The 57,671-nt window shown below is 65.6% G+C and carries 49 protein-coding genes and 1 pseudogene (2 of these 50 cut by a window edge); 28 read left to right on the top strand and 22 right to left on the bottom strand.

The annotated features are described in order from the left end of the window. From IPL75_00835 to IPL75_00865, 7 genes are all read left to right on the top strand, one after another. Positions 1-362: the final stretch of an ABC transporter permease subunit gene (locus IPL75_00835; protein ID MBK9238813.1), read on the top strand. 415 nt of this gene lie to the left of the window's left edge; only the last 362 of its 777 coding nucleotides appear in the window; its start codon lies off the left edge, out of view; its stop codon occupies positions 360-362. Then, on the top strand, positions 359-1,045 hold the full coding sequence (locus IPL75_00840; GenBank protein MBK9238814.1) for a hypothetical protein: 687 nt from the start codon (positions 359-361) through the stop codon (positions 1,043-1,045). Before IPL75_00835 ends, IPL75_00840 begins: the two co-directional genes overlap by 4 nt. Further along, entirely contained in the window at positions 1,042-1,836 is a 795-nt protein-coding gene (locus IPL75_00845) for a prepilin peptidase (GenBank protein ID MBK9238815.1), read from the top strand. Before IPL75_00840 ends, IPL75_00845 begins: the two co-directional genes overlap by 4 nt. A gap of 143 nt (positions 1,837-1,979) precedes the next feature. Beyond that, positions 1,980-2,375, top strand: coding sequence for a prepilin-type N-terminal cleavage/methylation domain-containing protein (locus tag IPL75_00850; GenBank protein ID MBK9238816.1), 396 nt, complete (start codon positions 1,980-1,982; stop codon positions 2,373-2,375). Continuing rightward, positions 2,372-3,412 carry a prepilin-type N-terminal cleavage/methylation domain-containing protein gene (locus tag IPL75_00855; protein MBK9238817.1) on the top strand — a complete coding sequence of 347 codons (1,041 nt, stop codon included), beginning with the start codon at positions 2,372-2,374 and terminating at the stop codon, positions 3,410-3,412. Before IPL75_00850 ends, IPL75_00855 begins: the two co-directional genes overlap by 4 nt. Continuing rightward, complete coding sequence (locus tag IPL75_00860) at positions 3,406-3,975, top strand: hypothetical protein (protein ID MBK9238818.1); 570 nt, start codon at positions 3,406-3,408, stop codon at positions 3,973-3,975. Before IPL75_00855 ends, IPL75_00860 begins: the two co-directional genes overlap by 7 nt. A gap of 3 nt (positions 3,976-3,978) precedes the next feature. Further along, a complete protein-coding gene (locus IPL75_00865; GenBank protein ID MBK9238819.1) occupies positions 3,979-4,551 on the top strand; it encodes a hypothetical protein in 573 nt (190 codons plus the stop codon). On the opposite strand, the gene aroB is transcribed toward IPL75_00865, so the two are convergent. Further along, positions 4,548-5,630: a 3-dehydroquinate synthase gene (gene aroB, locus IPL75_00870; protein MBK9238820.1), complete on the bottom strand. Its 1,083-nt coding sequence runs from the start codon at positions 5,628-5,630 to the stop codon at positions 4,548-4,550. The genes IPL75_00865 and aroB overlap by 4 nt on opposite strands. Before the next feature lie 38 nt (positions 5,631-5,668). Between aroB and IPL75_00875 the strand changes: the two genes are divergently transcribed. Together IPL75_00875 and IPL75_00880 are read left to right on the top strand one after the other, a co-directional pair. Then, a complete protein-coding gene (locus tag IPL75_00875; protein MBK9238821.1) occupies positions 5,669-7,123 on the top strand; it encodes a proline--tRNA ligase in 1,455 nt (484 codons plus the stop codon). Further along, positions 7,102-7,677 (top strand): DUF1697 domain-containing protein, encoded by a 576-nt coding sequence (locus tag IPL75_00880; protein ID MBK9238822.1) that lies wholly within the window; start codon positions 7,102-7,104, stop codon positions 7,675-7,677. The genes IPL75_00875 and IPL75_00880 overlap by 22 nt, the downstream gene beginning before the upstream one ends. Before the next feature lie 166 nt (positions 7,678-7,843). Here IPL75_00880 and IPL75_00885 read toward each other — a convergent pair whose 3' ends face one another. Further along, complete coding sequence (locus IPL75_00885) at positions 7,844-8,860, bottom strand: hypothetical protein (GenBank protein MBK9238823.1); 1,017 nt, start codon at positions 8,858-8,860, stop codon at positions 7,844-7,846. Positions 8,861-8,932: 72 nt separating this feature from the next. Continuing rightward, positions 8,933-10,720, bottom strand: a complete 1,788-nt coding sequence (locus tag IPL75_00890; protein ID MBK9238824.1) for an OmpA family protein — start codon at positions 10,718-10,720, stop codon at positions 8,933-8,935. Positions 10,721-10,891: 171 nt separating this feature from the next. On the opposite strand from IPL75_00890, the gene IPL75_00895 reads away from it, so the two are divergent. From IPL75_00895 to IPL75_00915, 5 genes are read left to right on the top strand one after another with little or no spacing between them, the layout of a single operon-like run. Continuing rightward, positions 10,892-11,194, top strand: coding sequence for a TatA/E family twin arginine-targeting protein translocase (locus IPL75_00895; GenBank protein MBK9238825.1), 303 nt, complete (start codon positions 10,892-10,894; stop codon positions 11,192-11,194). Continuing rightward, the gene (gene tatC / locus IPL75_00900) at positions 11,195-11,959 is read left to right on the top strand and encodes a twin-arginine translocase subunit TatC (GenBank protein MBK9238826.1); all 765 of its coding nucleotides are present in this window, start codon (positions 11,195-11,197) and stop codon (positions 11,957-11,959) included. A gap of 32 nt (positions 11,960-11,991) precedes the next feature. Next, positions 11,992-13,620 (top strand): S41 family peptidase, encoded by a 1,629-nt coding sequence (locus IPL75_00905; GenBank protein MBK9238827.1) that lies wholly within the window; start codon positions 11,992-11,994, stop codon positions 13,618-13,620. A gap of 3 nt (positions 13,621-13,623) precedes the next feature. Then, positions 13,624-17,358, top strand: a complete 3,735-nt coding sequence (smc, locus tag IPL75_00910; protein MBK9238828.1) for a chromosome segregation protein SMC — start codon at positions 13,624-13,626, stop codon at positions 17,356-17,358. Next, positions 17,355-18,476, top strand: coding sequence for a M48 family metalloprotease (locus IPL75_00915; GenBank protein ID MBK9238829.1), 1,122 nt, complete (start codon positions 17,355-17,357; stop codon positions 18,474-18,476). Before smc ends, IPL75_00915 begins: the two co-directional genes overlap by 4 nt. Here IPL75_00915 and IPL75_00920 read toward each other — a convergent pair. From IPL75_00920 to IPL75_00930, 3 genes are all read right to left on the bottom strand, one after another. Further along, entirely contained in the window at positions 18,457-18,864 is a 408-nt protein-coding gene (locus IPL75_00920; GenBank protein MBK9238830.1) for a cupredoxin domain-containing protein, read from the bottom strand. The genes IPL75_00915 and IPL75_00920 overlap by 20 nt on opposite strands. 179 nt (positions 18,865-19,043) lie before the next feature. Next, the gene (locus tag IPL75_00925) at positions 19,044-21,704 is read right to left on the bottom strand and encodes an ABC transporter permease (GenBank protein ID MBK9238831.1); all 2,661 of its coding nucleotides are present in this window, start codon (positions 21,702-21,704) and stop codon (positions 19,044-19,046) included. Continuing rightward, positions 21,701-22,030, bottom strand: a complete 330-nt coding sequence (locus IPL75_00930; protein ID MBK9238832.1) for a PadR family transcriptional regulator — start codon at positions 22,028-22,030, stop codon at positions 21,701-21,703. The genes IPL75_00925 and IPL75_00930 overlap by 4 nt, the downstream gene beginning before the upstream one ends. Positions 22,031-22,268: 238 nt before the next feature. Between IPL75_00930 and IPL75_00935 the strand changes: the two genes are divergently transcribed. The 3 genes from IPL75_00935 (at position 22,269) to IPL75_00945 (ending at position 25,287) form a co-directional block, all read left to right on the top strand. After that, a complete protein-coding gene (locus IPL75_00935) occupies positions 22,269-22,877 on the top strand; it encodes a PorT family protein (GenBank protein ID MBK9238833.1) in 609 nt (202 codons plus the stop codon). A 71-nt stretch (positions 22,878-22,948) separates the two neighbouring features. Beyond that, entirely contained in the window at positions 22,949-24,631 is a 1,683-nt protein-coding gene (locus IPL75_00940; protein ID MBK9238834.1) for a HAMP domain-containing protein, read from the top strand. Next, entirely contained in the window at positions 24,628-25,287 is a 660-nt protein-coding gene (locus tag IPL75_00945; GenBank protein ID MBK9238835.1) for a response regulator transcription factor, read from the top strand. Before IPL75_00940 ends, IPL75_00945 begins: the two co-directional genes overlap by 4 nt. Positions 25,288-25,290: 3 nt before the next feature. On the opposite strand, the gene IPL75_00950 is transcribed toward IPL75_00945, so the two are convergent. From IPL75_00950 to IPL75_00975, 6 genes are all read right to left on the bottom strand, one after another. Then, positions 25,291-25,776, bottom strand: a complete 486-nt coding sequence (locus IPL75_00950; GenBank protein ID MBK9238836.1) for a hypothetical protein — start codon at positions 25,774-25,776, stop codon at positions 25,291-25,293. Next, positions 25,764-26,642, bottom strand: a complete 879-nt coding sequence (locus tag IPL75_00955; GenBank protein ID MBK9238837.1) for a hypothetical protein — start codon at positions 26,640-26,642, stop codon at positions 25,764-25,766. The genes IPL75_00950 and IPL75_00955 overlap by 13 nt, the downstream gene beginning before the upstream one ends. Continuing rightward, a complete protein-coding gene (locus IPL75_00960) occupies positions 26,639-27,343 on the bottom strand; it encodes a cytochrome b/b6 domain-containing protein (protein MBK9238838.1) in 705 nt (234 codons plus the stop codon). The genes IPL75_00955 and IPL75_00960 overlap by 4 nt, the downstream gene beginning before the upstream one ends. Further along, positions 27,340-28,476, bottom strand: coding sequence for a cytochrome c3 family protein (locus IPL75_00965; GenBank protein ID MBK9238839.1), 1,137 nt, complete (start codon positions 28,474-28,476; stop codon positions 27,340-27,342). The genes IPL75_00960 and IPL75_00965 overlap by 4 nt, the downstream gene beginning before the upstream one ends. 90 nt (positions 28,477-28,566) lie before the next feature. Next, the gene (locus IPL75_00970) at positions 28,567-28,989 is read right to left on the bottom strand and encodes a hypothetical protein (GenBank protein ID MBK9238840.1); all 423 of its coding nucleotides are present in this window, start codon (positions 28,987-28,989) and stop codon (positions 28,567-28,569) included. A gap of 196 nt (positions 28,990-29,185) precedes the next feature. Then, positions 29,186-29,893 (bottom strand): hypothetical protein, encoded by a 708-nt coding sequence (locus IPL75_00975; protein MBK9238841.1) that lies wholly within the window; start codon positions 29,891-29,893, stop codon positions 29,186-29,188. Between the two features lie 104 nt (positions 29,894-29,997). Here IPL75_00975 and IPL75_00980 point away from each other — a divergent pair, with 104 nt between their 5' ends. The 3 genes from IPL75_00980 to IPL75_00990 are packed head-to-tail and all read left to right on the top strand — an operon-like array spanning position 29,998 to position 33,038. Then, a complete protein-coding gene (locus IPL75_00980; protein ID MBK9238842.1) occupies positions 29,998-31,938 on the top strand; it encodes a VWA domain-containing protein in 1,941 nt (646 codons plus the stop codon). 59 nt (positions 31,939-31,997) lie between these two features. Continuing rightward, a complete protein-coding gene (locus IPL75_00985) occupies positions 31,998-32,471 on the top strand; it encodes a DUF4920 domain-containing protein (GenBank protein MBK9238843.1) in 474 nt (157 codons plus the stop codon). A gap of 15 nt (positions 32,472-32,486) precedes the next feature. Next, on the top strand, positions 32,487-33,038 hold the full coding sequence (locus tag IPL75_00990) for a PepSY-associated TM helix domain-containing protein (GenBank protein ID MBK9238844.1): 552 nt from the start codon (positions 32,487-32,489) through the stop codon (positions 33,036-33,038). A gap of 21 nt (positions 33,039-33,059) precedes the next feature. Here IPL75_00990 and IPL75_00995 read toward each other — a convergent pair whose 3' ends face one another. From IPL75_00995 to IPL75_01010, 4 genes are read right to left on the bottom strand one after another with little or no spacing between them, the layout of a single operon-like run. Then, the gene (locus IPL75_00995) at positions 33,060-33,389 is read right to left on the bottom strand and encodes a hypothetical protein (protein MBK9238845.1); all 330 of its coding nucleotides are present in this window, start codon (positions 33,387-33,389) and stop codon (positions 33,060-33,062) included. Further along, entirely contained in the window at positions 33,298-34,626 is a 1,329-nt protein-coding gene (locus IPL75_01000) for an ABC transporter permease subunit (protein ID MBK9238846.1), read from the bottom strand. The genes IPL75_00995 and IPL75_01000 overlap by 92 nt, the downstream gene beginning before the upstream one ends. Beyond that, a complete protein-coding gene (locus tag IPL75_01005) occupies positions 34,623-35,531 on the bottom strand; it encodes an ABC transporter ATP-binding protein (protein ID MBK9238847.1) in 909 nt (302 codons plus the stop codon). Before IPL75_01005 ends, IPL75_01000 begins: the two co-directional genes overlap by 4 nt. A 5-nt stretch (positions 35,532-35,536) precedes the next feature. Continuing rightward, a complete protein-coding gene (locus IPL75_01010) occupies positions 35,537-35,950 on the bottom strand; it encodes a GntR family transcriptional regulator (GenBank protein ID MBK9238848.1) in 414 nt (137 codons plus the stop codon). Between the two features lie 98 nt (positions 35,951-36,048). On the opposite strand from IPL75_01010, the gene IPL75_01015 reads away from it, so the two are divergent. Beyond that, positions 36,049-37,146: a DUF2891 domain-containing protein gene (locus IPL75_01015; protein MBK9238849.1), complete on the top strand. Its 1,098-nt coding sequence runs from the start codon at positions 36,049-36,051 to the stop codon at positions 37,144-37,146. On the opposite strand, the gene IPL75_01020 is transcribed toward IPL75_01015, so the two are convergent. The 4 genes and pseudogenes from IPL75_01020 to IPL75_01035 all read right to left on the bottom strand — a co-directional run bounded on the left by IPL75_01020 (position 37,118) and on the right by IPL75_01035 (position 44,509). Then, positions 37,118-40,267 carry an efflux RND transporter permease subunit gene (locus IPL75_01020; protein ID MBK9238850.1) on the bottom strand — a complete coding sequence of 1,050 codons (3,150 nt, stop codon included), beginning with the start codon at positions 40,265-40,267 and terminating at the stop codon, positions 37,118-37,120. The two genes, IPL75_01015 and IPL75_01020, sit on opposite strands and share 29 nt — an antisense overlap. Next, on the bottom strand, positions 40,264-41,478 hold the full coding sequence (locus tag IPL75_01025) for an efflux RND transporter periplasmic adaptor subunit (protein MBK9238851.1): 1,215 nt from the start codon (positions 41,476-41,478) through the stop codon (positions 40,264-40,266). The genes IPL75_01020 and IPL75_01025 overlap by 4 nt, the downstream gene beginning before the upstream one ends. Positions 41,479-41,502: 24 nt before the next feature. Beyond that, positions 41,503-43,371, bottom strand: coding sequence for a peptidase M4 (locus tag IPL75_01030; GenBank protein MBK9238852.1), 1,869 nt, complete (start codon positions 43,369-43,371; stop codon positions 41,503-41,505). After that, positions 43,371-44,509, bottom strand: a pseudogene (locus IPL75_01035) (zinc metalloprotease). The gene IPL75_01030 and the pseudogene IPL75_01035 overlap by 1 nt, the downstream one beginning before the upstream one ends. 130 nt (positions 44,510-44,639) lie before the next feature. Between IPL75_01035 and IPL75_01040 the strand changes: the two are divergent. After that, positions 44,640-45,665 (top strand): alpha/beta hydrolase, encoded by a 1,026-nt coding sequence (locus IPL75_01040; GenBank protein ID MBK9238853.1) that lies wholly within the window; start codon positions 44,640-44,642, stop codon positions 45,663-45,665. Between the two features lie 8 nt (positions 45,666-45,673). Continuing rightward, complete coding sequence (locus IPL75_01045) at positions 45,674-46,666, top strand: hypothetical protein (GenBank protein MBK9238854.1); 993 nt, start codon at positions 45,674-45,676, stop codon at positions 46,664-46,666. Positions 46,667-46,947: 281 nt separating this feature from the next. Here IPL75_01045 and IPL75_01050 read toward each other — a convergent pair whose 3' ends face one another. Continuing rightward, complete coding sequence (locus IPL75_01050; GenBank protein MBK9238855.1) at positions 46,948-49,794, bottom strand: hypothetical protein; 2,847 nt, start codon at positions 49,792-49,794, stop codon at positions 46,948-46,950. 15 nt (positions 49,795-49,809) lie between these two features. Between IPL75_01050 and speB the strand changes: the two genes are divergently transcribed. From speB to IPL75_01075, 5 genes are all read left to right on the top strand, one after another. Further along, positions 49,810-50,646 carry an agmatinase gene (speB, locus tag IPL75_01055; protein MBK9238856.1) on the top strand — a complete coding sequence of 279 codons (837 nt, stop codon included), beginning with the start codon at positions 49,810-49,812 and terminating at the stop codon, positions 50,644-50,646. A 5-nt stretch (positions 50,647-50,651) separates the two neighbouring features. After that, positions 50,652-52,946 (top strand): hypothetical protein, encoded by a 2,295-nt coding sequence (locus IPL75_01060; GenBank protein ID MBK9238857.1) that lies wholly within the window; start codon positions 50,652-50,654, stop codon positions 52,944-52,946. Between the two features lie 214 nt (positions 52,947-53,160). After that, positions 53,161-53,493 carry a PadR family transcriptional regulator gene (locus IPL75_01065; protein ID MBK9238858.1) on the top strand — a complete coding sequence of 111 codons (333 nt, stop codon included), beginning with the start codon at positions 53,161-53,163 and terminating at the stop codon, positions 53,491-53,493. A 7-nt stretch (positions 53,494-53,500) separates the two neighbouring features. After that, entirely contained in the window at positions 53,501-56,197 is a 2,697-nt protein-coding gene (locus tag IPL75_01070; protein ID MBK9238859.1) for an ABC transporter permease, read from the top strand. A gap of 488 nt (positions 56,198-56,685) precedes the next feature. Beyond that, on the top strand, positions 56,686-57,288 hold the full coding sequence (locus IPL75_01075; protein ID MBK9238860.1) for a hypothetical protein: 603 nt from the start codon (positions 56,686-56,688) through the stop codon (positions 57,286-57,288). Between the two features lie 20 nt (positions 57,289-57,308). Here the strand turns inward: IPL75_01075 and IPL75_01080 are convergent, their stop codons facing one another. Then, a protein-coding gene (locus tag IPL75_01080; GenBank protein MBK9238861.1) for a VWA domain-containing protein crosses the window boundary here: on the bottom strand, positions 57,309-57,671 show its 3' portion. Its footprint extends 567 nt past the window's final position; the window shows 363 of its 930 coding nt (coding positions 568-930); the start codon falls outside the window, past its right edge; it ends in the stop codon at positions 57,309-57,311.

Consider the following 57,671-nt stretch of genomic DNA (forward strand, 5'->3'; position numbering starts at 1 on the left):
TGATCCTGATCCTCGCGGAGCTGGCGTTGCTGACAGCAGTGGCGTTGTTCTTCTCCACTTTTTCATCAAGTGGCATCCTCTCGGCGGGACTCACGCTGGGTGTGTTTGTGGTGGGTCTGTTCAGCGAAGACCTGCGCGGGTTCAGCGGCATCGTCAGTTCAGAGATGCTGGCGTCGGTGGTGCGGGCGATCGGCGTGATTGTGCCGGCGTTTTCAGCGTTCGACATCAAGGCGGATGTGGTCAATGGCCGGCCCCCGGTGCCCTGGGCGTATGTGGCGATGACGGTGGCGTATGCGGCGTGTTACGCGGGCGCCCTGGTGGGCGGGGCCGTGGCGATCTTTTCGCGACGGGAATTCAAGTGACGCTCTCCGGAAGGGCCATCGGCGTGTATCTGGGTGTGGCGGCGGGTATCGGCCTGGCGGCCGTCACCCTCGACGCCCGCGACCGCATGTATCCGCGCGAGACTTCTGAGGAGCGGTTGCTGTATTTGACGAGCGGTCGTGTGGCCGATCGACTGGCGCTTTCCTTCGACGCCGTGATGGCGGACGTTTATTGGATCCGCACGGTGCAGTACTACGCGAGCCAGCGGAAGTCGCGTAGCTTCAGTGGCGGCTACGAATTGCTCGACCCACTGCTGGACTTGACCACGTCGCTCGATCCGTACTTTTCCGTGGCGTACCAGTTCGGCGCAATTTTTCTGTCTGAGCCGCGGCCCGACGGTGCCGGCCGCACCGACCTGGCGATCGCATTGCTTGAGAAAGGCCTGCAGGTGGAGCCGCGGTGGCAGTACGCGCAGGCCCTGGGCTTCGTGCACTATTGGCATCGGAATGACCTGGTGGCCGCGGCGAACGAGTTCAAGCGCGCGGGCCAGATGCCAGGCGCACCGCCGTGGCTTGGGCCACTTGCGGCAAACACGTTGGCCAAGGGTGGCGGGCGCGAAGGCGCACTCGTGATGTTTACCGAACTGGCCAAGTCCGAGGAGAAGTGGATCCGTGAGCTGGCCGAGCGACGGCTTCGTGAACTCCATCGGGAGTTGGGTCGATGACGCCATTCGAGCTCAGCGTGCTCTTCGTCTTCGGCTTGATGGTCGGCAGCTTCCTCAACGTCTGCATTGTCAGGTTGCCTGCGGGCATTTCGATTGTCACGCCGCCGTCGCGTTGCCCGAAGTGCGCCACGCGCCTGGTCTGGCGCGACAACATTCCGGTCCTCAGTTGGCTCTGGCTTGGAGGTAAGTGCCGCACGTGCCGTGCTCCGATCAGTGGCCGCTATCCGATCATCGAACTCGCGACCGGAGCCGTATTCCTCCTTCAGGGCATCATGCTGCCGGGGTCGCCGATCGCGGATTCGGCGATGGCCGTTCTGCTCGCATCGAGGCTCGTGTTTTCGTCGCTGCTGGTGGCGCTCCTTGCCACCGACCTTGAGACATTCAGGCTGCCCAACCCGCTGACCTATTTCGGCATTGGCGCTGGGATTGCGTTCAGCCTGTTCGGACCTCCTGGGCTGGTGGGGAGCCTGATCGGCGCGGCAGTAGGTGCCGGCGTCCTGCTGCTGATTCGTGCCGCCTGGAAGCTCGCCAGGGGCGTGGATGCGATGGGGTTGGGCGACGTGAAGATGCTCGCGATGATCGGCGCGTTTCTGGGCTGGCCCCACGTCTGGGCGGTCCTGTTGCTCTCAAGTCTGGTGGGCGCCCTCGTGGGCATCGGCATCGCCATTGCGGGGCGGGGGACCATGCAGAGCAAGCTGCCGTTTGGGGTGTTCCTGTCGGTGGCGGCGTTGGTGTCGTCAGTCTGGGGCCAGCGCCTGATCGACTGGTACATGGGCACCCTGTCGATCTGACCAATTGCAGTTTTCGACAGGCGGCTGCCGGGCGTTGTTGGCAGTTTCTGCAACATTGGATGGTTGGGCCCTCGTTTTCTGGGCGCATTTGGTTGTTTTGCGCCGACGGCCGACCTGGACCGGGAGTTGCACTGGTACCGGGCGTGGTCCAACTCTCTTCAGATCGCGGTTTTACACTCATTGAAGTCCTGGTCGCGCTGGTGCTGGTCTCGGTGCTCGTCGCTGGAGCGATGGGCGTGCTGGCCAAAGCGGCGGCCGTGATTGGGGCTGCGCGCGTCGGCACGACGGCGACGCTGCTGGCGATGCAGAAAGTGGAGCAACTTCGCGCGGCGCCTGCCGCGCTCGCCGCTGGCACGCAGCAGGACTATTTCGCGGCCGACAGCAGTGTGTCGCCTGCATCGTCCGCGTTTTTTGTTCGTCGATGGACGGTGACGCCGGGGTGGGCGGCGACAGGCGCGTCATCGGTGGTCGTGGAAGTGCTGGCAGCCGGGGCCGGCCGCGTCGCAGAAGTACAGGCCGTGGTGGGAGGGCTGCCATGACACCGCCGCGCGACTCGTCCGGATTCACGCTGGCCGAATTGCTCGTGGCGCTCGTGTTGAGTGCGATTGTCGTCTCAGCCGTGGCAGCGCTGACGGCCACCACGGACCGGTTCGCGCGATCCCAATCGCGCGTCATGGATGCGCAGCAACGCGCGCGGGTGATCGCCGAGACACTGGGACGCGATCTGCGCCTGGCCGGCGCTGGGCTCGATCGAGGGCCGATGTCGGGGCCACTCAACCGGGTGTTTACGCCGCTGTGGCCACGTCGCGTTGGGCGCGTGCGTCCCGACGCGGCGACCGTGGTCAGGCCGGATGCACTCACGCTGGCGTGGGTGCCTGACACCATCGTTCAGACCACGCTCGCCATCGGTGACGTGCCGTCGCTCGGTCGCATTGTGTTGGCTCCGTGTGCAGGCGGGGCGCTGCCGTGCCAGGTCGCACGAGGCGCGACGCTGGCAGTCTTTGACGCGCCCGGCCGGGCTGAGCTTCTAGGTGTGCTGGACGACGATGTGGGTGGAACGGCCGTGCGGCCTCTTGGTGCGCCGGCTGGAGCGTTTGCCGCCGGTTCAGCCGTTTCCGAGGTTGTGATTCGCGGGTACTACTTTGACAGTGCGCTGTCCCAGTTGCGGTTTTACGACGGCGACGGCACCGACCAGCCCGTGGTGGATGAAGTGACGGGCCTGACATTTGAGTACTTCGGCGATCCCGCACCGCCGCAACTGCCGCGCCCCGACCCGGGTCTTGAGAATTGTCTCTTCGACATGGCCGGAACCTGGCGCGGCGGCGTGACGCTCACGGCCAACAGCGACGGACTGGCCACGTTGCCGCTGGCGATGTTTCTGGACGGACCGTGGTGCAGCGCAGGGGGCACCGGCTTTGACGCGGATCTCCTGCGTGTGCGGCGCATTCGTGTAGAGGTTCGCTTGCGGGCCTCGGGCCCACGCGACCCGCGTCCCGACTATCGTGCGATGTTTGATGTATCGCCGCCGAACCTGTCGCGTACTGGCGCGGGCGGAGGGCCGGGTGGATCATGGTGATGTTGGTCCTGCTGCTCACGGTCTGTGTGGCGTCCCTCAGCGGCGGACTGGCCTTGCTCGGGCACACCGAGCGCCGCATCGCGAGCGCGCATCTCAAGGCGGTGCAAACGTCGTATGCGGCGAGTGCGGCCGTCCAACTGGCGATTGATGCGGTGGCGCGATCGCCGCTGTCCGCGCAGTGGCCCTCAGTGGGCACTGTCGCCGCGCTGGGTTCAGCGGCGCCCATCATGGCCGTCGCGCCTGGCGAGACCGTGGATCTGAATGCCCGCACCGCCGAACTCGACCGTGACGCCGCCCGCCGGTGGCCCCTCGGGCTCGATACACCACGGTGGCGGCTGGTCGCCTGGGGCCGGCTTCCGGCGTTGCCGGCCTCGTCCATGCGCATCGCCATCTGGATCGCAGACGATGTGATGGACGGGGATGGAATACCCGGTACGGATCTCAATGGAATGCTTATGATCCGCGCAGAGGCTTTTGGGCAGGGAGGTGCGGCCCGCGTCGTCGTGGCGCACGTCCGGCGAGAGGCGGGCCTGGTCAGAACCGTGTCGTGGAGGGAGGAGTAACCCGTGTCGATACTTGTCATCGTTGCACTCATGGAGGCCTTTCTCGCGGCCTGGAACGCTCCGCCGGCCAGCCTGGGGGAACTGGCGTTGCGTGAATCCGTCCGGCGGGCCGCCACACCGGCGCCAACGCGCGTGCTTACGGCTGCCGATCTGGGCCCGGTGCCAGAGCGTCCGATGCCTGTGGTGCCGCCGCCGGTGGTGGTGCCCGAAGTGACGCCCGTGGTGAGCCCCGTGGTGAAGCCCGTGAGCAATGACGAGACCGTCGGCGCGGTGAAGCCTGGCGAGAACGTGGAAAAGAATGAAACGTGGTGGCGCGCCCGCATGGTCAAGGCACGTGCTGACCTGGAGCGCGACCGCCTGACGGTGGCGGCCCTGGAAACCCGAGTGAATCTTCTGACGCGCGAGGCGTCCAGCGCCGACGCGCCTGGACGACGTTCCGCGCTGGTGGCCGAACGTGTGCGCACGCTGGCCGAACTCGAGCGCATGCGCACTCAGGTGGCGGACGGCGTCAAAGCCATCAGTGACATTGAGGACGAAGCGCGCCGCGAAGGTGTGCCGCCCGGGTGGCTGCGTTAGCGAATGCCGATCGTTCGAAGCGCGGCCCGCAGTTCCTTCGGTGTCACGTCGGAGACGACTGAGGTGACCCCAAGGCGCATCGGCAGCACGAAGTGCAGTGTGCCCTTCGACACTTTTTTGTCGCTCTGAATAGCGTCCAACGCATCGGAGGCCTTCAGCCCGGCTGTTGACGGCAATGGGCCCATGCGGCCGATGATTGTCGTGAGCGCGTCCATGTCTTCAGCCGGAAAGATTCCGCGCCTCGCCGAGAGCGCCGCCGCGGCGAGCATGCCGTAACCCACCGCCTCGCCATGCAGAAACCTGCCATACCGGCTGATCGCCTCCAGCGCATGCCCCACGGTGTGCCCGAAGTTCAGCGTGCGGCGCAGCCCCTGCTCGCGCTCATCGGCCATCACCACCACCGCTTTCATGCGGCAGCAGTCCGCGATGAGGGGCGTCAGCACCTCCGGGTCTTTGTTGAAGATGGCGGACAAGTGCGCTGAGATGTAATCGAAGAGCGGTCGCGAACCGATGACGCCGTATTTGACGGCCTCGTACAGCCCGGCGCGAAACTCGCGGCGCGGCAACGTCTCCAGCAGTTCCGGATCACAAAGCACCAGCGACGGCGCGTGGAAGGCGCCCACCAGGTTCTTCCCAGCCGGCAGGTTGACCCCGACTTTTCCACCAATCGCGCTATCCACCTGCGCGAGCAGCGTCGTCGGAATCTGAACAAGACGGAGGCCGCGCAGATATGTGGCTGCGGCGAAGCCGGCTGCATCACCGACGACGCCGCCGCCGAATCCGATGACGATCGCGGACCTGTCGATGCGGCGCTCAAACAGGCCATCGTACAAGCGCGCTACCGTCGCCAGTTGTTTGGCCTTTTCGCCGTCGGGGATGAGCAACGGCGGGTGTCCGCCGAGCACGTCCTGCATGCGGGCACTGTGCTGCCGCCACACTGGTGGACAACTCACCACTGCGGTGGTGCTGACGAGGCGCTGCTCGGCCAGCATCGGGCCCACCTGGCGCGTGAGCGCGGCCCCGATGAGTACGGGATACGAACCACCCGCGTGTGTGACGTCCAGCCGAATGACAGCCATCGCTCGTCGTGTAGGATAACAGGAGCGAAGAGGTGCACTTGTCAGAGCAGAAAAAAGATGCGTTTGTGACCGAAATAACCCCGCAGTCCGAGGACTTTTCACGGTGGTACCTCGATGTGGTGCGCCGTGCCGAGTTGGCCGACTACTCGCCGGTGAAGGGGTGCATGGTCATTCGTCCGTACGGATACGCCATCTGGGAGAACATCCAGCGGCTGCTTGATGCGCGGTTCAAGGCCACCGGGCATGTGAATGCCTACTTCCCGTTGTTTATTCCCGAGAGCCTCCTCATGAAGGAGAAGGAACACGTGGAAGGGTTTGCTCCGCAGGTGGCGTGGGTGACCCGCGGCGGTGACGAAGAACTCGAGGAGCGGTTGATTGTCCGGCCGACCTCCGAAGTTCTTGTCGGGACGATGTACGCCAAGTGGGTGAAGTCATGGCGCGACCTGCCGGTGCTGATCAATCAGTGGGCCAATGTGGTCCGCTGGGAGAAAGTGACGCGGCCGTTTCTGCGCACGACCGAGTTCCTGTGGCAGGAAGGGCATACGGCTCACGAGACCGCTGACGAAGCGGAAGAAGAGACGTTGAAGATCCTCGCGCTGTACAAAGAGTTCGCCGAGCGTGAGTTGGCGATGCCCGTGGTGGACGGCATGAAGAGTGAGAGCGAGAAGTTTGCCGGCGCCTCCCATACGTTTTCGATTGAGGCGCTGATGGGCGACGGCCGCGCGCTGCAGGCCGGGACCTCTCACAACCTCGGGCAGAACTTCGCCAAGGCGTTCGAGATCCAGTTTCAGGGGCGAGACAAGACCATCCAGCACGCATGGACGACCTCGTGGGGCGTTTCAACGCGCCTCATCGGCGCGCTGATCATGACGCACGGCGACGACAGCGGGTTGGTGCTGCCGCCGGCCGTGGCCCCGCATCAGGTGGTGATCGTGCCGATCCCCAGGGGTAACTGGAAAGAGACCGTGCTGCCGACCTGTGAGGCCATTCGGGATCAGCTGACAGCCATCGGCGTGCGCGTGAAGCTGGATGCGACCGAAGAAAACTCGCCCGGATGGAAGTACGCCGAGTGGGAGCTGCGCGGCGTCCCGCTGCGCCTTGAGGTGGGGCCCAAGGACATCGAGAAGGGCGCCGTGTTTTCGGCGCGGCGTGATACGCGCGAGAAGGCGTCCATCCCGATGGCGGAGCTCACGCAGCGCGTGCCTGCGCTACTGCAGGCCATCCAGGACAACCTCTTCGCGCGGGCGCTTGAGTTCCGTCAGACGCACACCTCTGAAGTGGCCACCTGGGCCGAGTTCTCTGCAGCCATGGAAGGACGGCCCGGATTCGTCATTGCGAGCTGGTGCGGCAGCGCGGCGTGTGAAGCCACCATCAAGGCGGAAACACAGGCCACGTTGCGTAACATCCCCATGGGATCTCCCCGAGTGGAGGGCCGCTGCGTCAAGTGTGATGGCCCCTCCACCGTGAAGGCGTGGTTCGCAAAGGCGTACTGACGATGCGGCATGTCGCATTGCTGCGCGGCATCAATGTGGGCGGCAACAAGCGGCTGGCGATGCCCGACCTGCGGCGTGTCGCCGAATCACTCGGCTGGCGCGATGTGGTCACGGTGCTGGCCACCGGCAATCTGATCTTCACGCCCGGGCGCGGAACGCCGGACTCGGCGAAACTGTCGGCTCGTCTCGAGCGGGCGTTGCTCGACGATGGGAAGTTGCAGGTGCGGGTGGTGGTGTTGTCGGCCGCGCAGGTGGAGACCGTCACGCGAGAGCAGCCGTTTGGGGCGAAAGTGGATAACCCCTCGAGGCTGCTCGTGTCGGCGTATCTGGATGCCAAGGCCCGCCTCGCACTGGCTCCCCTGACGAAAACGGATTGGTCGCCGGGCGCCCTCGCGCTCGGCACGCACGCGGCCTACCTGTGGTGTCCCGATGGCATCCTCGACACCCCCCTCGTCGAGGCCGTGGGCCGTGCCGCCCGCGATGGCCTCACCTCCCGCAACTGGGCGACATGGATCAAAGTGGGGACGGGTGTGTTTTCCACAGAAACGCGCTAATTGGGGACAGGTGTGAAAAACGACCTCGCGACATCAAAACGACCTCTGAGGTAATTACCGGTAAGTGCCGACGGTAATTACCTCAGAGGTCGTTTTGCGTTTCGCGAGGTCGTTTCTCAGACCTGTCCCCAATTAGTGGGTTTCTGTGGAAAACACACCCGTCCCCCTATCGTTTCGCCCTCGCGACCAGCACGCCGGCTGACGGCCAGCGTTCCAAGATTTGCTTCAGCACGGCGTGACGACGGGTGAGTTGTTCGCGCGCGACGATCGCGCCGAAGGCTTCAGCCAGGTGGTCGCGCCACCACCGATCAGGCGCGGCTGAATCCACCCAGGCCCGAGCCAGCGGCATCAGGCACGACGTATCGCCGACCACAGCGGCGGCTGAAAGAAAGCCCACCGGCAGAAGAGTGGTCGCGCTTTCCAGGGCTTCGCGCAGGTCGTACAACGCGAGGCGGCTGCCGCGGGCCGCCAGATGCTGGTGGAGCACGCCTCGGACCACCGCCCACTGTTCCCGCGTTTCCGCGTCGGGCGCCTGCTCCTGGCGGCTCCGCACGATCTCCACGGCCCGTTTCAAGGTGGCCAGTGGCGCGCGTTCGCCGTCTTCGCGGGCCACAGCCGCCACCACGGCCGGGTCGGCCGGCAGCCCGCGCGCCACAAGGGCGTCCAGCGGCTCCACCGCACCGGCTTGACGACGGGTGACGCGGGCCACCACCTTGGAGGCCGGGTCCTTCGCCAACGCCTCGTAGATGGGCTTCAGGAGCTTTTCAGGCTGCCCGTCGAGCGCGGCCAGTGCGGCCAGTCGAACGGCGGTGGACGAGTCGACCGAAAGTGCGGTGGCGGCCAGGTGGTCGAACGCCCGGGTGCCTCGGGCGTCCTTCTCGCGCGCCACCTGTCCCACCACGCCAATCGCGGCGACGGCGACGGCTTCCACTGGTTGCCCGACCGCCGCCAGGGCCGCTGACAGCGCGCGGCCATCGCCGATGGCTTCGAGCGCCTCGAATGCTGCGACGCGCGCCTCGATGGGCTGCTGGGAGTTGGTGGCCACGGCCAACAGGGGCGTGGTGGCCCGCTGGCCGATGACCGCCAGGCGCGCTAATGCCATCTCGCGGCGTTGGCTGTCACCTCCGGTCAACTCCGCGATCAGGCGGATGACGTCGGCGGCCGAGGACTGGCGAATGGACATGGGTAAAAAAACCACGGGCCGAAGCGGCGGCGCTTCGGCCCGTGGATGTTCACATAGAAACGAGCGGCGTGGCTACTGGAGGCGCACCACCAGCGCCGCACGGCGGTTGAGCCGGCGGGTTTCCTCGCGGGCGTTGTCGTACTTCGGCCGCTCTTCACCGTAGCTGACAATCCGCAGGCGATCCGGGCTCACGCCGCGCGAATTCAGGTAGCTGCGGACGGCGGTTGCACGGCGCTCGCCGAGGGCCAGGTTGTATTCCGACGTGCCCACGTTGCAGGTGTGGCCTTCGATTTCGAGCCGCAGGTTCGGATTCGCCTGCATGGCGGTAATGGCGTCATCGAGGATCTTCAGGGCGTCGGCCCGCAGCGAGAACTGGTCGAACTCGAAGTGGACGTCTTCGAAGACGAAGTCCTTGGCCGCCGGCTGCACCACCTGGATGGTGACTGAGGCCGAGGCGGTGGCGCCGCGGCTGTCGGTCACCGTGATCGTCACCGGCACCGGGCCCACCACCATGGGCGCCGTCCACGGCGACTGGCGGTTAGTCGGTGTCGAGAGCGTGCCGGCGTTGGTCGTCCAGCGATACGTCAGGGCATCGCCGTCCGGATCCTGCGCGTCGGCCGTCACGGTGGAGACCTTGCCCACTTCCACGGTGCAGGGGTCGCAGGCCGCCGTCACGGTCGGGGGACGGTTGGTCGGCTGCGCCTTCGCTGCCGCTGCGGCTGCTGCGGCGGCCGCGGCTGCGGCGGCTTCGTCCGCGGCACGACGGGCGGCATCTTCAGCGGCGCGGGCTGCGGCGGCCGCGGCCACTTCATCACGCGCTCCCGGGTGGTAGCCGATTCGGAACTGGATGCCGACGGCGTCTCCGCTGTTGTCACCAAAGCTCGAGCAGGTCAGTGAGGCGATGGGGCAACGTGCGTTGCTGCGTGCGTCCGTGGTGCCCGACCAGTTCAGGCCGCCACCGATGAAAAAGCCTGACGAGGCCTGCCAGGTGACGCCGACTGCAGCGAACACCGGCGTGGCGAGGCTGGTGGACGTGGGCGCGACTGAACCGTCAACGCCGGTGAACCCAGCCGGCGCGAGGACAACGTTGTCGAGGTACTTTTCACCCGTCAGTTCAGCGGTGAAACGCAGGCGTGAGTTGGCCGGGAAGCCGACGCCCAGGCCCCAGCGGATGCCATTGGTCAGGTCGAAGCCGGCCGGGTCGCCGCGGAAGATGGCGCCGCCGAAGGCCGACAGTTCGATCACGCGGAACTGCTTGCTCAGGATGCCGTCAATCGTGAAGTCGGCCTTGCCACTCGACGCACCCAACTCGTCATCGCCGGTGGGCAGTTTCGCCGTGCCTCGCACCGCAAAACCCAGGGCCGCGCTGTCGCTCTGCGAGATGATCGCGATCTTGGCGCCCAGGCGCAGGTCGCCAGGCCTGTTCCCGATCCACCCCTGTCGGACGAGCGGAAACTCATTCACTACGCCACCGCCTGCGCCCGAAGGTGACCCGGCTGGGCTGACGAAGAAGATGGGCCGCGTGTCGCGGTCGATTCGTGTGATGGCCGTGTAGCTGCCGAACACCTCGGCGCGGTTGCCCAGGCCCACCGCGAAAGACGCCGGGAACTTGGTGGCGTCGGTGAACCCCTGTCCGTAGTCGGCGTTTTCGCGGTAGAAGCTGACCGACCACTTCTTGTGCGGCAGCACCTGGGCGGTCGGCACAAACCAGAGTCCGGTGTCGCCGCTCACGCTGACCGTCGCCATCCGCGTTTCCGTCTGGGTGGCCGGCTGTGACTGGGGGGGCGTGGTCTGACCTGAGGCCGGGATGGCCGTCGCCAGCATTGCCCCCATCACGCTTACTCCCAACAGTCGCTTCATCGTCGTCATTTTTTTCTGTCCCTGAGTAAAGAAAGACGGTCCCTGACGGAAACCGTGCCCATAAATCCGCCATAATGGTACACCCGAACACGCCCAAGTCAATGCGTTCAGGCCGGTTCCGGGTCGCTGCGTTATACTGAATCTTCACAGGTTCCAAGGGAGGCAACGCTCATGTTTGGCTCGATCGGCATGCCCGAACTCATCATCATTTTCACCGTGGCACTGATCGTGTTCGGCCCCCGGAAGTTGCCTGAGCTTGGCCGGTCGCTCGGCAAGAGCCTGCAGGAGTTCAAGCGGGCATCAAACGAACTGAAGCACACGCTGGATGAGGAGATCTCGCTCGAAGACCGGCAGCGCTCTGCGCAGAAGCCGGCCACGGTGGCCGTGCTTGAGGCCCCGTCGGCGACCGACCCCGCCGCGATCGGGACGCCGACCGACCCCGAGACGATCGCTCGCGGTCAGCAGCACAGCTAAGTGGAGGAAGACGACCTCTCGCCGGGCGCGCCCGGCCGCATGAGCTTTCTCGATCACCTCGACGAGCTGCGCCGCCGCATTCTCTACGCCGTCTACTCGGTCCTCGCCGCCGGCATCGTGGCCTTCGCGTTCATCGATCGCATTCTGGAAGAAGTGACCCGGCCGATGCTTGCCGTGTTGCCCAGCGGCACGCTGCTGGGCACCGAAGCGCTCGACCCGATCATGATCTATTTCAAGGCGGGGCTTCTGGTGGCGGTTATCATCGCGTCGCCGTTGATCCTCCTTCAGGTCTGGTATTTCATCGCGCCGGGTTTGTATTCAAAGGAAAAGCGGATGGCGGTGCCATTCGTGTTCACCTCCACCGCGCTGTTCCTGGCTGGCGCCTACTTTGGACATCGAATCGCCTTTCGGGTGACCTGGGAGTTCCTCGCCAAATTCAACCCGGAGTTCCTGAACTGGACGCCCACGTGGACGTCGGCGTTTTCGCTCTACCTGCGAATGGTGCTCGGCCTGGGCCTGATCTTCCAGATGCCGGTGGTGATCTTCGTGCTCGCGCGATTCGGCATCGTCTCGGCGAAATTCCTGATCAAGAACTTCAAATATGCCGTCCTGATCATCTTCATCGTGGCGGCCGTGGCCAGTCCCGGACAGGACCCGGCCAGCCAGATGCTGTTTGCGGCGCCGATGCTGGTGCTCTACGTCATCAGCATCGGGGTGGCGTGGCTCTTCGGCAAGAAAAAGCCCGCCGAAACTGCCGAGCCGTAACCTCCGTCCCTCTGCTACCATTGCCTTTATCTATGCGAAATTCAGGCGTGCCTGCGGCAGCAGTGGTGGTGGTGATCGCGGCAGTGGCGGGTGGCCTGCTCGGCAGCAGTGTCGGCGCGCGGGGCGCCGGCGCCAACGCCGACCGCGTGACCGAACGCTACCGCATGTTCTCGGCCGCCCTCGCCGCGGTTGAGCGCGACTTCGTCGTCGAGACGGCGTCAGACGACCTCGTCTACGGCGCGATCGACGGGATGCTGCGGACGCTGGACCCGCACTCAAGTTTTCTGGAGCCCCAGGCGTACGCCCGGATGCGCGAGCGGCAGGAGGGCGTGTACTACGGCCTCGGCCTCAGCATCGTCGTGGTGAACGACGACATCACCGTGACCAACCTGTTTGAAGGGACACCGGCCTACCGCGCAGGCATCCGGCGCGGCGACGTCATCGCCATTATCAAGGGGAAGAGCGCCAAGGGCTGGACCAGCGAGCAGGCGGTGAAGGAGCTGCGAGGTGCGAAGGGCACCTCGGTGGATATTTCCATCCGCCGCCTCGATCAATTGATTCCCCTGACCGTCGACCGCGACGAGATCAACATCACCACGGTGCGCACGGCGTTCATGATTGCGCCGGGCACGGGGTACATCCGCCTGCAGGATTTTTCGGAGACCACCGATCGCGAGCTGGGCGCTGCGCTGACCAAGCTGCGTGGAGAAGGGCTGCAGCGACTGGTGCTGGACCTGCGCGACAATCCCGGCGGACCGCTCGACCAGGCGATCGCCGTGTCCAACCGGTTCCTGAAGCGCGGGCAGATGATCGTGTATACCCGGGGCCGCGTGCAGAATTCGGATGAGGACTATCTGGCGCTCGAGCAGGGCGACACGACCACGCCGCTGGTGGTGCTCGTCAATCGCAGCAGCGCCAGTGCCTCGGAGATTGTGGCGGGCGCGATGCAGGATCACGACCGCGCGCTTGTGGTGGGTGAGGCCACGTTTGGCAAGGCGTTGGTGCAGTCGGTGTTCCGGATCAGCAACGGCGCCGGGCTCGCGCTCACCACCGGCCGGTACTACACGCCGAGCGGCCGCATGATTCAGCGCCCCTGGGATGGCACGTTCGACGAGTACTTGAACTACTCGCAGCGCGATCAGGCTGGGACACGCGAACACGCCGCAGGGGAACTGAAGTACACGGACGCAGGCCGCAAGGTGTACGGCGGCGGCGGTATCGAGCCGGACCACTTCAAGCCGGGACCGGTCGAGGGTTTCAACCCCACGCGGTTCTCGCGCATGTTGCTGGCGCGCGGGTTCTTCGTCGGGTTTGCCGAGTCGTTCACCGGCGAAGGCGATACGCGCCCGGCGGCGGCGCCCGCGGCCAAACACAAGGTGGCGCGCGGATTCGAAGTGACGCCCGCCATCCTGGCGGAGTTCGCCGAGTACCTTGCCGCCCAACGCGTGAAGGTGGACGCCGCCGCGCTCGAGGCCGATGCCGCGTTCATCAGCGCGATGATTCACTACGACGTGGATCTGGATCTCTTCGGCGTCGAGGAAGCGCGCCGCAATCTCTCCAAAGTCGATCCCCAGGCGCAGTTCGCGCTGACGTTCTTCGACGAAGCACACCGCCTGATCGCTTCAGGCGCCAGGACTGCAAAGGCCGGGAAGACCCCCTAACACATGCGTTTGTCGCGACTGCACATTAACGGATTCAAGAGTTTTGCCGATCGTGCCGAGTTGTCATTTGATGATGGCGTCACCGCCATCGTCGGCCCGAACGGTTGTGGGAAGAGCAATGTCGTAGACGCCATCACGTGGGTCCTTGGCGAACAAAGCGCCAAGAGCCTGCGCGGTGAACGCATGGAAGACATCATGTTCAGCGGCAGCGATGGGCGAAAGCCGACCGCGTCCGCCGAAGTGCGCCTGCGCCTGGCCAATGTGGCGCAGGCGGCGATGCTCACGTCCACAGAAGTCGGTGGCGACGGCGTGGTTGATCCGGCGGTTGGCGAAAACGGCCAACTGCCGCTCGTGACACGCGACGTCGAAATCGGCCGCCGGTTGTACCGCTCAGGCGAAAGCGAATACCTCATTGATGGCGAGGTGTGCCGTTTGCGTGACGTCCACGACCTGCTCATGGACTCGGGCCTTGGCATCAAGGCGTATGCCGTGATCGAGCAGGGCAAGATTGGTCAGATTCTGTCCGCACGTCCGGCTGAACGCCGGGCCCTGATTGAAGAGGCGGCGGGCGTCACGAAGTACAAGTCGCGTCGGCGTTCTGCCGAACTCAAACTCGACGCCGCCCGCCAGAATCTGATGCGGGTGGACGACATCATCTTCGAAGTCGAGAAACAGCGCGGTGCGCTGAAGCGGCAGGCGGCCCGTGCCCGCCGATACAAGCGCCTGCGCGAAGAACTGCGACGCTGGGAACAGGTGCAGTTCGCGCACCGGCAGGCCACGCTCGCGCGCGAAATCGACGCCGCCGAAACGCGCCTCTCAGATGCGCGGACGCGAGAGACCTCGGCGGCCGCACGCGTGGCCGAACTCGAATCCGGGCTCGAAGCCCTGAGGCTCGAACTCACGGCCGCCGAGCAGCGCGCCACTGAAACACGCGAGCAGGCACATCAGCGCGAACTTGAGATCGGCCGGCGCCAGCAGCAGGTCACGTTTGAGAAGCAGCAGGTGGAAGACCTGGGGCATCGCCTGACGCAGTTCGAGGCGGAAGTGCACGACCTTGATGCGCGCCGCGGCCCGGCGCACGCGGCCTTTGAGGCGCAAAAAACCGTCATCGACCGCGCGCGGCTGTCGTTGCAGGAAGCGCAGGGCACCGTGTCGGCCTGCGAGCAGGAATACCAGCGCGCGCTCACCACCGTGCAGGGTGTGGAACACGATGCGGACCAGACACGCGCGGCCGTCATGGCCGCCGCGACCACGCTCACCGCATTGCGGCAGGCGCGTGACAATGCGACGGCCGCCCGCGACCGCATCGCGCAGGATCGCAGCCGTTTCGAAGTGGAGCTGCGCGACCTGCAGCAGGAGCTCGACCGCGCCACTCGTGATCGGTCCGACGGCGAAGCGTCTCTGGCGGAAGCGCGCAGCGCGTCCGAGCGCGCTCTCCAGGCACGCACCGCGGCCGAAGTCGCGCTCGCCGACGCCCGTGGCGAACGCGATCGCCTTTCGCAGCTCCTGAGCTCCGCGCATCGCGAACTGGCCGGACTCGAAGCCCGCCTGCGTTCGATCAGCGAGGTGGACCGCCAGCGCACGACGTTTGGTGACGCGGCCCGCTTCCTCCTCGCCGAAGCGCCAGAGACCGTGGGACAACACGGCGCGTTTGCCGATCACCTGCGCGTCGAACCGTCGTTTGAGCGCGCCGTTGACGCGCTGCTCGGCGATCTCCTTCAGCACGTAGTGGTGGATCGATCCGACCAGGTCAACCAGGCGCTGGCTCACCTCGAAGAGCGGCGAGCCGGTCGTTGCGGTTTCCTCGTCCTTGACGACGCGAGAGCCGCCGCGCCGAGACTGTCGCCGGCCCTCCCGGCCGGCGCTCGTGCGTTGCGCGACGTGGTGCAGGCCACGGGGCCGTACGCCGGCCTCATTGCGCGAGCTATTCCGGATGCGTTCGTCGTGGAGACGTTTGCCCAGGCCCAGGCACTTGCGCTCGCCACCGACTTGCCGGTCGCAACCATGGGGGGCGATGTCTTTCGCGGGTCCGGCCTCGTCGAAGGCGGCGCCACAGGCGGCGCGTTGGGGATCCTGGAAATCCGCGCCGAGGCGCAGGCGCTGCGCACGCAGGTGTCGGCCGTCGAGGCGATCGCGCACCAGGGCGCCAATGACGTCACGGCGTCTGAACTTGAGATCTACAACGGCGAGGCCGAGGTGGCGTCCACACAGGCGGCACTGCACGATCTGGAAAAGGCCATCGTCTCTCACGAGGGACGGTTGGCGCGCGCCGTTGATGAAGTGACGCGTGTCTCGCGGCGTATTGAACTGGTGACCACCGAGCGGCGCCGCAGTGAAGAAGACGAGCAGGCGGCTGAAAGCCGCCGCGAGGCGTCGGCGCTCGCGATTGTGGCCCACGAGTCCGGCCAGGCGCAGGCCGAGCAGTCCATCGGCTCGGTCATGGCGCGGCTCGAGGCCGCCCGTGCGGACGCCGAGGTGCACATCCGGCGTGTGAGTCAGGCCAGGGCCGAGCAGTCCACCATCACCGAGCGCGTGCAGTCGCTCGAGGCGGAAGGCCGCCGGCTCGAAGAAGCCGCCGCCGAACTCGAAGCGCGCCTCACCACCCGGCGCGATGAACTCGAACGCACGACGGCGCGGCGCGAACAACTGCGCGCGTCCATCATCGACATCGAGCGGTCGCTCGACGAGAACGTGCACGCGCTTGAGACGCTCCGCACCGACATGCGCCGGCTCGACGAGGAGGTCACGGGTTTCCGCGGCCGCTTCGGTGACAAGGAACACGACATTCGCACGGGGCGGCACGCCCTTGAAGCGGTGCGTACGGAGGTCATGCAGTCTGAGGTAGCCCGTGCCACCGCCCACGCCGACCTCACGCACCTGGCGGCGACCTGCCTTGAAGCCGTCAATCTCCCTCTGGCGGACGTGGTGGCCGAGGTCGCGCGCATGGAACGCGATGGAGAACTCGCGGCGCCGGCCAAACGGTTGGCTGCGGCATTTGCGCCCGACGCCGATGAAGAGACACCGGAAGGCGCAGAGACGCCCGTGGGCACAGTCTCCCCCGAGCCCGCTGAGGTCTCAGACACACAGGCCGCCGCACTGCTGCCCGATGACGTCATCGCCGACTTGCGCCAGAAGATCGAGAAGCTCGGGCCGGTCAACATGATGGCCATCGAGCAGTTTGATGAACTCGAGACCCGCCACATCTTCCTGACCACGCAGCGCAAGGACCTGCTGGATTCGATCGCGCAGACCAGCGAGGCGATCAAAAAGATCGATGTGACGACACGGGAACGCTTCCAGGAAGCCTTCACCACGATCAACACCTACTTCGAGGGCACGTTCACCACGCTGTTTGGCGGAGGACGCGCCGGCCTGGTGCTGATCGATCTCGAAAATCAGGTTGAGAGCGGCATCGACATCATCGCGCAGCCCCCGGGCAAGCGCCTGCAGAACGTGCAGCTCCTCTCGGGCGGAGAAAAGGCGATGACGGCGATGGCCCTCATGTTCGCGGTCTTCAAATACCGGCCCAGCCCCTTCTGCCTGCTCGACGAAATCGACGCGCCGCTTGACGACGCCAACATCGGCAGGTTCGTCGAGATGCTGCAGGGCATGCAGGAGCACACGCAGTTCATCCTCATCACCCACAACCGGAAAACGATGGAGATCGCCGACCGCCTCTACGGCGTCACGATGGAAGAGCCGGGCGTGTCCAAGCTGATCTCCGTCCAGTTGAATTGAACGAGTCCAAGGCCACACGGTACCAGCGCTTGCGCCGCCGCGCGCAACTGATCAGCGCGGCCACCGGCGCGGCCCTGCTGCTGCTGGTCGCCCTGACCCCTGGCGCCCAGTGGCTGGCTGGCGTCGCCGCCACCCAGGCGCTGGCCTGGCCGGCACGCCTGCAGCCCGCCATCGCCCTGAGCCTGTTTGTGGGGGCCCTTGTGCTCGCTGCAGAAGCCGTGGCATTCCCCGTCTCTCTCTACGCCGCCACTCGAGGAGGGCGGCGTTCCTCGCAGACGAGAGTGGACGTCCGCGGCGTAATGGCCTCGCAGGCGCGTGACGCCTTGGTGGGCGCGGTGGCCGTTATTGGCGTGGTTGCAGTGCTCCGCTTCGCGATGTGGGCCGCCGGCGGATGGTGGTGGGCCGTCGCCAGCGCCATGCTGGCTGTCGCCAGCCTGGTGGCGATGCGCCTCATTGGCAAAGGGCTGACCGCGGCAGGACAGACGCTGGCCCTCGCGCGTCCCGCGCTGTCCCAATCGCTGGCCGAGCTGGTTGCGCGAATCGGCGGCGGTTCGGTGGACGTTCGTGAGTGGACCTCCCCGGACGCCGGCGGCGCACGCGCAGTGGTCACCGGCGTGGGAGGGGGCGGACACGTGTTGCTCAGCCGTGACATGGTGCGCGACTGGGCGGATGACGAAGTCGTCGTCGTCGTGGCCCACGAGCTTTCGCACCATGTGCACCACGATCTCGTCCGCACCGTGGCGCTCGACGCGGTGCTGTGGTGCGCGGCGCTGTGGTGCGCCGACCGCGTGGTGGTCCTGTGGGGCGGTCTGGTGGGCCTGCAGGGCGTTCTGGACTTGGCAGCGCTACCGATGCTGGCCCTGGCGGCAGGCGCGGTCTGGGGGCTGGTGCGGCCCCTGCGGTTGGCGCAGTCGCGTGCCCACGAGCGCCGTGCCGATCGGTTTGCCCTCGAACAAACGGGAAACGCGGAAGCGTTTGGTCGCGCGCTCAGGCGCCTGGGTGAGGAGCACCTGGCCGAAGAGCGTCCCTCACGCTGGACGCGCTGGCTCTTTCATCGGCACCCGCCTCTGGAAGAGCGGCTGGCGTTGGGCCGGAATTTCAGCGCGCGACAACAATAAGCGCGCCGACCATGCCGCGCTCGCGGCAACCGTCGCTGGTCATGGAACAGTAGAACTCGAACCGGCCCACCTTCTCCGCGCGGAACTCGAATATCACCTCGCGCCCCGGTTCCACCCGTTTCTGGATGCGGTAATCGGGCAGCGTGAAGCTGTGCGGGATGTCCTCGGACGACAGCGTGATGCGCACGAGGTCGTCCTGGCTGACCCTGATTTCCTGCGCGTCGGTACCTGAGACGGTGAACCGGAACTTCTTGGCCGAGACGTTGAAATCGCGCTTGGTCTGGGCAACGACGCCCACGCCGGCCGCGACGCACAGCAGCAGGGCAGCGCCGAGTATGGCCTGCACCCGAAACGGCCCACGGGCCGTGGAAGGACGATAGTTCACCATGGCACCCTCTCTCACAGCAGATTAGACGGATTTGCCCGGCTATCGGCCTGACTGTCTGCCCCCTGTAGGCGAGTATCGCACGAAGGGGCAGTGCGATCTCATTTCGCAACCGGTCGGCCGCCAACGCGCCGAGTGTCTGGGGCGTAGCCAGAGACTATCGCGCCGTGCAGCGCGGGCGCCTACTCCGCCCTCAGGGCCACGACCGGGTCCACCCGGGCCGCCCGCACAGCAGGCAGCCAACTGGCGAGCAGCGCCGCGCCCGCCAGCGCGGCGGCGACGCCTGCAAACGTCAGTGGATCGGTAGGGGCAACTCCATAGAGCACGGCGGCGAGAAATCTCGTCAGCAGCCAGGCGCCAGCCAGGCCAATCGCGATACCGCTGGCCGTCAACATCAGGCCGCGGCGCAACACCAGACGCTGCACGTCCCTCGGCCGCGCGCCGAGGGCAATCCGCACACCGATTTCGCGCTGCCGCTGGTTGACCAGCGCAGAGAGCACCCCGTAAATACCGACGGCGCCAAGCAGCAAGCCCACCGCGCCGAAACTGCCGAGCAACACCACCAGCAACCGCGGCCGTGCCAGGGCCCGATCAGTGGAATCGCTGAAGGTGAACACGTCCGTGATCGGCTGGTTCGCATCAAGCGACCAGATGGCTTTGCGGATCGCCGATCCCATCACGACGGGGTCGCCAAGGGTGCGCGCGACGATGGTCGTTTGTATGCGCCCGTTCTGGTAGTTGCTGAAGTACATCGTGGGTCGCGCTTGTTCGCTCATCGACACCTGCCGGATGTCGTTCACCACGCCGATGATCTCGACCGGTGCGGGGCCAAACTGGAGCTTCTGGCCGACGGCGCCACCCGGGAAGAACTGGCGCGCGAACGCGTCATTCACGACGACCACGCGTGGGGCGCCGGCGCGATCGGACGGCGCGAACTCGCGACCGCCGATCAGACGAGCACCAATCGTGGAGAAGTACCCGTCGCTGACGTGGATGACCGTGGCGGTGGGCGCCTGTTCCCCGGCCGGCACCGGCCGGCTGGCGATCTGAAAGCTGTTCAATTCCCCGTTGCCGCGAAAGGGCGCATCCTTCACCGCCGCTGCCGATTCGACGCCCGGCAGCGTTCGCACCTTTTCAATCACGGTCTGGTAGTAGTTCATGTAACCGCGAAAGCCGGGCCGGGCAGGGTCGAGCGGTACGTCGTGACGGTCGGGGTCGATCGTGAACTGGACCGCCACAAGCCCATCCTGCCGAAAGCCAGGATCGACACCAAGCAGCGCAACAAAACTGCGGGTCATCAGGCCGGCGCCGACGACGAGCATCATCGCCACGGCGATCTCCGCCACCACCAGGACATGTCGCAGCCGCTGCGAGTCGGCGCCCACCGCACCGCGGCTGCCGCCGGCGAGCGCGCGCTGAGGATCCGAGCCGATCGCGCGCAAGGCCGGCGCAACGCCGAACAGCAGTCCAGTCAGGAGCGATACCGCCACGGCAAAGATCACCGCCGTGGCATCGATGCCGACTTCGGCCATGCGCGGCAGCTGACCGGCAGCGAGCATCACCAATGCCCGCAGCATGCCGTACGCCAGTGCCACACCCGCGACGCAGCCCACTGCGGCCAACACCAGGCTCTCGGTGAGCAACTGCCGCACCAATCGCGCGCGCCGGGCACCCAGTGCCAGTCGCACCGCCATCTCGCGGCCCCGGCCCGAGGCGCGGGCCACCTGCAGGGCGGCCACGTTGACCACGGCCATCAGCATCACGAGACCGACGGCGCCGAACAGCACCAGGAGTCCGTCGCGCACCGGGCCGGTCATGACGTCGGTCATGGGCACGACCGTCGCCTGGTCCCAGAACTTGTCTTCGGGGTATTCGCTCGCGAGCCGGCGCGTGATGACGGCCATCTCGGCTTCGACGGCGTCCTGTGTCGCACCGGGCTTCGCACGCGCCACCACATCGAGTGTGCGGACCACCCGAATTCGCGGAATCGCATCGTCAGGAATAGTGGAGTAGGGCAGGTAGACGTCGATGCCGTCCGCAGGAAATCGCATAGATGGTGGCAGGACGCCCACCACAATCGAGGGCACTCCACGCAGGGTCAATGTGGCGCCGATCGCGTCGGGTGAGGCACCAAATTCGCGCACCCAGAACGTGTGGCTGAGTACGACCACGTCGTCTGGACCGCCGCGCACCATCTCTTCTTCACGGGGGAGACGGCCCGCCGCCGGAATGACGCCGAGCGCTGAAAAGAATCCGGGTGAAAAAAACGCCGCGGGCAACCGGCGTGGTTCGCCGCGGCCGGTCAGATCGATGCCGCTCGACCCGGCCCGGAAAAACACGCCGCCGATATCCTCGATGTCGCGTCGAGCCGCGCGCCAGTCGTCGAGGTCAACGGCCGACACCGCCGCGCGCATCGAGCCGGCGGTGGCGTTCGCCGAATACACGGCATAGAGGTTGTCTGGCTGAGGGAAGGGGAGCGGGCGAAAGACGACGCCGTAGACCAGCGAGAAGATCGCGGTGGTCGCGCCGATGCCCAGCGCCAGCGTGGCAATGCCCGTGATGGTAAACGCCGGCGCTGCGATCAGCCGCCGCAGGGCGTACCGGATATCGGTGCGCAGTTCCCCCATGTAGTCTCTCCTTCGCTGTGTGGTGACGGTGCGCCGGCCAATCCGCCGCATGTACCGACGCGCGTCGTCAATGTCGCCGAATTCCCGAACGGCTCGGGCGCGCGCCGCCGCAGGGGACATACCCTCGGAAACGAGGCCGGCCGTTCGCGCGTCCAGGTGCGCCTGCACTTCCGCCTCAACATCGGCGTCCACGTCCACGTGCTCTGGTCTGGTCATGGTTTGAGGACCTGCGCAATCGCAGAGGCGTATCGATACCAGGCCAATTCTTCTGTGCGAAGGCGTTTGCGTCCTTCGGCGGTCAACCGGTAATAACGCGCGCGCCGGTTTGACTCCGACATGCCCCACTCGGCAGCGAGGCATCCGCCGTTTTCAAGTCGGCGCAGGGACTTGTAGAGGGGAGCGTCTTCGATCTGCAGTGTCCCGTCCGTGCGTTCATGCACCCATCGCGAGATGGCGTACCCGTGCTTCGGCTCGTCGGCGAGGCAGCGGAGAATGAGCACGTCGAGCGTGCCCTGAAGGATGTTGACCGGTTCGCGTGACATGGCTTCACCTTACCATGTAAGGCGAAGAACTGGACGAAGTTACGCGGTCCCGGTTTCGGACACAGACCATGGCGCGCATGGTGGGCACGACACGATCGCGCGTCAACCTGTTCCTGGGCACCCCGGTCGCTTGGGGTTCCCGACGGCGGACTCTGCGAGGGGACGGGGGCGCATCGTGGGCAGTAGGGCTGTGCCTTACAGCACATTGTGCTGGGCGGCGGTCTGGTAGTGTCGAGGCATGTCTACTAACCATCGTTCCATTCGCCTGTATTCGCTCGCCCTCGCCGCCCTCGTCTTGGTGCCGGCCGTGGCCGCAGCGCAGACAGCTCCCCTCACCACGTTTGGTGTCAAGGCGGGCGTTAACGTCGCCACCTTGAGTTCTGAAGACTCCACCGCTGAGCTGGGCCAGAAGATTGGCTTAGTGGGCGGCGTGTTTGTCGGCCGCTCGATCAACGACCGGTTTGCGATGCGCGCCGAGGGCCTCTTCAGCCAGCGTGGCGCGAAGCAGACCATCGGCAGTATCGAAAACGATGTCACCCTGACGTATTTTGACCTGCCGTTGCTGGCAGTATTCGGCAACACCACCACGGAAGAAACCCGCTTCAATGTATTTACGGGACCGCAGGCGAGCTTCCTTGTGAGCGCCAAGGACGACTTCGGAGGCTTTAATGACGATGAAGTCAAGGGTGTGGATTTTGGCTGGACCCTTGGCGCCGGAGTCGAGCGTGGCAGGGCAAGCCTTGATGTCAGGTATACCCTCGGCCTGACCAATGCCGACAACTCGGCATCCGACGCCTCGATCAAGAACCGCACGTTTGCGGTGATGGTCGGCTACCGCCTCAAGTAGAACTCTCCCTGATTCCGGAGCCGGTCTGCCCCAGGCAGACTGGCTCCGGCTGTTAGGCGTAGAATCGTACCGTGCGCTTGCGCCGCCGACTGAATACGGTGCTGCTGCAATGGTTCCTGCTGCTGGTCGTGATCACCGGAACCGTCTGGGCCATTTCCCTGCCCGGCCTTCGTCGCAAGCTCGTTGACGAGCGGCTCCTGCTGGCACGCACAATCGCCCACTCCCTCGACACCACGATTTCGTCCGCCATCCAGCGCCTGGGTGGCCTCGCCGGCGACCTGCCCGAGTCAGCGGCAGACATGGCCGGGCCGTTGCACCGCTTTCGCTTCCAATCGCTGTTTGGTGAGTCCGTGTATGTCCTGGACGACCACGCGCAGCTGGTGGCGGCCGATCCGCCCGGTGTTGAGCCATTGTCAGCGGCATGGCTCGGCTACCACGAGGCCGTCACGCCGCTCATGACCAAGACGGGGCCGAATGCCCACCCCGTCCTCGCCATCGTCCAGCCGTTCAAACGGCTGGGTCGGGATTATTACCTCATCGCCGAGCTCAATCCCGTTGGCTCTCCACTGAGCCAGTTTCTCAAGGACCTCGAGCTCGATCCCAGCATTGGTATTCGGGTGGCCGACGTTGAAGGACGCGTCCTCGCGTCCGACGACCCGGCACATTTGCTCAGAGCGCTGCCGGGAGCGGCGGCCATGGGCGATCGCATTGGCGCCCACCGGCCGCTGGTGGTGGATGGTGGCGGGACACTGACGGTGATGGCGCCGCTGCGATTCGCCTCCTGGGGCGTGGTCATAGAGCAGCACACGGCAGACGCCTACGCGGGTGTCAACGCGACCAGCCGGGCGCTTGTGATCACGGGCTTCATCCTCGCCGTGGTCGGGGTGATGCTGGCGCGCACGTTGTCGAAGTCGGTGGTGTCGCCCATCCGCCACCTGTCGCGGCAGGCCGAGGCGATGCGCGCCGGCGACCTCTCCAGTGCTATCGCCGTTTCGGGCGACCACGAGGTGGAGGTGTTGGCGCGAACGCTTGACGAGGCACGCGCGCGGCTTCGGGCCACGCTGGACGAACTCCAGGCCTTCAACGAACGGCTGGAGGAGCAGGTGGCCGTGCGCACGCGGCTGATTGTGCAGCAGGACGAACAACGCAAGGTGTTGCTGCGCCGCATGCTGGGCGCCACCGAGGATGAGCGGCGCCGGCTCGCACGCGAACTGCACGACGAGATCGCGCAACTCCTCACCGTGATTCAGATGTCACTGCACAACGTGGCCCTCGATACTCCGGCGATGACGCAGGCCAAGGCCCTGCTCGTCAAGACGCAGCAGGAGGTCCACCGCATCATCCACGACCTCCGCCCATCACTGCTCGATGATCTGGGGTTGCCGACAGCCATGAAGTCGTATGCGGAGGATCACTTGAAGCGGCAGGGCATCAGCGTCCACCTGGAGATCGAGGACGACTTGCCGCCGCGCCCGGAAATTGAAACCGTGATCTTCCGGATCTACCAGGAACTGGTCACGAACGTACTGCGGCATGCCAAGGCCGAGCATGTGTCGATTGAACTGTACCGGAAGGGCGACGTTGTGGTCCTCGCCGTGGAAGATGATGGCCAGGGGTTCGACACGGGGGCGCAGACGGATCGCGCCGGCCTGACCGGCATGCGCGAGCGGGCGGCACTGGTGAATGGCACAATTCGGTTTGACAGCGAGGCGGGCATGGGCACGCACGTGGTCGTGGAGATTCCCCTCCAATGATTCGAGTGGCCATCGTCGACGATCACGACCTGGTGCGCGCCGGCATTCGCGCGATCCTGGAGCAGGACCCGCTGTTCCAGGTGGTGGGAGAGACCGGTGATGGGCAGGACGCCATCCGCCTGGTCACCGCTCTGCGGCCCGATGTCGTGCTGATGGACGTCCATCTGCCCGGCGGCCTTGGCGGCCTCGACGCCACCGAGGCCATCGTCAAGGACTGTCCCGGCGTCAAGGTCATCGTGTTGACGCAGTATGAAAATCGCGAGTACATCCGCCGGGCGCTGCGCATCGGCGCGCGCGGGTACCTGCTCAAGAGCAGCGCGGCGCCGGAGTTGCTGGATGCGATCAAGACCGTGCACGCCGGCCAGCGCTACCTGCATCCATCCGTCGCTGACGAGCTGGTGGACCTCGTCACGGCCGGCCGGTCCATCGAAGACTCAGAGGATGACTACGACCGGCTCACGACGCGCGAGAAGCAGGTCTTCAAACTGCTGGCCGAGGGTAAGACGAGCCGCGACATTTCGAAGTACCTGACGATCAGTCTCAAGACCGCCATGACGCACCGGACCAACATCATGGAGAAGCTGAACATGCACACGCGGTCAGAGTTGATCCGCTACGCGGTCAGGAAAGCCGTGATTTCTGTGGACGGAACCTGACGATCACGCCGGCGCGAGCGTATCAGCGAAGCGCCTGAGCTCGCCCTCCGGCAGGCTGGTTTCGATCTCGACCCAGAACTCGCCGCGCTCGAGGAGCACGTGGTGCCGCGATCCTTCCATCCACCACGTGGACCCTGGCACGCCGCCCAGCGCGGCTGCGAGCGGCGGGTGCGCGGGCTTCTGGCCTCCGCGGCGCTGTGTCACCGACAGATACTGATCTCCCTGCTGCCAGACGACCTCGAACGTTGGAGACGGGCTGAGCCAGACCTGCATGCTGACCGGGCCAGTCCCGAGCGTGGCCGGCCGGTAGCCGGGGATGAGCGGCGTGAACCCGGCCAGGCGACGCACATCTTCCAGCCGCTCCACTCGAATGGGACCCTGTCTGGTTTCCGGGAAGGCCACGGGAAGGGCCGTGTGCAGCAGGCGCAGACCGAGCGCCACGACGCCCGTGATCAACAGGAAGGTCCGCAGGCCTTTCAGACGATCCATGGCAGAAGCCCGAGCAGCACGGTAGATGCCGCGAGCATAGTGAGGGGCGGAAGGGCGTGGTCCTGCGGGCCTCCAGCGAGGAGCACATCCACACGTTTGCGAAGCGCGCCTCGCGCGGCCACATCGCGGCGATCGGTGGAGTGATAAAACTTCAGCAGGACCCGGCCCAGCAGGTGCGGGTCACGGCCCCGCGCCGCCACGGCGTCGCAGGCGATCTCGACTTCGTTGCAGTATTCGCGAAACGCCCACAAGGCCACCGGGTTGTAGCACTGCACCAGGCGCACGGCAAACAGCGCATGTGTGTGCCACCAGCGGCCGTCGCACCAGTGCGCGTGTTCATGCGCCACCACGGCTTCCCACTCAGGGGCGGTGAGCGAATCGAGCGCTCCGCGCGAGACGATCAACTGCGGGCGGCCCGGCCGGCCGCTGGTCACGACCAGTACCGACGCCAATGGGCTGACGCGCACCACGCACTGTGCCCACCCTGGCCGCCCGTGCACCATGGCCTCCAGGAATCCGGGCACGTCCGTGCCGTCCGCCTTGGGCCGCCGCAGCGCCGGTAGCAGCTCCTGCCACATCGTGAACGCCACGGCGAGAATGGCCAGCAACACGAATGCATCCACCACGTGAAGACTGCCCGGCAGCGGCACCGCCAGAATTCTGGCGCTGTTCAGAATGGCCGTGCCTTCGGCGAACTCCACTCGTCCGCGTCCCGGAATGGCCGCGGTCACCATCGGCAGCACGAGGAGCAGGGCCAGAAGGTGGCGTTTCGTGCGGCCGGACGGCAAACGCACCTGCCGGGTCCACGCATAGAGGATGCTCCCCATGACGGCGGAATGCAGGGCGACCTGCCAGAGATACGTCACTTTTTTTCGAAGAGGTCTTCGTACTCCAGCGCATGTTCGTGGCGGAGTTTCTCCTTGCGGATCTTGCCGGTGAAGATGCTGGTATCAATGGGGAATGACTCCGGCGCCAGATGCGCGCCGGCGATGTGCCACACGAGCACGATGAGGAACGCAAACAGCGCTTCGTAACTGTGCATGGCCTTGGCGGCCGGAATCAGCTCCGCCGGGAGGTACCGCGAAATGAGGATCGGGAAGTAGAGAATATATCCCGTGGCCACCATGATCAGGCTGCCGAAGATCAGGCCCCAGTACTCAAACTTCTGCCGGTAGTCGTACCGGCCAAATTTGGGCGCCGCCTCGGTGTAGCCGGCGTAGTACCGGAGGTTGTTGATGGCGTCCCGGAAGTCCTGCCGGCCCAGCAGCATGGATGGCTTCATGCGGCCGGACAGCACGCCGGTGATCGCCACCGTCAGGTGGGCGACCACCAACCCGGTGAACAGGATGCCGGCGGCGCGGTGGAGCCATCGCGTGGCAAAGATCCCGCCCAGATGGTCAACCACCCAGCGACTGGCGTCCGACGTGGGCCACCCCTGCGGCATTCCTGTCACGAGCAGCAGGCCAAACAGCACGATCACCGCCGCGTGCTGGAACCGGCTCCAGGAGGAGAACCGTACGACGTATTCGTTGGGATCGGGCTGGGGCATGAGTGGCGTCTCCATCATCGACCCGACGACATGCGATACACGTGCAGCAACAGGTTCATGATCAAGCCGAGCACGGCGAACGGGATGAAGAACTTGTAGAACGACTCCACCGCCCACACCATTGGCGCATTCCGCGGAGACGGCGGGTAGTGCGACAGCCACGCCGCAGGGAATGTCTTGACCGCATCCTGATGGCACTTGCTGCAGGCTGCCGACACCGTGGCAGTCATGGCGTCATGTCCCTTCAGTCTCGGAGACGCGATGTTGTGCACCCCATGACAGTCATTGCAGGTGACGACGATCTGTTGTTGATCCTCGGAGAGGTTGCGTGAGAGTGATGCGGTGGCGCCGTGGAAATCCGCGAGGTAGGTCTGGGCCACCGTGGTGGAAATCCCGTACTTCGACATCAGCGGTTTGTCGCCGTGGCAGCGGATGCACGTCTCGGGCGAGTTCAGGCGGAACTTCGTGGTGCCCGGCTGCTGCACCTGGTGATGTGTGTGGCAGTCCGCGCAGGCCGGCACATCCTGATTGTTGTCATCGACCAGAACCCGGCCGTGGACGCTGTCGGCATACTGGGCGTAGACCTCGGTGTGGCAGGTGGCGCAGCTGCGCGACATCATGGCCCGCTTGGCGTGAGGATTCTGGATGTTGTGCGCGCCATGGCAATCGGTGCAGATTGGCGCCGTGTCCACCCCGGCTTTTAACAGTTCGTAGTGCACGCTCTCGAGCGTCCGCGTGTAGGTGTCAAAGTGACACTTCTTGCAGAGTTCATACGAACTGACGGTATAGGCCCGGCGGCTCGGGAACGTGGCGCCTGAAGGATGGTCCTGATCGTACTTGCTGTGACAGTCGGTGCAGATGAGCTGGGCGGAGTGCACAGAGCCCGCGAAGTGCTTCAGGTCCACGTGCAGACTCAAGGATTCGCCATCCTCAAACGTCATGGACATGGTGGAGTCTTCGTGGCACGCGAGGCACGCGGCCACGGCGTCAGGCACTTGTGCAGGCGCGGCGGTGACTGGGGTGGCAGCAGGTGAAGGAGTGGGTGGGGTGGTGCCGGTTTGCCGGGCGATGACCGCGGCAGCGAAGAGGATCACGAGTAGCGCAGTGGCCCAAGTGTGCCGGTGCGCCAGGTGATCCAATCGCCGCGTCATCCCCATCCCCTTACTGGGGCGGCGGGGACCTGCCATCCATCGTGCGACCGGTCCCCGTGGGATTACCGCCCGAGTTCGATTATTGCACATCTAGCGCTCGTCGGTTTTGGTCGGGTCGAGTTTGCGTTCGACGTCTTCTGCCCAGGCGTCTGCCGGCGGGACGTGTGGCTCACGCGTCGTGTTGGGTTTTGTCCGGCTGAAAAACGCCAGCGCCGGTGCCCAACCGGGCCGCATGACGCGAACCGCAGCGGTGGCCGCGCCAGTGGCCGCTTCGGCGGTCTTGGCGGCGAGCAGCCGTCCCACCATCGCGAAACCGAGGAACGGCAGGAAGATGACAAACGCCAGGCCCAGCAGTGGTGCCAGCGCGAGCATCACCACCATGGGGACGCGGCGGTAGACGTCGGTGTCTGTTCCGGGCAGGGGGCCCTGGCGATCCACAGATTCGAGGTGGAACCGCGTCAGGTTGAAATAGAGCCCCGGGTCAACGTTTTGATTTGCAGTGTAAGTTGTCATGGCCAGTGCCTCCGTTATCTGAGGCCATACTGACGCCACCCCAGGGCACAAGCCATACGGTACTTGTCCGATTCTCGGACCTGCGAACGCTGCATCTTCCGCCCCACAGATGTAGGTTTCGGCCTTGGAGACCAGGCCGAGCTACGTTCGGAAGGGGCTGGCCCGAGTGTCCGCTACACGCAAACGAAAAACGCGCCTAGCGAGCGCGGGCGCGGGCGACGCGGTCGACGAGTTGCCGGAATTCGGTGCTGTCGATGCCCTTGCCGCTGAGCTCGAACTCAAACGAGCCGCCCTGGAAGGGCTCCACCTTCAGCTTATATGCGCCGATTTGCTCGACTTTTTTGATGTCGATGAGTTTCCAGATCCTGGCATCCTCGATCCGATCCGGCGACTCGTAGGTCACCGCCGTTTCGCTCAGGATTAACGTGCCCTGGCAGCTGCCAATCAGGTGCTGATGTTTGACCTGATAACTGGCGAGCACACCTGAAGCCGGAGTCGCGGTGGGCGCAGCGACTGGCGCCGCACTGGCGGGCTGCGCCGCTGCGGCGGTGGTTTCATACCACCGCATCACGTTGGCCGACTGCGTCAATCGAAACCGGAATGTGTCACGCTCACCGTCAGCATCGCGGAGCGGACGCCGTGTCACGATCGTCACCACGTCACCCGAGCGATCGATCTTCGCGATGTCGGCGCGATCGATCGAGATCGACGCCTTCGGGTTGTCGGCGGCCACGAACACAATGTGGTTGGCCACGAACGTCATCTGGCCTTTCGCGGCACCGAACGGTACCGCGAGTTCGGCATCCACAAACACCAAGGGGGACTGTGCGCGGACAATGCCGGCGGCGAACGCGGTGATGCTGAACACGACGAGGACGAGCGACAGGCGTTTCAGGGCTGACATCCAACCTCCAGCTGGTGTGGTGAGTGTCGATTAGACAGGCACGTGCAGGTGTTCGTCAACGGTCGCCGCCCGCAGCACAAACCCTGCGTTATAGTGAGGCCCTGGTGTCCAGGACCCTGCTTTTCACCGCCGCGGCGTTGTGCTCGGGGTTGATGCTCGGCGCCCAGCAGCCGTCCGTGTTCCGTGCGGGCGTCGAATATGTCCCGGTTGACGTCGTCGTGACCGATGGCAACGACGAACCCGTCACCGACCTGAAGGCCGACGAGTTCGAGATTTACCAGGGCGGGCGCACGCAGACCGTCGCGGATTTCAGATTCGTGTCAATTCCGGTCGCCGAACGCGACGTTGCGGCGGTCAGGAAGCAGCCCGACATCCAGAACGTGGCGTCGAACGTCCAGGTGTCACCAGACAGCCGCTTATTCGTGCTGCTCATCGACGACCTGCACACACTCGAATATGAAATCGTTCAAGTCAAGCAGGTCATGACGGACTTCGTCCGCGCGTTGTCGCCCGCCGATGAGGTAGCCGTCGTGTTTGCGGGGCGATCGGATCTCAGTGTGAATTTCACGACCGATCCTGCGCGCATGCTGCGCGCGATTGACAACACGCGCGAGGCGTTTGGATTCGCGATTGACGCGCTGGGCCGTTCGGCGAATGAGGACCGAGGCATGAATGGCCGTGCGATGACGGCTCCGGGCCGTGCGGTGGCGTTTGCGTTCAAGAACGCGGCGCGAGCCCTCGCCGGCTCCGGGCATCCGCGCAGGGCCATCGTCTACGTGAGTGGCGGATCGCCGATAGATCACGAGGCGGCGAACTGGACCCACGTGGTGTCCGAGGATCTGAGGGACGCGTTTGAGACGGCACGGCGTTCGAACGTTCCTATTTATTCGCTTGATCCGCGCGGCCTCGCGCAACCGGCGGATGTGGTTCGAGGCGGCATTGGGGCCATCGGCGGCGGGGGGGCGACATCCACCTACGGCGTCATGAAGCAAATCCAGGTACAGCAGGCCAACCTGTCTGTGGCGTCAATCAATACAGGCGGACGGGCGTTTGTGAATCAGTCTGACCTCGCCGGCGCGATCAAAGCCATCGTCCGCGAGAACGGCAGCTTCTACGTGCTTGGCTACTATCCGTCGCCGGCTCCGAAGGACGGCCGCTTTCACCCGATCGAGGTCAAGGTGACACGGCCCGGCGTGCGGGTGCGCGCCCGTCCCGGCTACACGTCGGCGTCTGCTGCCGGCGCGGATGAGAGCACCGCCGACCGGCTGGCTGCGGCCATGTCGTCTGGGGTGGACATGCGCGGGTTGATGTTACGTGCGCACGTCGCTCCGCTGTTGCCCTTCGACAAAGTGATGCGCAGCACGGTGACGATTCAGGTCACGTATCCCACCATCAACAGCGACCTGCCGTTTGACGAGGTGAAGGTGCAGATCGCCGCGCTCGACGCCGACGGCAAAGTGCGGGCCTCATCGGACCGGGGCTATACGTTCAAGGCGCCCCGCAGTGAACGCGAGTCCGCCACGTTCTTGATCAACGGTTCGATCGACCTGCCCGCCCAGCCACTGACCGTGCGCATTGGTGTGTCCAGCCGTGCGCTGGGTCGAACCGGCACGCTCCAGATTCCGGTCAGCGTCCCGAAGCCGTCCGACGATCATCTGCAAATGGGCGCAGCCGTGATCGGGCTGACGGGGCCGCCCAGGGAGTCGGCGCTGGGCGATGTACTGGTGCGCGGTCTGGTGCCGTTTCAGCCCACCACCACCAGGCTCTTCAGTCCTCGTGCCACGCTTCGGGTCTTCATTCCGCTGTTCTGGCGCGGGCGCGAGGATAACGCGAAAGTCACGCTGACGCTGCGGGGCGAGGCGTTTACCGCACAGCGTGAAGAATCGCTGGCGGCGTCCGCCGGGGACAAAGGCCTACGCCTGACATCGCTCGACACCTTGATTCCGTTGGCGAAGTTTGCCGGGCCGGTGACCTTGCAGATTGAAGCCCGGTTGCCGAACGGGCAGACGGCACAACAGTCGATCGGCTTCGACGTCCGCCGGTAGATTCGGCCGTCATGTTATCGTTGGATGTTGGTTGATTTGATTTGTTGGAGGTTATGTATATGCGTCGATTGACAATCACGGCCGTGGCTGTTCTGGTGTGCGCTGCGGGCCTCACAGCCGCTGGGGCCGCCCAGGCCAAGAAATTCGGGACCGCCCTCACCCTGACCGAAGTCACCAAGGTCTCCGACATCTACGCGTCGCCCGACAAGTTCAACGGCAAGCGCGTGCTCGTGCAGGGGCCCATCGTTGACGTGTGCGCGGAGATGGGATGCTGGCTCGCGATCGGCAGCGACAAGGAATTTCAGACCATCCGCTTCAAGGTGGAAGACGGCGTGATCGTGTTCCCGATGTCGGTCAAGGGCATGACCGCGAAGGTCGAGGGTGTCCTGGCGGTGTCCCTGCTGAGCGAAGCGGACCAGATCAAACAGGGCGAGGAAATGGCCCGCGAAAAGAAGACGACCTTTGACCCGAAAACCGTCAAGGGCCCGAAAACCAGCATCCAGATCAAGGGTGAAGGCGCAGAAGTTAAGTAACTGGGGAAGTGGCGTGTGAAGTGGCGGCGGCTTAATAACGTCCTGCATCGGGACGTCGGCTATTTGGCGGTGGGACTGACGCTCGTGTTTGGCGTGTCAGGACTGGCCCTCAATCATCGCGCCGACTGGAACCCGTCGTATCGGCAGCAGAAGACCGCAAAGCAAATCGCGCCCCTCACGGCCACCGATCGCGACGGACAGGTCCGGGAGGCACTCAGCCAGTTGGGCGTCACAGGTGAGCCCAGGAATGCCTTCCGGCCTGATCCGCAGACCCTCCAGATTTTTTTCGAGAACACCACCTACGCGATCGACATTCCTACCGGCAAGGTGATCGTGGACGCCGTGCGGCCCCGCCCGGTGCTCTTCGAACTGAACCAGATGCACCTCAACGCCGGCAAGGGCGTCTGGACATTCATCGCCGACGTGTATGCGGTGGCCCTGATCTTCATGGCCGTGACCGGTGTCTTTGTCCTGCGAGGGAAGACCGGCATCACCGGCCGCGGCGCGTGGCTTGTGACACTCGGTGTGCTCGTGCCCGTCGTGTACTGGGTCTGGGCGATGCTGTGACCAGACCGGCCGGTCTACGCGCTACCGACCGCTGAGGGCGAGGCCGATGGTCTCGGCGACGACTGACATGACGAAAACGGCGCTTGCCGCGTACACGCAGAGCCAGACGATTTGACGGGCGATGCGGCGGCGGCCTCGATCAACGGTGCGATGATTGGTGAACGCAAAACCAACCAGGAGCAGTACGAAGCCGGACGCCGCCCACTCAAAAGAGCCGTACAACGAGGCGTACAGCCGCCACCAGATGTGGTTGTTCGGGTCAGGCCGGCCCAGCGTGGCGTGGAGGACCGGCTGCAGGGCCTGCGCCAGCCAGCTGATTGCTGCGCGTGGTCCCCTGGCCAACAGCGGCACCGCGGCCATCGCAGCGAGCATCGTCGCGCCGGCGATGACCGGGAAGGACGCCAGAAACGCACGGACACCGCTCGTGCTGAGCGACGACACGTATAGAGCGGCGGCACTGAGCAGGACCACGGCCATTGCCGGATAGCTGCGATCGCGGACTCCCGGTTCCGGGGCAATCATTTCCAACAGGGACGGGAGCACCCAGGCCAGGGCCAGGGCGAGCGCGACGACGATGCCGGATTTGATGGCCCATTGCTTCCACGCGGCGAACGGAAGCAATGTTTGCCAGTCGGCTGTGCCGAAGCGGCGTTCCTCGGCGCTGGCAAGAGCGCCGATCATCACGGGGACCAGGCCGCTGTGCAGGCTCACGCTGATGTACAGGGCCGATTCCGTGAACACGTTGGGGGCCAGGCGGAGTCCTGTAATCACCGCCAGCCAGACCGCAATGTAGGCGCCCGACACCACAAAGGTGACCTGCTGGAGCCAGAACTCTTTCTTGACGAGCGCCCACAAGGGGTGAACGGCATGAGCGCGCTCCGCGTCGATGGTCGCCCGGCCGAGCCACGCGATCGAAAGATCCAACTCGGCCTGGGACCCACCGCTGACCTCGAAGCGTCATGAACGCGCGCCACGTCATCAGCGCGCCAAGGCCCGCCAACGCCATGGTGGCCTGCCAGAGGCTGTCGAATGGCACGTGGAAGTACGAACCGACCACCCAGAGCAGCGAGGGCAATGCGCCGCCAAACACCGCGCCCGCCAGCGGGCCGCCGCACGCCATCGTCATCCACGGCGCCAGGAAGAGGCCGCAGGCGAACGGCAGTGCGCACAACATCAGCAGCTTTCCGCTGTTCTCTGCTCCGAACCAGGGGTCCGACGCGAATGCCGTCATCGCCAGGGCGGCGAGCCCCAACAGCATCGGCCACAGGACGGCAAACTTCGTCAGCAGGAGGCGTGCGCGAGAGGCCGGCTGGACCAGAAGTCCGGATAACGTCCCGTGCGAGTACTCCTGCCCGAGCGACAACGCGCCGAGCGCGATGGCACCGCCTGCATAGGCAAAGAGACCAAAGACCATGGATGCGGGCGGCACCGTGGCGCGCCCGTCCGGAGTAAAGTGGCGGTCGTCGAGCATCGGCGGCAGTTCCTGCAGCAGCACCCAACAGGCGAGCATGCCCGCAACAATCGCCGCCCACCACGGCAGCAGTTCCCGCAGTTCCTTGCGGAGTTGGAGCGGCAGCGCCCTCGTCACACCGTGGCCCCCGCAGATTGCAGTGTCGTGACGAAGATCTCTTCGAGCGAGAGCGACTCCGTTTCGATGGCTTCAGGCGAACCCGCCCTCAGGCGTGCGATCACATCGGCGGAGTTGCCGTTGACCACCATTTCAACCTCACGACCCTGCCGCCGCAGCACGCGGGCACCGCCGAGATCCAGGGTGGTTGGGGGCACGGCAAACCGCACGTAGATCTTCTGATACCGCTCTCGTGCCGTGTCGGCGTCGAGCGTCAGCACCTCGCGCCCGTTGTCGATGATCGTGAACTCGTCGATCAGGCCTTCGAACTCCGAAATGAGGTGCGTGGAGACGAACACCGTTCTGCGTCCCGGCGCGCCTTCCTGATACGCGCCGATCACGGTCTGGATGAACTCGCGGCGGACGATGGGATCGAGGCCCGATGTGGGTTCATCCAGCACGAGCAGTTCAGGATCGGGGCAGATGGCGGTGATGAGGGCAAGTTGCGTGCGCTGCCCCTTGGACAGGTGGCTGGTCTTCTGCGACACGGGCAGCCGGAACCGATCCAGCAGCGCACTTTCCGTGTCGCGATTCCACTGCGGGCGGAAGGAGGCCACGTAGTCGAGCGTGTTGCGCACGGTCATCCACGGATAGAAGCCGACCTGATCGGGCACATAGGCGATGCGCGACTTGACCGCCACTTCATTTGTCGCTGGGTCCAGCCCAAACACTGAGACTGTGCCGCTCGTGGGCTGCAGCAGGTTCAGCAAGCATTTGATCGTCGTCGTCTTGCCGGCGCCATTCCTGCCGAAGAAGCCGTAGCAGCGGCCCGGCTCCACGCGGAGGCTGAGGCCGTTGACGGCGTCGGTGCGTCCGTAGCGGCGCACCAGGTTGTTGATGGCGATGACCGGAGTGTCCTGTGGCATTGGCATCATCCTTTGGCGGCATCCGTGGCGCGGGTTCGCCGTTTTTCAAACGCGTCGTACCGTTCATCGGCCAGGCGCACGAATTCGGTCTTGCCCACCTGCAGGTGGTGCGCCTGCACAACGGCCTGGTCCATGTCTTCAGTGACCAGTTTCATGCGGGCGTCTTTGCGCAGGGGAGAGCTGCCGGCGCTGATGAAACAGCCCTTGCCGGCGGCGGTGTCGATCACGCCCTGGCGCTCCAACTCCGTGTAGGCCTTCGCCACCGTGTTGCGATTGACCCTCAGTTCCTCGGCGAGGGGGCGGATGGACGGCAACGTGTCGCCGGCCTGGGCGGCGCCCGAGGCCACCGCGGCCTTCACCTGGTCTACCACCTGCAGGTAGACCGGCTTGCCCGACTTGAAGTTGAGTTCGAATCGCATTGCTTGCTGTCATATGACACTAGGACACTTGACTGCGGCTGTCAAGTCCACCGCGCGCCGCGGGTCCACACCTCGCGGGGCGGTGATACATTTCCGCCGTGAGATTCATCGCCTCGATTGCCTTTGTGTCTGGCGCCTTCGCCGTGTCGCCCGTGTTCAGCCAGGCGCCCGCCGCCACCCTTGACGCTGCGGCTGCCGGCCGCTTCGCGGCCCTGGCGCTCGAGTGCGTGCAGAAGGAGTATCCCAACAAAATCGCGCACGTCCTCAATTCGCCGGACGATGTGAAGGCGCCGCACGAATTGACGCCGGCCTTTTACGGTTGCTACGACTGGCATTCATCGGTGCACGGGCATTGGCTGCTCGCGCGCCTGGCCCGGACCTTCCCTGACGCGCCGTTTGCTGCCGGTGCAGTGGCGGCACTTCAGGTCAACATCACACCGGCCAGGATTACAGGCGAGGTGGCCTATCTGAAGGGCACCGGGCGAGAGTCCTTCGAGCGGCCCTATGGCCTCGCATGGCTATTGCAGCTGGCGGCCGAGCTGCGTGAGTGGCAGTCGCCGGAAGCCGCGCAGCTCGCGTCCGCGCTGCGTCCACTTGAGGCGGCGGTGATTGAACGCCTGAACGCCTGGTTGCCCAAGCTCGCGTATCCCATTCGAGAAGGTGAACACCCGCAGACGGCATTCTCGTTCGGGCTGATGCTGGACTACGCACGCGCCCACGATCCCGCGCTGGCCAGCCTCGTTGCGGGGAAGGTGCGCGAGTTTCACCTGAACGACCGCGACTGCCCGATCACCTACGAGCCGTCGGGACAGGACTTTCTGTCGCCGTGCATCGCAGAGGCCGACTTGATGCGGCGTGTGCTGGCACCGCAGGAATTCGCCCGCTGGCTGACGGCGTTTCTTCCACGCATCCCGTCTTCAGAGTCGGGTGCATGGCTCTCTGTGGGCGTGGTGACCGACAAGACCGACGGCAAACTGGCGCACCTTGATGGTCTGAATCTCAGTCGCGCGTGGATGCTTGAGGGTATTGCGGCAGGGCTGCCCACCGGAGACGGGCGCCGCCGCGCACTGCTGGCCGCTGCCAGGACGCACGCATCAAGCGGACTTGCGGCGGTCACCGGCGAACACTACGCCGGCGGACATTGGCTCGGCAGCTTCGCCGCCTATCTCACGACTCGACGGGGGCTCGGGAAGTAGCGCGGACCCGAACGCGCGAGCGAAGATCATCGATGAGCGAGTAGGCGACCGGCGTCACCAGCAGCGTCAGCAGCAACGAAAGCGTCTGGCCGCCGATGACGACCACGGCGATGCTACGGCGTTCTTCAGCGCCCGGGCCGTTGCCGAGCGCCAGCGGCAACATGCCACCCACCAGCGCCAGCGTCGTCATCAGGATGGGCCGGAGACGGTCGCGGTTGGCGCGCATGATGGCGTCGAAGCGCTCAAGGCCCTGCGCGCGAAGGTTGTTCATGTGATCGATCTGCAGGATGGCGTTTTTCTTGACCACGCCAAACAACACGAGCAGGCCAAGGGCCGAATACAGATTCAGCGTCTGTCCGGTCATCCACAACGACAACAGCGCAAATGGAACCGCCACCGGCAGCGAAAGCAAAATGGTGAACGGGTGCACCACGCTCTCGAACTGCGCCGCCAGGATCATGTACATGAAGATGACCGACAGCATGAACGCCCAGAGAAACTCGGTGAATGTACGTTCGAGTTCACGGGCCCGGCCGGCCACTGCCACGCTGTAGGCCGCCGGCATACCCAGGCCGATAGCCGCCTGACGCAGAGCCTCCATCCGGTCGGCCTGCGCGAAGCCCGGCGCCACGCCCGCGCGGAGGTTCGCTTGGCGCTGGCGGTTGCTGCGGTCGATGCGCGACGGGCTCTCGGCTTCGACAATCTGCACCAGGTTGTCGAGTCGCACCAGGTCGCCGCTGCGTCCGGGCACGAGCAGATGGCCCAGCGTCTGCGGGTCGTTCCGGTCGCGCTCGGCCAGGCGCAACTGGACGTCGTAGTCGTCGTTCACCTTCGCATCCCGGAATCGTGTGACCTCGGCGTCGCCGCCCACCATCACGCGAAGTGCCGTGGCAATGTCCTGCGTCTCCACCTGGAGGTCGGCCGCCCGCGCGCGGTCGATTCGCACCTGAAGCTCAGGCTTGTTGAGCTTGAGCGTGGTGTCGGCGTCCACGATCCCGAGCGCTTCCGACATGTCGCGCAACTTTTCCGTGTAGTCGGCCAGCGGCTGCAGTTCAGGTCCGCGCACCGCCAGGTCCAGTTCCGTGCGACCACCACCCAGATTGATGGACTGCACGTTGCGCACGGAGCTTCGAAGGTCCGTGAACTTCCGCAGCCGGCCGCGCACCGACCGCATGACCTCGCCCTGCGAGGCGTTCCCTCTGAACGCCGCTGCCGGGTCGAGGCTGACAATCCCTTTCAGGAGCCGCATCCAGTTGAAGGCACGCTCGTGGTGTGCCGCCAGCTTCACGTACAGCTGTCCCTGATTGACTCCACCAAGGAATCCGCCGCCGGCAGTGGCCAGGACGACGCGCACGTGGGGCAGGGATCGCACTTCGCTTTCAACGGCCAGCATGGCTTCGTTCATCGCGCCGAGGCTGGTGCCTTCCGGCGCCGTAATGCCCACCTCAAACTCGCCCTCGTCCACGCCGGTCGGCACAAACTCCTGCAGCACACGGCCGTAGATCGGGACGACGCTGACAATCACGAGCAGCGCGGCGCCTGCGAGCACCAGCCGGTGATGCATCGCCCAATTGAGTACGCGTGTGTAGAACCGGTCGATCACGGCATAAAACCCATCGCGTGACGTGCCATGCCCAGGGCGCCGGTTGCGAAACAGCCTGGCGCTCATCATCGGCGTCAGGGTGAACGACACCAGCAGGCTCACCAGGATGGCCACGGCCGCGGTAATGCCGAACTGGTACAGGAAACGCCCGGCGATGCTCGACATGAACGAGACCGGCACGAAAATGACCACCAGGCTGAGTGTGGTGGCCAGCACCGGCAGGGCAATTTCCGCCGTGGCTGCCCGAGCCGCCTCGAACGACCCCATGCCCTTCTCTTCGACAAACCTGAAGATGTTCTCGAGCACCACAATGGCGTCGTCAATGACGATGCCGACCATGAGCACCAGGGCAAGCATGGTGACGCTGTTGAGCGTGAAGCCGAGTGCGGCCATCATGCCAAACGTCGAAATCACCGACGCGGGAATGGCAATGCCGGCGATGAGCGTGGCGCGCCAGTCGCGCATGAACAGAAACACCACCAGGCACGCAAGGATGCTGCCCATCAGCAGGTGGACATTGATCTCGCTCAGCGCAGCGTGAATGTACAGGGACTGGTCGCGAATGATCTCGACCTTCACATCCGCCGGCAACTGCGGGCGGGCGGTGTTGAGGTTGGTCTTCACGCTGTCGATGACCGCCACGGTATTGGCGCCCGACTGGCGCCGGACTTCAAGCGTGACGGTTGGCACACCGTCGAGCCGCGCGATTGACCGCTGCTCCTTGGTGCCGTCCTCGGCATAGCCGATGTCCCGGATGCGGATCGGGGCGCCCTGGCGGCTGGCGATGACGAGATTGTCGAAGTCGCGCGGATCCACCACGCGTCCCATGGTGCGCAGCGTCTGTTCCCGCGTGGTGCCGGTGACGTTGCCGCCCGGCAGGTCCGCATTCTGGCGCGCGAGCGTGTCGCGTACGGCCGTGATCGGCAGCTGGTACGCCGCCAGGCGGCCGGCGTCCACCCACACATTGATCGCGCGTTCGAGTCCGCCGACGATCTCGACGCCGCCGACGCCGTCGGCGCGCTCAAGGAATGGGCGGAGCACCTTGTCGGCCAGTTCCGTGAGCTCGCGCAACGGACGGTCGGCCGAGAGCGCGATGCTGATCACCGGCGAGGAGTCGTTGTCTGACTTGGCGACGACCGGTGCGCGCGCGTCGCGCGGCAGCTGCGCCACGACAGACGCCACGCGATCGCGCACGTCCTGGGTGGCCGTGTCGATGTCGCGCTCCAGCTTGAACGTGGCGATGACGATGGAAGAACCAGGGCCCGACACCGACCGCAGTTCGTCCAGGCCTTCGACCCGGTTGACGGCTTCTTCCAGGGGCTGAGAGACCAGGACCTCAATCTCTTCAGGCGACGCGCCCGGCAGCGTCGTGCGCACGAAGACCTGCGGCAGGTCCACGGCCGGGAAGCGATCGACGCCGAGCGAGCCGTACGTGGCGGCGCCCACCACCACGAGGCACAACACCAGCATCGAGGCGAAGACGGGGCGCTTGATGCAGATCGCGGCGAGAGACTTCACGGGCGGCCTCCCGACGTGCTGACGGTGACGGCATCACCGGCGACGAGATTGCCGGGCGACACCACCACACGATCGCCGGCTGTAACGCCTGTCAGAATCTCGACGCGATCCGCCTCACGCCGGCCGACGGTGATTCGGCGCTCTGCGGCTTTGCCGTCGGCGACCACAAACACCTTGTCCACGCCGGCAAAACTCACCACCGCCGAGGCCGGCACCAGCAGTGCCGTGCCGACCGAATCCGTCACCACCTCGGCATTGGCGAACGCACCGGGCCTGAGCTGTCCCGACGGGTTGGCGACTTCTGCTTCGATGCTGAGCGTGCGACTGGCTTCTTCAATGGCCGGACTGATGCGCGCCACGCGGCCAATGTGTACGACGCTGTCGCCCTCAAGGGTGACGCGCACCGCCTGACCCAACCGCACCGCGGCCGACTCACGCTCGGAGATCGACAGCCGCAATCGCAGCGGATTGATTTTGACTATGGTCACCACGGGTGCGCCGGCCGCCAGGTACTGCCCGGGCGTGGCATGGCGTTCGCGCACGCTGCCGGCAAACGGCGCCCGGAGCCTGGAATCGGTCACGGCCTGTTTGGCGAGCTCAAGTTCGGTGCGCCGCTGCACCAGCAGCGCCTGCCGGTTGTGCACCTCTTCGATTGAATCCTGGTATCGCCCCTCAGCCACGCGCAAGTTCGCCTGCGCGGCGTCAAGGTCGGCCTGGCTCCCGATACCGTCCTTCGCAAAGGAGGCGGCGCGGTCGCGCACCAGTCTCGCCTGATCGAGGACTGCACGCGCCTGGCGGACAACCGAGGTCTGCTCAATGTCGATGCGCTCCTCGGCGCCGTCGGCCGGCAGCCCGAGTCGCGCGCGCGCCTGCTGCAGCGCCGCGTCTGCCTGAGTGACCCTGAGCTGGAAATCCGTTGACGCGAGGCTCGCCAGCGTCTGGCCGGACTCCACCGACGTGCCCAGGTCGACGTCGAGTTGCTCAAGGCGGCCGGTGACCTTGAAGGCCATCGTCACCTGATCTTCAGCCGCGAGCGTGCCTGTGACGGCGATCGCGCGTTCGATGCGGGCCTCGATGGCCGGTGTGACTTGCACGGCACGGGGCGTGGCGTTCCCGCGTCCCGCACCACCCGCCGCTGCCGGAGCGCTGGTCCCGCTGCCGCCGCAGGATGTGACCAGGATCGCGCTTGCACAAAGGAACGTTCGGAGCATGGGACATTCTAGCGGGTGGAGACGTTATTTCACGCCGTGCAGGTGGCGAAGCACGTCGCCAGACAGGCTGAACCGGCGGCCTGACTTCTTCCAGAAGTGCGCGAGCGGGCCGCGCATCGCTGCGTGTTGGCGCGCCTGGCGCGAGTCGCTGCCAAACCGTTTGTAGATCGCGTAACGCACCTGACCCTCGGGGTCGATGACCACCGTGGCGCCGCCGTTCATGTCGAAGAGGTCGCCTTTGTGCTGCACGGTGCACGACTGTGTGACCTCGCCAACCAGATCAAAGACCACGCGCCCGTCCGGCGCCGCGCGCCTGGCCACCCGGATCGACTGCACCATCGGGGGGGAGGCCTGGGTCACACCCTTCGGCAACTTCGCGCCCGGGGCCACCAACTGGAACACGCCGGCGTGCGCCGGGTCGGTCAGGCAGCGGCCCAGGACGTTGGCTTGTCGAGTGAGTTCTCTGGCGTTGGCCGGCTGGCCGGGGTCGCCATCAAAACGCAGGTTCCTGAACGCAAGGCCCGGGATTCGGACGGCTTTTGCCGGGGGCTGCCAGCGGACGGCGTCCTCGGTCATGAACTGCACATGATCGGGAAAGATCCGCCGGCGTCGAAACGAACGCATCAGGGCCTCACGGAATCCCCACTTGTCGGTGCGCTCGAGGTCGCCGTCAGCCGTGATCAACGCGCGCAGGTACTCGCCCAGTTCCATGTCAGCGGGCGGACAGTAGTCGATGGCGCGGATGCAGATCGAGAGGAACTGTCCTGCCACGTCACTCGCTTCGGAGGCGAGCGCTTTCACCAACGGCTCACTGAGCGGCATCACCCCAAACGCGCGCGGCTCGAGGCCGGCGATGCGGAAGTACCGGTCGGTCTTCCTGCGCACCACGGTCATGAACGCCTCGAAGACCGCCGACACCAGTACCGACCCCAGCAAGTGTGGTTCGAGTGTGGGGTCGTAGCAGATGGGACCTCCGGCCGTGCCCGGCGGGATGTCCGAGTCGAACGCCGCGATGCCGGCCACGTCGATGCCTGACCGAAGCGCGGTTTCCTTTCCCGAGTTGTTCCTCGTGTACCCGAATTCGCGCGCCAAGTCGGTCAAGAGCGACAGCCGGCTCGAGTTGACGTGCGCCTCACGGATGGCCTGTTCCACCACCTCGGTGTAGCTGAAGTGCAGGAACAAGGCGACGAGGTCGGCGAAGCCTTCGTGAAACGCGGCAACATCCACGTTCGTGGGCAGGAGGAACGACGCGCGCAAGCCGTCGAGCAACGCGTGTGTGGTTTCGTGGGCGATGATGTCGTGGCTGAGCGCCGTGCAGATCAGTCCCTTGGGCACGGTGAACCCTGCCGGCGTGGCGCCGGCCTTGAAGAACCCGAACGACAGGTCGCCGCCTTCGCGGCTGTACCCTGCGTTCCTGCCGCGAAATCCAAACGGCCGCACGATCAAGCGATGTGGCCCGCTCGCCGGCGCATCCGTGGCCCAGCCGATGTCGCGCCCAAGCGCCCGCTTGAATTCCGCGTAGGTCAGGCTGCACACCGCGTAGGCCATCTGCAGATGCACACGGCCATTCGACGGGGACGGCGTGAGCCCACTCGACAGCAGGATGAGCGCGTCGTCGAGGTCGAGCGGTTCGGCCTTGAGCGGTGCGGGCACGTTGTCGCACCTGACGTCGAAGAGGGCGCCCACCGGCCCGGGCGCCAGCTTCTCGTACGGCACCTTCACCGTGGCGACGCCGCCCACACGGTCAGACACCGACGGATCGAGCGTGAACACCCGCAGCGGCCGCACCTGCGGCTCTCCCGCCGCGCGCCGGTATGGCCGCATCGCGGCCTGCCGCGCCACCCGGTCGCTGACTTCAAACGCCGCGACAGGGGGCGCTGTCTGTTTCGCCATTAGTCTCGCCTCACGATCACCTGCGCCGGAGTTCGCTCCACGATCCGGTAGAGCACGGCCCCGTCTTTGTCCTCCACAACGATGCCGCGCGGCGTGTCGGACCATGTGGCCTCGTGGGCCATCGATCGATCGTCGGGCGCACCGCGGAACACCAGGGCCGATCCGTCGCGGTGGAGTTCAAACGCCTCGCGCGGCCGCCGCGACAAGGGAAACGTGGCTGTCGCCGGGCGATACACTTCGCCCTCTGCCTGATCGTCCTCGAAGGCATGCACCCAGCGGATACCGTGGATCACGCGAGCCCTGTTCAGGTCAGCCCGGCGCGGACGGTGTCGAGGGTGGTGCGCATGCGCAACACCTGCTGGGCCGTGAACATGAACATCCCGGCGTCATCGGTGTAGTCCATGTAGTTCATGAACATGTCGCCGTTCGGCCCGTTGTTGCACGTCACCACCGGCCAGGTGGGTGTCCCGAAATTCGGCCCCGCGCAATTGGGCGTGTCGGCCACCATGTCCGATCCGCTGCAATCGGGCGTGTCGCCCCAGATGTGCCGCAGGTTGAGGTAGTGCCCCACCTCGTGCGTGGCGGTGCGCCCCTTGTTGAACGGTGCCTGCGCGGTGCCATTGGTGCCAAATGCCAGGTAGTTGCACACGACCCCGTCGGTGTTGACCGGGCCGCCGGGAAACTGTGCATAGCCGAGCAGGCCGCCGGTGAGGGCGCAGACCCAGAGGTTCATGTGTGTCTTGGGCTGGTACGGAGCGATGCCTCCCGTTGACGCCTTCTTCACCTTGTCGTCGAAGCTGAAGCCATTCACCGTGGTCTTGGTTCGCGTCGTTTTCACCAGCTTGAAGGTGATCCGGGCGTCGGACACGAGCCCTTTGAAGGGCAGCGGCGTCTGCGATTTGTCGGGGTTGGTCGCGCGGAAGTCTTTGTTCAGGGCACTGATCTGGCTCTTGATCTGTGCCGCGGAGATGTTCTCCTCCGGAGTCCTGTAGACCACGTGGACCACCGTCTTGATGACCACGATCTTGGCCTGTTTGGCCGCTCCCGCATCACGCCGTTTCGACGTGGCGCCCTCGAGCCGCATCTGGGCCGCCCGGAATGAGGGATGGGTTTCGAGCAGCATCATGTGTGCGGCCATTGCGCCGCACGATCGGTGAAGCGTGACGCGAGCCTGTGTTTTTTTTGCCATGCCGTCCTCCTGTGTGAGCCGGAAAGAGAGTCACGACCGCCGTTTTGAGATTTGGGCAGCTTACACCCAAAATAGCCCCATGCCACGCCAGGTTGTGTTCCTCGTCCACGGAATCGGCGATCACAAGAAGGGTTGGTCAAAACCCGTCGTGAAATACCTCGACACGGTCGGCGAGCGCTACGCCAGCGTCGAGGGACCCATCAGCGACCAGGTCGTCTTCAAGGAGATCGCGTACGGCGACGTGTTCGACAAACAGCTGGCCCGGTGGGATGCCGATGTGGATGCGGTGGCGGCCAACGGCATCGTGCCGCAGGCCAAAGACGCCGTGGCGTGGATGGATGGCATCACGGAAGGCGGGTTTGTCTGGACCCACCTCGGTGACGTCGTCCTGTTCCTGTCGCGCAAGACCCGGGCGGCGGCGGTGTCTGAAGTGGTCGCGCAGATGGCCAGGGTGATCGCCGACGACAACGACCCGGACACCGAATTTTCCATCATCGCCCACAGCATGGGCACGGCCATGACCATGGAAGCCGTCAACGCGCTCGCCACGCCCATTCCAGGTATCGGCTGGACAGGTCTGCCGCCTGATTTCCGGTTCCGCGAAGTGATGATGCTGTCGAACACCAGCCGGTTCCTGCAGCGTCCGGACTTGCGCGCGGACATCGAGAGCCGCCTGCTGCCGAAGAAGCTCAGGACAACCGGGCTCTGCAGTACCTACCGCAACGTCTTTCACCAACGCGACCCCGTGTCGTGGGTGCGGCGGTTCTCGCTGACAGCAACGACTGACGCGGGGTACCTCGCCGTGCCCATCGAGCACTACCACGCCCGCAATATCCATGGCTTCACGCACTACCTTGAACACCCGGCGGTGCATGGCGCCGTGCTGCGACTGCCGCGCGCGGCGAACTTGCCGCTGCCGGCGTGGCGCAAGGCGATCGACGAATATTCCGGCCCGCGCAAGTTCGGCGGAGAGTTTGTGAAACCCGCCGAAGTGGCGTCCTTCGTGGGTGACCTTGACCAGACCGTGCAGCCCGATCCCGAGAGCGAAATCGATCTGGTGGGCCAGCTGAAGTACGTGGCGGAACTGCTGCGGAAGATGTTGTAGGAGTTGTCATGGCGCGAACGAGTCACTGGATTGCCGCCGCATTGCTGGTGGGACTGCCGATCGCGGCTGAAGCGCAGGCGCCCGATCCGTGTTCGGCGCTGGCCGGGGTCAACGACGCCAGGGGTGTGGTGTGCCGGGTGGTGGCACAGGAGCGCACCTTCATTCTCGAACAGCAAAAGGCGGCGTCGGGCGCCAACAGCTGCGCGCTGGTCAGGACCGGGGGGCGCATCGAGCGTCTGATCGGCGAGGTGGCGCGCGGCACGGGCGTGTTGCCGGTGTACTTCACAGTACGCACCGTTGGTACGGACGGGGAGCGCCGTGAGTTGTTCGCTGAAGAACCAGACGCCGTCGTGATTGACGTGGAGGAAGGGGCGTCACCGCCGGCCGGTGCGTGTGTCGCCGGCGATCACCGTGATGCGGTTCTGCAGGTCGTGGCCGCCGTCGGTCGTGCCGTGCATGGCTACAACCAGCCGTTCCTGCAGCAGGGCGCAGGCCAACTGCGCAAGCTGGCCAACACCTGGTCCTGGGTGATCTCTGACGGCTTCGGACAGTACCCGTGGGAGCGGCTCTTCAACGACGTGGTGCATCGCGACCCTGAAGGTCCCGGCATCATCGAGCACCTGCCTCGCTACGAATGGGTGTTGCTGCATCCGTCGGTGGCGCTGGCGATGTCCGGCTTGAAGGAACTGCGCACAAGCCGCGGCCAGACGGCGTTCCTGATTGAACCGCTCGGGTTCATCCGGTATCGATTCAAGCTCGACGAAGAGAAGGGCTCGTACTGGGGCGCGTCGGCGCTCCTGGTCGCGACCGAGAACCAGCCACCGGCCGTTGGCGGCCTCCTGCGCTTCAACAAGTATTCATTCGGCGTGGCGCGCCACCTCAGCGACAGCACCGGCGCGAAACGCCGGTGGACGATCACCGCCACCGTTGAACTGCTCGAACGCCTTCAGCCCCCACGCAAGGAAGTGCGCGAGGCCGGCGCAAAAGCCGGCGCCAGATAATTACCATGAAGAACATGAAGATCCATGAAGGCGCGGCGTCGGGTGCCGCCTTCGGCGGCACGCAGGATCGGAGGGAAGTCAGAAACAAATGAGCTCGTAGCTGATTGCGGGTGGGAGCGCAAGAAGACTGCCCTCCGTTGTGCAATCAGCTACGAGCTCATTTGTTTCTGACTTCCCTCCGATCCCGCGGCCCCGGCGTAGCCGGGCCCCCGACGCCGCGCTCATGACCGCCCCACGCATTTCTTCACGGAGCTTCATGGATCTTCATGGTGAAAGCTCTTTCAGCGCGGTGCCCGAATCTCGACCACCGTGGGTTTCGCCGTGAGCGGTACCACCGAGGCGCCGCGCTCTGATGCGAACGTGCCCGTCACACGGAACGTGCCGACACCAGTCGGTGTGAACGGCTGCTCCACGCGCACGCGCGCGCGTGGGGTGTCTGCCGTCGCGGGCGCCAGTGTGACTCGCACCACCTGCGCACGCGCGTCCACTTCGACGCGCGCGAACCGGCCCGCGTCGAGCGTGAGGTAGAGCCCCAGCGGCGCGATGTAGACGCGCTTGCGCAGCGAGTCCACGACGTCGACCGTCACTCGCGCGCCTGATACCGATACGTTGCCGCCGAATGCCTGCCACCCGAACTCCGGGTGGTTGATGACGTAGGTGGCCGAATTGAGCGCGTGCCCCAGGAAGTTCGGGCCGTAGTCGCCCGAATACGCATCCCACTTCAACGACTCAGGGAACGCGTGGAACGCCACCGACGCAAACCCCTCCTGATCGATGTTGGTCAGCGCGCCCATGGTGCCGGCATAGCCAATGCGCAACAGGTGCAGGTCATCGGGCTGTTCGCGATACCGGGCCAGCACGGGAATGGCGTTGAGGCCGGATCCGTAGTGATGGAGCTGCCGCTCGTAGCGCGACCCTGGCGCGCCGGCATAGATGAAGTCCCAATAGCGGCGCGCCGCGCCGTTGTAGCCCCAGTGGGGCACCAGCGGCATGTAGCCGATGATGGAATTGATCGCGGTGAGCGACTGGGGATTGTGTCCGAAGTGCCGCGTCCAGGCGTAGACCTCTTCCTGGCCCGTGGAATCCCACGCCATCTCGCTTCCGAACGGATACGCCTGAGCGGCCCAGCGATCGGCACGCATCTTCATGCGCGTTTCGAGAGCGGCCACTTTTTCCGTCCATCCTTCGCGCTTCATGTCGGCCAGCGTCTCGGTGAACGCGCTGGCGCCCATGAGTCCCACGTTTGTGTAGCCCACCTTCTTGGCCGGGTCGGTCAGGAACATCATCGTCTGATAGGCCTGATCGAGATACCAGTCCCAGGTGTGCTTTGTGGCCAGCCCTTCGTGGTTGCGTGCCACTCGATACATCGACCAGTACGCGCCCACCACATGCACGTAGTTGTAGGCGCGGCCGGTGGATTCCGACGCCTCCTTGTTCCAGCTCGTCCACGTCGTCCAGTTCAGTTTCGGGTCGTACGGGAAGTCGGGTTTGTCCTTCGGGTCGTAGTAGAGCAGGCTCTTGCGCACGCCGTACTTGCGATCGCCGTCGCTGTACTGAATGCCGCCCCACAACACGCCGTCGATGAATCGCTCGTACTTGTCGACTTCAGCTTTCGTCGGTTGACCGAACAGCTTCATGCCTGCCGCCAGCCACGAGCCAGACCCTCCCTCGTCACCAAGGCCGGCAATCCACACGCGCGCGTCCTGTTCAACAATCGCGTCTTTGGCGCGGTCGTAGCTCATGACCGAGGGACTGCGGCCGAACGGATCACCGGGTTTGTCGAACCACTGCTTGGTGAACAGGAAGTTGCCCAGGTCGCTCACCACCTGCGATGCCGGCTTGGTGACGTAGTACGAAAGCGCCTGATTCGTCCCGTCGGCGTATTTCACCGTCACGCGCGCGCGGCCCCAGGCCCGGCCCCGCAGGGTGTACTGCTTCCACCCATTGGGCGTGTTACTGCCGGCGGTCACCGTCAGGGCGCCTGCCGGTGCCACGTCAACCGAGGTTACGCGGCCCGGGTAACGCAGAAACAGTTTCATGTCCTCGTCCATCGGGGCCACGTAGCCGGGAATGCCGACGGCCACCGGACGCCCGGCCTTCGCGAGTGTGTCTTCCACTGCGCGGATGGACGGCGACAGGAGGAACTCCAGGCCATAGGTGCGCGACTGTCCAGGCGCGAGTGTGGCTTGCGTCGGCGCGTTCCATGGAGTGGCGCTGCGCCATTCGTTCTCGGCAAACGCCTGTGTATGCGCCATCCACTCGAAGATGCCCTCAGATGTTTGTGTGCGCGGCGTGCGGTCATCCACCGTGCGCCATCCTTCGAGCGGCGTCTTGCCGTGCGGCACCACCACCAGCGCTGGTCCATTGCCCGAGAGTCGCGTGACCTGCAGGAAGCCCGCGTCGGCCGCGATCGCCGGGTCAAAGAAAGAACAGACTTCGTGGGCCTGTTCCAGATTGCGGCCGGTGATGAGGTTGTTAAAGACCACGGGAAGGCCGAGCGCGCCAATCTCCACGGGCGCTGTTCCTCGATTCGACAGCGTGAACGACAGCACCAGCCGTCCATTGATGAGCTGCCAGGTGCGCGTGACTTTCACCGGGATGTCGTCAGGCAGCGTCGCAGACAGATCCGCCGCTGCCAGGGTCGTGCCCGACGCGGGCAGCGCCGTCACGGGCTTGCGCGCTGTGGCGCTCGCGTAGTTTGCCCATGCCCCCGACGAGCCGGTACGCAGCCGCATCGTGATGTCACCCAGATGGTGATAGCCATCCGCGGCTCGTGCGGCCAGTCGGTCGCCCGGCGTGAAGTCGAACGTCAGCGGGCCGGTGGGTTCGGGCGGTGCGGCTGGTGTCTGTGCTGCTTGTCCTCCGCGTCCGCCACGCGCGGGGCGCGGCGTCGGCGTGTAGGTGGGCACACCCTTGGGTTCAAGGGCCGCGATCGTCTGTGACGCCGTCACCAGTTTCAACGTGAAGTCTGGCGTGTCGAATGTCAGCACACCGGCCTCCAGCCCCAGCGTTGGCGGCGGCGGGGGAGGCTGATTGCCGCGCCCGCCGCCCTGCTGCGCCACGACGACGGCGCTGAGGCCAAGGCCAAGGCAGATCACGACAAGATTGCGCGCTGACAGGTGATTCATGGTGGGCACATTATAATGTGCCCACCTGTGGCCCAACCTGTCCTTGTCGGCTTGCCGTACGATGCGAGTTCCTCGTTCCTGCGTGGCGCGGCGGGCGCGCCCGCGGCCATTCGCGCAGCGCTCAACTCTCCCGCTGGTAATCCGTGGTCCGAGCGCCACGGACCCTCAATTGGCGCGGACCTGCTCGACGATGCCGGCGACCTCACGCTCGACGGCCCGGCGCAGTCGCGCGACACGATTGAACGCGAGGTGCGCCTGCTGGCCGCCTCACGCCGGCCCCCGATTCTGCTTGGCGGTGACCACTCGGTGACCTATCCCGTCCTGCGCGCGATCGGGCCGTTGCACAAGGGGCTGACCGTGCTGCACTTTGATGCGCACGCGGACCTGTACGACGAGTTCGAGGGAGACCGCTTCTCGCATGCGTGTCCCTTCGCGCGTGTGATGGAAGAACACCTGGTGTCGCACCTGGTGCAGGTCGGCATCAGGACACTGACCGGTCACCAGCAGGAACAGGCCAGGCGTTTTGGCGTCGAGATGATCGACATGCGGGCGTGGGCCGATGGCGCACGCCCGTCGGTGGGCGGGCCCGTTTATGTATCGCTCGACCTCGATGTGCTCGACCCGGCGTTCGCACCGGGCGTGTCGCATCGCGAACCCGGAGGACTTTCGGTGCGGGATGTGCTGAGCGTGTTGTTCGCGCTCAACGGTCCCATCGTCGGCGCCGACATCGTCGAGTACAACCCCGCGAAAGACTGGGATGGCCTCACCGCGCAGGTGGCCGCGAAGTTCGTCAAGGAACTGGCCGGCCTGATGCGCCGGGGGCCACTGGCCCCACTCGCCGGGCTCCCGTAGCACCCATGGCCTCAGTGTTCTGGCGTCGCCTCGGCTCCGCCATCGTTGTCACCGTGGTCATGCTGGGCCCCCTCGCCTGGTTCCTGCTGACGCGGGTGGCCGACCGGGTGGATCGGGCACTCGCCAACGACTGGACGACGGCCGCCGCCGCGCCCATCGACGTGCTCAATGGTCAGGGCGAACGCCTCGTGCCACTGTGGCGCGTGGGGCCCGGTGATTTGTCTCCTGCCGAGTCGGTCGATTTGCTGATGGCCACGTACGGCTCCACGCCGACCCTGACAAGTGCCGAGCTGCGGGTAGGCTCATGCATCTTCCGACTGGCTGCGCCCATTCGCGTCTCAGACGGTGCGTTCGTCGCTCTGACGCGGATGGCGCCGTGTGCAGATGCCTCATCATCCACAGCCGAGTTCACGGCCACGCTCGGCAGCGCCGGCCGGCTGGCGTTGTGGACCTGGCAGATGCCTGCCGATCGTGGGGCATCGCACTTCGGCCTGTCGATGACCGCACCAGAGGCGCGGTCGGCCACCAACAGCGTGATTCGCGGACGATACGGCTATTCGCGCCCCGGGCCGGACATGCGCCGAGCCTCGCTCGTAGCGTGGTTGTGGAACGACACCTCACGCGTGCAGACGATCGCGTGGCTGCTCTTTGCGGCGATCGCGGTCGCGCTTGGTGCCTGGTTGTTGGCAGGAGCCCAGGCCGCTGCCGCGCAGGTCGCACCCGCGACTGGCGCGGGGCTGGTGGCGTTGGGCCTGGCCGTGACATGGGCAGTCATCATGCCGCCACTCCAGGGCGCCGACGAACCCGACCATCTCTTGAGCTTCGGGATGGTGGCAGGCGCCGCGCAGGTCGATCGCGATCTGGCTGCCGAGGCACGCCGCGTGCATTTCGAGCGCATCCGGTTCCATGCCGACGAGCGGCTGGCGCCGATCGATCGCGAGGTGCCGTATCACGTCGCATGGACGGGTGATGTTCACGCCGAGCGAATGGACGCGCGCAGTCCCGTGACCGTTCGCGTGTGGGCGCTGGCCAGCTCACTGATCGGCGGCAGTCCATTGCCCAGCCTGATCCTGAACCTCAGGCTCTTCAATGCGGTGGTGTTTGCCCTCTGCATGGCGGCCGCCGTCTGGTTCGTCTTGTGGACGGGCTCCGATCGGCAACGGATCTGGCTGGTGCTGGGCCTCGGGCTGATTCCCACCGTGCCGTATTTCGCCACGATGGTGTCGGATTGGGCGTATCTGGCCTCGTGGTCGCTGCTCTTCAGCGGCGCGGTGCTGGTCCTCGTGTATGGGGGGCCTCGGGTGTCGTGGATGGGCGCCGGGCTGGGGATCAGTGTGGCGCTGCTGGTGGCCACGAGCATTGCGGCGATTGCTCTCGTGCCTCTGGTGCTGATCCTGATCGCCGGCCGGCTCGTGATCCGCCGTGATCCCGGAGACGACCACGCCGGCGCGATCGTTCGCTTCTGGGGCGGCCTGGCGATCGGTTGCCTGCTGGGATACCTGCTGATGGGCGACCTGCTGGTGGCCGGGTTCCAACGGTACGACGCGGAATCGCGTGCGTCGTTCGCGCAGTTGCTGGGGCGCGTCAATGCCGTGGGCCGTTTCGCCGTGCAGCAACCCTGGGTCGTGTTGCTCCTCATCGGACTCATGGCCGGCCTTGACGCGGCGTGCGCGCGGCTTCGCACGCAGCAGTCGCTGGGCCACTGGGGGCAACGCCTGGCGCGGCTGGGCGTTGTCGCCATCGCCGGCCTGGCCGTCGTGCAGGCGCTCGCGTCGCTCGTGGCGCCGCTGCCGCAATTACCTTCGTTCGAGACGCGTGGCTTTGGGACGGCCCCCGCGTACGCCGTCACCGCCCTGGGGGCACTACTGACAGGCGCGCGACTCACGGGCTTTGATCACTTGACGTTCACCAGCCTCTGGGGCGGATTTGGTTGGGTGGATACCGTTCTGCCCGCGCCGATGTTTGTGGTGATCGTCGTGATGCTCATTGTGTCGCTCGTGGCCGCGGCCGCCTCGGCCTGGCGTGCGAGTGATGCCAGGCCGTTCGGGTGGCTGGTGATGGCGTTGGCTGGAGGCGTCGCCAGCGCCGCCGCCGTGGCCGTGGCGGCATTTTTCATGCGGCGCAACCTGCACGGCCGCTATCTGCTGCCGCTCGCCATCCCCATGGTGGCGGTCGTCGTCTCTGCGCTCGGCGCCCAACTGGGCCGCGCCCACGCGCGCGGCTGGCGATGGGTGGCGGTGCTTGTCATCGCAGCCCTCCACGGCGCCAGCTTCGTCTGGGTCGCCAGCCGGTACTTCTAGAGCGGATTCGACATCGGTGTAGCCGGACCTGAAGGTCCGGCCTCCGAAGACAGCGGCCCGTCCGCCCTCGGAGGCCGGGTCTTCAGACCCGGCTGCACCGATGTCGAATCCGCTCTAGAACGGGTGTTCGATCCCGGTCGCGTTGACAGAGCGGGCTAGGCTGTGTTCTGGTGATGGGCATAGACGCTCTAGGCCCTAGTCCATCTTTGCCCCTATGACTCCAGTCAAGAACCCCCTGCTGCCCGGCCTGCTCGACATGCTGGTGCTCAAGACGCTCAGCGTGGAATCGCTGCACGGCTACGGCATCGCGCAACATCTGCACGTGTTGTCCCGTGATGTCCTCCGCGTGGAGGAGGGCTCACTGTATCCCGCGCTGCAGCGCATGCGGCAGAAGGGCTGGATCAAGGCCGAGTGGCGCCAGACCGCCAACAACCAGCGCGCGCGGTACTACACGGTGACCCCCCTGGGCCGCCGGCAGCTCGGTGAGCAGGAAGCCGGATTCGCCGAAATGATGTCCGCCGTGAAGCGCGTCATGAAGCAGGCGTGAGGTGACTATGCGCGAGTGGATAAACAGGCTTGTTGATGTCTTCCGTCGTGGCAGGCTGGATCGGGAACTCGCCGAAGAGCTGCGGTTCCACGAAGGCCACCTCGAGCGTGGGGCCGCCGATGCCGGATTAAGCCCCGACGCCGCATCTGCGCAGGCGCGGCGCCGGCTCGGCAATGTGACGCAGATCACCGAGGCCACGCGCGAACGCTGGTCGTTTCAATGGCTTGATCACCTGCAGCAGGACGTGCGGTTCGCCTGGCGCGGACTGCGACGCACGCCGAGCTTTACCGTGTCGGTGGTCCTCACTCTGGCGCTGGGCATCGGGGCCAACACGGTCATGTTCGGCGTGGTGGACCGGCTGATGTTCAAGCCACTCGACTACTTGCACGATCCAGGCACCGTGCACCGGCTGTACCTGCAGACGCTGGAACGCGGCATTGTGGGCACCTCGGTCTGGGTGCAGTACGAGCGTTATCGCGACTTCGAGACGAGGACGACGTCGTTTTCACACATCGCGTGCCTGAACGAACGGCTGATGGCGGTGGGGCGTGGAGACGCTTTGCGGGAAATTCGCGTGGCCGGCGTCACCGCGTCGTACTTCGACTTCTTTGACATGGCGCCAGCGGCAGGCCGGTTCTTCGGGCCGTCCGAGGACATCGCTCCGTCAGGAACGCCGGTGGCCGTGCTGGCACACGCATACTGGGTCGCCGAGTACGGGCGACGCGACGTGGTGGGGGAGTCCATGGCGCTCGGGAACCTCTCGGTCACGATCATCGGTGTGGCGCCGCCTGGGTTTACGGGCCTGGATGACGCGCAGCCGTCACAGATATTTCTCCCGCTGACCGCGCTGGGACCGGCAATGGGTGGACCAGCCACTGCGGGATTTTCTCAGGGCTATCGGTTCCTGTGGGGCAACGTGATTGTCCGTCGCAAAGCCGGCGTGTCGGTGGAGCAGGCCACGGCCGATGCCACGGAAGGCTATCGGTTGAGCTGGCAACGACAGCGCGACCAGGCGCCTCCGGGCACACCGCCGCTGCGCAGCCTGGAGGACGCGCAGCCGAGAGTGCTGGTGTCGGCCCTGCGCACCGGCAATGGTCCGGCACCATCGCTTGACGCCAGGACATCGCTGTGGACCAGTGGTGTCGCCGCGCTCCTGCTGATCATCACGGTGGCCAATGTGGCCAATCTCCTTTTGGGCCGTACGCTCGAGCGGCGGCAGGAGACGGCCGTCCGTCTGGCGCTGGGCGTCAGCCGGCGTCGCCTCATCGCGCACCTGCTGACCGAAAGCGTGGTGCTCGCATGCCTGGGAGCCGCAGGCGCGGTACTGGTGACGTACGGGCTCGGCTCGGCCGTCCTGGGGCTCCTCACGACGACAACCGGCCCGACTGCGGCCCTGCTTGATTCACGGACGCTGCTGGTGACGGTCGCTCTGGCGATCCTCGTGGCGATGACCACCGGGCTGGTTCCTGCATGGATCGCGTCACGTGTGACCGTGGCGCCCGCACTTCGCCGTGGCCCACGCGAAGCCGGTGGCGGAGGCAGGCTCAGAATGATGCTGGTCGTCACGCAGGCTGCGCTGTCGCTCGTGCTGATCGTCGGCGCCCTGCTGTTTGTGCGGAGTCTGGCGGCTGTCCGCGCGATGCCTCTGGGTTATGAGCCAGGCCGCATCGTCATGGTGAATCAGGTGCTGCGGGGAGCGCCGCTGCCGCCTGAAGCACTGGTGGCGCTGAGACGGTCCTTGCTGGATGCTGCTCGCGTGCACCCGGCTGTTGAAGCCGCAGCCTGGCGGTCGAGCACGCCGCTGGGCACCACCATGCAGATTCGTTTTGTGGCGGACGGCGCGCCCCCGGTGGAGACGCTCGGGATGTTCTCTGGCCAGGAAGGAACGCCCGACTATTTTTCGGTGATGGGCACGCGCATTCTGCGCGGCCGGTCCTTCACCGATGACGATCGCGTGGGTTCGCCGCTGGTGGCGGTGGTCAGCGAGAGTACGGCCCGTGTGTTGTGGCCGGGGCAGGAGGCGATCGGCAAGTGCATGCGGTTCGGCCGAGAGCCCGCCGAGTGCACCTCAGTCATCGGCATCGCCGAAGACATCGTGGCGAACAGCCTGACCGAGACTCAGCGGTACCAGTTGTACTTTCCGATCGAACAGACCGCACCTGCAGGCGGGTCCGGCATGTTTCTCAGGGTTCGCGGAGACGCCGCAGCCCAGGCGGCAGTCCTGCGGCAGGCGCTGCAACCGCTGATGCCGGGAACGTCGTATCTCACCGTTCAACCCATGAGCAGCCTGCTCGTGCGCCCGCAGCGGTCGTGGCGGCTTGGCGCCACCATGTTTGGGGCGTTCGGAATGTTGGCGCTTGTCGTGGCGGCCATCGGACTGTACGGCGTGATCAGCTACAGCGTTGCGCAGCGGCGCCGGGAAATGGGCGTGCGGATCGCGCTTGGCGCCAACCGCCGCGACATTGTGTGGCTCGTCACCCGGCAGGGACTCGCGGTTGCGACCGCCGGTGTGCTGCTGGGCGTCGGCCTGGCACTGGTATTCAGCGGGCAAGTGCAACCGTTGTTGTTCTCGCAGTCGGCGAAAGACCCGGGTGTGTACGCCATCGCCGGCGGAGTACTCGTTCTCGTGGCCGTCATTGCCACGTTGTTGCCCGCCACGCGCGCCTCTCGCGCGAATCCCACGGAGGCATTGCGCGGGGAATGATGCGCGTGATTTCCTGGAAATCACCAGCGTCTGAATAACCTTGCCATCCGTGCCGGTCACGACCACCGTCAACGCCGTGGCGGTGGCGTCCACCCGCGCCACTTGATCCTGCCCAACCGCCAGCAGGTGGTAGGTGTGTGCCACGCTCGGTCCCGGGGCGGTGTAGGAATGGCGATGCGTGTGCCCAACAATCACCAGATCGACGCGGGCCTCGTTGGCGGCGGTGATCCACCGGCACGTTCGTGTCGTCGGGCTTGTCCTCGGTGGTGTCGAGCACCAGCAAGTGCACCGGGCCTGAATCGGGCGCCGGGCTCGAGCCCCGTCAGGTGCACGACGTGCCGCAAACCTACGGGTACCAGTCCGTCTCGGTTCAGCGACTGTGGTCAACGCCGACGCCGCCAGGCTGGCGCCGCGCGCGTAGCGGACGACGGAATGACTGGGTGTGTCCGTGAGCCAGACGACCCCTTTCTGCCATATGATCCCGCCGCATGAAACTGATTGGGCAAGTCATGATGCTCGGGGTGATGGCCGTGTGCGCCGGCACTGTCGCCGCGCAGGCGCCCTGGCTGCCGCCACAGGTCGAGCAAGGTCTTGCCGACCAGTTGGCCGAGCGATTGGCCGCGGTCAATACGGGCAAGACGCCGGACCAGGCAGCCATTCGACAGGCGGCCGGCCGGGCCGTGCAGTCGATGGCGCGGCAGCTTGGGACTTGGACGGATGTGGTGGCCGTTGAAAAGGCGCCACTGTTTCCGCAGATCAGATGGGTGAAGGGGTCGCAGCGTCATCTCGACGCCATGGGGCGCTTCCAGGTGTGCAATCTCGCGTTGTTCCCGCAGTTCGAGTCCGGCGGCGATCCAGGAAGCCGGCGGTCGGGCGCGCTTGGCCTGTCTGCGGTCACGCTGGCCATTATTCGCCTGCGAGAGCCGTTCCTCGCCGGAGGCGGCAACCATGAGGCGATCGAGGCTTTCCTGACGAGCGCACCCATGGCGGCGATCCTGGAGACTGTTCAGAAGCAGCCCGCACTCCAGGCGCATGTCCAGACCCAGTGCGCGCCCGTGCTCCGCGAGCTGCTGGGCCCCCCAGCGAAATAGCCCTCTTCAGGGCGGCCACTCTACTGGGTGTAACCGCGTCGCGCGGTGACGGTCAGCGCCGGGTCTTTCATCCGCACTTCCACGGGGTGCCAGCCCGAACCGGCCGCGTGCGGCGGGGCGTACGTGAGGACGTACCGCTGATTGAAGCGCGCCATCACGTCCAGAAACGCCGCGCGCAGGTCCTTGGTGTCGGCGCGCGCGAACGCTTCGCCGCCGGTTTCGTGGGCCAGCAACGGCAGCAGGGAACTGCGGTACAGGCCCGGATCTTCGAACAGCTTCGCGCGCCGCTCGTCGAGCGTGGCGCCGCTCGATGGCGCAGCCGACAGGGTCACGCCATACACGACGGCGTCCGTGCGGCGGGCGGCGTCCACCACGGTCGCGGC

The sequence above is a fragment of the Acidobacteriota bacterium genome, from assembly GCA_016716905.1.
Taxonomy (GTDB): domain Bacteria; phylum Acidobacteriota; class Vicinamibacteria; order Vicinamibacterales; family SCN-69-37; genus SYFT01.

Coding starts and splice junctions, on each gene's coding strand:
- IPL75_00845 (MBK9238815.1), top strand. CDS start 1,042: ATGACGCCATTCGAGCTCAGCGTGCTCTTCGTCTTCGGCTTGATGGTC.
- IPL75_00855 (MBK9238817.1), top strand. CDS start 2,372: ATGACACCGCCGCGCGACTCGTCCGGATTCACGCTGGCCGAATTGCTC.
- IPL75_00860 (MBK9238818.1), top strand. CDS start 3,406: ATGGTGATGTTGGTCCTGCTGCTCACGGTCTGTGTGGCGTCCCTCAGC.
- aroB (MBK9238820.1), bottom strand. CDS start 5,630: ATGGCTGTCATTCGGCTGGACGTCACACACGCGGGTGGTTCGTATCCC.
- IPL75_00885 (MBK9238823.1), bottom strand. CDS start 8,860: ATGTCCATTCGCCAGTCCTCGGCCGCCGACGTCATCCGCCTGATCGCG.
- IPL75_00890 (MBK9238824.1), bottom strand. CDS start 10,720: ATGAAGCGACTGTTGGGAGTAAGCGTGATGGGGGCAATGCTGGCGACG.
- IPL75_00895 (MBK9238825.1), top strand. CDS start 10,892: ATGTTTGGCTCGATCGGCATGCCCGAACTCATCATCATTTTCACCGTG.
- IPL75_00905 (MBK9238827.1), top strand. CDS start 11,992: ATGCGAAATTCAGGCGTGCCTGCGGCAGCAGTGGTGGTGGTGATCGCG.
- smc (MBK9238828.1), top strand. CDS start 13,624: ATGCGTTTGTCGCGACTGCACATTAACGGATTCAAGAGTTTTGCCGAT.
- IPL75_00920 (MBK9238830.1), bottom strand. CDS start 18,864: ATGGTGAACTATCGTCCTTCCACGGCCCGTGGGCCGTTTCGGGTGCAG.
- IPL75_00925 (MBK9238831.1), bottom strand. CDS start 21,704: ATGACCAGACCAGAGCACGTGGACGTGGACGCCGATGTTGAGGCGGAA.
- IPL75_00930 (MBK9238832.1), bottom strand. CDS start 22,030: ATGTCACGCGAACCGGTCAACATCCTTCAGGGCACGCTCGACGTGCTC.
- IPL75_00935 (MBK9238833.1), top strand. CDS start 22,269: ATGTCTACTAACCATCGTTCCATTCGCCTGTATTCGCTCGCCCTCGCC.
- IPL75_00945 (MBK9238835.1), top strand. CDS start 24,628: ATGATTCGAGTGGCCATCGTCGACGATCACGACCTGGTGCGCGCCGGC.
- IPL75_00950 (MBK9238836.1), bottom strand. CDS start 25,776: ATGGATCGTCTGAAAGGCCTGCGGACCTTCCTGTTGATCACGGGCGTC.
- IPL75_00960 (MBK9238838.1), bottom strand. CDS start 27,343: ATGATGGAGACGCCACTCATGCCCCAGCCCGATCCCAACGAATACGTC.
- IPL75_00965 (MBK9238839.1), bottom strand. CDS start 28,476: ATGACGCGGCGATTGGATCACCTGGCGCACCGGCACACTTGGGCCACT.
- IPL75_00970 (MBK9238840.1), bottom strand. CDS start 28,989: ATGACAACTTACACTGCAAATCAAAACGTTGACCCGGGGCTCTATTTC.
- IPL75_00975 (MBK9238841.1), bottom strand. CDS start 29,893: ATGTCAGCCCTGAAACGCCTGTCGCTCGTCCTCGTCGTGTTCAGCATC.
- IPL75_00985 (MBK9238843.1), top strand. CDS start 31,998: ATGCGTCGATTGACAATCACGGCCGTGGCTGTTCTGGTGTGCGCTGCG.
- IPL75_01005 (MBK9238847.1), bottom strand. CDS start 35,531: ATGCCACAGGACACTCCGGTCATCGCCATCAACAACCTGGTGCGCCGC.
- IPL75_01010 (MBK9238848.1), bottom strand. CDS start 35,950: ATGCGATTCGAACTCAACTTCAAGTCGGGCAAGCCGGTCTACCTGCAG.
- IPL75_01025 (MBK9238851.1), bottom strand. CDS start 41,478: ATGCTCCGAACGTTCCTTTGTGCAAGCGCGATCCTGGTCACATCCTGC.
- IPL75_01030 (MBK9238852.1), bottom strand. CDS start 43,371: ATGGCGAAACAGACAGCGCCCCCTGTCGCGGCGTTTGAAGTCAGCGAC.
- IPL75_01040 (MBK9238853.1), top strand. CDS start 44,640: ATGCCACGCCAGGTTGTGTTCCTCGTCCACGGAATCGGCGATCACAAG.
- IPL75_01045 (MBK9238854.1), top strand. CDS start 45,674: ATGGCGCGAACGAGTCACTGGATTGCCGCCGCATTGCTGGTGGGACTG.
- IPL75_01050 (MBK9238855.1), bottom strand. CDS start 49,794: ATGAATCACCTGTCAGCGCGCAATCTTGTCGTGATCTGCCTTGGCCTT.
- speB (MBK9238856.1), top strand. CDS start 49,810: ATGTGCCCACCTGTGGCCCAACCTGTCCTTGTCGGCTTGCCGTACGAT.
- IPL75_01060 (MBK9238857.1), top strand. CDS start 50,652: ATGGCCTCAGTGTTCTGGCGTCGCCTCGGCTCCGCCATCGTTGTCACC.
- IPL75_01065 (MBK9238858.1), top strand. CDS start 53,161: ATGACTCCAGTCAAGAACCCCCTGCTGCCCGGCCTGCTCGACATGCTG.
- IPL75_01070 (MBK9238859.1), top strand. CDS start 53,501: ATGCGCGAGTGGATAAACAGGCTTGTTGATGTCTTCCGTCGTGGCAGG.
- IPL75_01075 (MBK9238860.1), top strand. CDS start 56,686: ATGAAACTGATTGGGCAAGTCATGATGCTCGGGGTGATGGCCGTGTGC.